Raw genomic sequence first — 57,671 nt, 5'->3', positions numbered from 1 at the left:
TTGCGATGGCAAATGCGGAATTTGTTAACTTTTCTCTCGTTACATAGGCATTGTTTGGACTATATAATTGATTTAAAATCGCGTCTGTTTCCACAATGCCGCCACCCTTCGCAAATAAGTTGGAGACGACTGCGCCTTCCCCACCGATTCGAATTAAATCTCCAGCATATAACCACTGCCCTAATTCATCACGCTGCAAATGCACACGAATGTCAAATGCTCTACGATTGGCTGAAACTAGGGGTGCTTGTTGTTGAATGATCGCAATTGACTTGGCGTATTGTTGAAAGATTATGTGAGTGAGATTCTGTTTTGTCGTAACAAACTGACTGGCACCATTAGGCATTTGTATCATAAAACCTTGATGTGTTGGGGTGATGAGCGTAATGTCTTTTCCTAACCAAGTATCAACTGGTTTGATATAAAAAGGTGCTGAACCAGATGTAAATCGATCAAGCGATGAAAAGGATAAAAGTTCTGTATATGGAATTTGAAAAGGAAGGTTATGTGGCACTAATAACTTATACATTTCCCATTTATTGAAAAACAAACGTTCTTCGTCAAAATATATATCTGTATAAAAAGCGTCATTATATTGACTCATCAACACAAAGTCCCCCTATCGATGAAAAGCTATGATATATGTCTATGTAAGGAAGAACTAGGAGGTGAATAGCGGGACACGGATTGCGGGACATGGGGACAGGGCACTTGTCCCACAAGTGACAAGCATTACTAGGTCTTCTGGGACAGCGGACCTGTCCCCATGTCCCGCTATTGTTGGAAATGGTTGATGATTTTTAACTGTTCATCATCATCTACATGTGTTGTAACAGACCACTCCATATGCTTGATATAATCACTATATATTTTTTCGAAATTAGCTTGTTGTGTTGCCATCTCATAATGTACTTGTTTGACGTTATCGTTTTTCATCATTAATGCGGAAAGGAAGTTATTATTTGCCATAAACTTAGCTGTTGAATGTAGTTCGAGTACAATCGATTTATCCGAAGGTTGTTTGATTGGACTAGCTTGATTTAGTTGTAATTGATTAAAAACTTGTTGCAAAGGAATTACTTGGACCCAGTGGTTGTGATAAGGATCCAATAAGGAAAGCATAACGTCAACATGATTTTCCATTATAATGGTTTGGGCATTCGTGATCTGTTTTATATAAGGATCACGAATCTGTTGATAATATTGCTTTAATTTATGAAGTTGCCCCTTATGTGTAGATAAATGTTCATTCATCAAACTAACATCAATTGCTGGTAAAGACATTAATTTACCTCCTAAAAACTAGTTGTACACCCATACTATATGACTTTTAAATAAAATAGTGACAAGTGAAGAGCACCGTTCTATGCTACAATATAGAGAGTAGAGTGGGACATGGGGACAGGGCACTTGTCCCACAAGTGACACCGTCCTGTCTGGGACAGCAAACCTGTCCCCATGTCCCATACATGGAAAGGATGGGGTATATGACTTGTAAGGGGTGCATGCAATCCGTTATTGTTTCGGATGACTATATTCAAAAGCAAGTTGAGGAACAACTTTTGTTAGAGACTGATGTGGTGGATGATGCGTTATATGAACAACGACTTGAAAAATGTAAACGCTGTCCATCGCTCCTGTATGATACTACTTGTGCTCATTGCGGCTGTTTTGTGCAGTTTAGGGCGAAATTAGCATATAAAAGTTGTCCATATCCAGAAGGGTCTAAATGGTAGAAGATTTCACAGGTGCGAGTGTTGTTCGAAAGTGCGAGTTTGACTACATTTATTTTCTACAAAAAAGGAGTGTTGAACATGGAAAATACGAAATTATTGCAAGATACAATCTATTGATGACGAAGCGCTTTATGTTAACTTATTTATTTCTTCCCAATTGGACATAGAGGAGAAAGGATTAAAAGTAATACAAGAAACATCCTTCCCTGAATCGGATCGGACAACTTTAACATTTCAAGAAGCAACAGGTGAACCACTCACGGTTAAAGTTCGCGTTCCGTATTGGGTGGACGGGGAAGTATTGGCAAAAGTGAATGGCGAACTAGTAGATACAACAGTGAAAAGTGGCTATTTGTATTTGGATAGAAATTGGCAAAGCGGCGATAAAATGGAAGTGCAACTGCCCATGAACCTTCATACGTATGTTGCAAAAGATGACAAGAAGAAACAGGTGATCATGTATGGACCAGTCGTACTTGCTGGTGCTTTAGGAACGGAAAATTTTCCACAAACAGATATTTTAGCCGATCACCAAGCATTAAATAACCATCCATTAATCGATGTTACTGTGTTAGTTGCGAACGAACATAATCTTAATGAGTGGGTAAGCAAGGTTGATGATTCGCTTACATTTAAAACCGATACAGTAGGTCAACCTGGGAATGAATCTGTCACCCTTATTCCGTTTTATGCGTTGCATTATCAGCGTTATACCATTTATCATTAGAGGCGAGAAGACTCCACCCTCAAGGAATGAGAAGGGCGATAGCCCAATGAGTAGGGTGGAGATGAATCGCCTTCGGACAAGGAATAGCTTTAGCTATCTCAATTGTCCGACTAACTAGTCTAAGGTTCTAAAGCATTTTTTCAATTCTCCTCCCTAAGGGGAACAAATGTTTGTACTTTGTTGAGTCATCGTGTATAATAAAAAGAAAAGGGAGGTGACTGTCTTGCTTGGCCATAGGGCTTATAAATACAGAATCTATCCTAACCCGAATCAAGCTATCTTAATAAATAAAACCATAGGATGTTCTCGTTTTGTGTTCAATCATTTTCTGTCAAAATGGAATGCAACGTATAAGAAAACGGGAAAAGGTTTGACCTACAACATTTGTTCTTCCCAACTCCCGCAATTAAAGAAAGTATTGGATTGGCTAAAAGAAGTGGATAGCATTGCTATTCAATCCACCGTTAGAAACCTTGCCGATTCTTTTGCCAGGTTCTTCAAAAAACAAACCAATGCTCCACGTTTTAAGTCCAAAAACAACAAGGTGCAATCCTACACAACAAAATACACGAACGACAATATTGCAATTGTTGGAAACAGAATCAAATTACCTAAACTTGGACTTGTGAAATTCGCTAAAAGTCGCGAAGTAGAAGGTCGTATTTTAAATGTTACGGTGAGACGTAATCCAAGTGGTAAATACTTTGTATCCATTCTTGTTGAAACAGAAATACAAGCATTACCTAAAACAAACATGTCTGTTGGCATCGATGTTGGACTGAAAGACTTTGCCATTCTTTCTAGCGGAACAAAATACGAAAATCCAAAGTTTTTTCGGTCCCTAGAAAAGAAACTAGTAAAAGCGCAGAAGAAACTTGCAAGACGTAAGGAAGGTTCTTCCAATTGGCATAAACAACGAATCAAGGTTGCACGTATTCATGAAAAAATAATCAATATAAGAAAAGATTACTTGCATAAAATTTCATACAATATTGTCAAAAACCACGACATAGTTGGTATAGAGGATTTGCAAGTATCTAATCTATTGAAAAATCATAAGTTATCAAAGGCGATTAGCGAGGTAAGCTGGTCACAATTTCGGACAATGCTTGAATATAAAGTAAGGTGGTATGGGAAACAGGTCGTAGTTGTCGCTAAAAATTACCCTTCCAGCCAACTTTGTTCCTGTTGCGGCTATCAAAACAAAGACGTTAAGAATCTCGAATTGCGTAAGTGGGATTGCCCATCTTGTGGTACACATCACGACAGGGATCTTAACGCAAGTAAAAATATTAAAGATGAAGCAATAAGACTTCTAACCGTAGGTCCTACGGGGGTAGCCTAATTAAAACCGACTGTTAGGTTGGTGTTCTTAGGAATCTCCCACTTCAAACAGACCATAAGGTCGTTAAGTGGTGAGAGGGTTCAATGGAAGATTATGGACAAAGAGCAATATAGTAACTATAAAGATAAAGAGCAAGAAGAACTTGAAAAAGCGAGAAAAATTACTGTCGATACGGTCAATCCAAATGAACAACAACCCGAAGTTGATCACAATATTCAAATGAAACAGTCACAGTCAGGCTATTTAAACCTTGTTCATAGTGGTTGGAGAGATTGTCGAGGGGATGGCTTTTTTAGTTATGATATGAAAGTTGATCCGGAGCAATATATGTATTTATTAGTAACTTATTTTGGAAGCGATGCCACTTTACATGTGGATGGTAAATCCTATCAACGAGATTTCGATATTTTAATTGATGGTGAAGTAATTGCCAGTCAACAGTTGCATGCAAACAAGCCTGGAGCGCTTTTTGATGTTTGTTACGAAATACCTGCTCACTTAATGATCAACAAAGAAAAAGTCGAAGTTAGATTTAAGTCTGAGGAAGGAAAGGCTGCAGGCGGTGTTTATGGAGTGCGGATCTTAAATGAGAGAGCTACGTTTCATTAATTTTCCAATTGAAAAGGTACGTCATAAAATCGTTAGTGCGTCCCTAATAGGAAGATTTCTTTCTAGTAGGGACTAGCTAAAAGGAGGAAGAAAAGTGCAGCATCATCAGTATGCCATAACGCCACCAATGGGGTGGAATAGTTGGGATTGTTATGGCGCAACGGTCACAGAAGAGGAAGTGAAAGGGAATGCCGATTATATGGCAGAAAACTTGAAAACATATGGTTGGGAATATGTGGTAGTTGATATTCAGTGGTCAGAGTCTGGAGCCGTTTCATCTCGATATCGGCCATTTGTGCCATTGGAGATGGATGAGTTTTCTCGATTAAATCCGGCTGTTAACCGATTTCCATCAACAAAAGATGGTGCTGGTTTTAAACCATTAGCAGATTATGTCCATTCATTAGGTTTAAAATTTGGCATTCATATTATGCGTGGAATTCCACGGCAAGCGGTTCATCAGAACACACCTATTCTTGGTTCGGATGTGTGTGCACGTGACATTGCTAAACCAAACTCGATTTGTCCATGGAATACAGATATGTACGGGGTTGATGGAACGAAACAAGGTGCTCAAGCCTACTATGATTCCCTGTTTCAGTTATATGCAAATGGGGAGTAGATTTTGTAAAGGTAGATGATATTGCTGATTCAAAATTGTACGGCACGCACACAGATGAAATTAGGTGATTTAAAATCGAGGATATATAAATTAACGAAAATAACAGAACGATAATACATAAATAAATGGCTTGAATCGCATTGAGTTCTAACAACAATAGATGAGAAAACCGCAATTTATCCCAGTGCAACCGTCCGTAAGACTCCACTTCAAAACATGAAGTGAAACTAATTGGGAGTAAATTTTCGAGTTCAGCCCGATTTGTTCAAGGCGCCTGCGGGTCTCTCCTTGTGGTACTGACAATCAGTGAGGGATGAAAGAAACCTATTAATTGAAGTCTCTCATTATGAGAGTATACGTAACAGCACCTTTTTATTTGCGAAAGGATTGATACATTATGATAAACTAATAGAAAACGTTTCAATTTTGGGAAGGGGTCCGACAATTTGGATTTACATACAAAGATTTCCAAGCTTTCGAAAGAAGAATTGGTTGAACTAGTCTTGGATTTAGTTGAAAGCGATGAAGACATTGAGAAAAATGTGGAGTTTAAGTTACTTACACCGAATGATGAAATCAAGGCTAGTAAACAAGTAATTCGGAAGTATATTAATGAGAACAAGTGGCGCGGATTTATCTCTTGGCGAAATGTTCATGCTGCACTTCAAGGAGCGGAAATGGTGCTTGAGAAAGGTAGGAACAAGCTTGTCAATGGAGAAGAGGAGACGGCGATTCGTTTAGGTATTACCGTTGTCTCGATGGTGATTGATATGCTTCAATATACTGATGACTCTAATGGTGAAATTGGTTATGTCATCAGTGAAAGCACTACCTTATTGAAGGATGCATCTTCCATGGCGCTCTTATCGACCGATCATCATGTACAAGAAGAGATGTTTGAACTTATTTTAAAAGAAGCCATGCATAAGCGTTATGATGGATGGAATGATACGCGTTATGAGTTGTTGGATGTGTGTACGATTTATTCTGCTCGATCTTCTGCAAGAGAAAAACTGGAGGAAACACTGGAAAAGTTATTAAATAAGGTATTAACTGTCTCATCTTGGACATCGGATTATGATCAGCAAACAATTAAAGAATTGCAGTTAAAGATTCTAGAGCGTAATGGGGAAGAAGACAAAGCTCAGAGATTCATTAGTGAAAATATGAATTTTGGTGAATTCAGAAAAAGAGCAATTGAAAAAGAAATGGAAAATGGCAAATATGAAACTGCTTTAAAAGTTTGTGAAGATGGCGAAAGTAACGATAGCAAATACCCAGGCCTTGTTAAGGAGTGGAAGCAGTACCGTTTACAAATTTATGAGGCATTGGAAGATATTGATAAGCAAAAGGATGTTCTTTTGGAATTTGTATACGATAATGAGTACGAAGCATATGGAAAGTTAAAAGATTTGTATTCTTCGGAAGAATGGCAGGTTGTTGTTGAGCAAATATTCGATGAATTAGAAAATACATCGGGCTACTTGCCACATGTTTATGAATATATTGCCAAGGCGGAGAATCGTGCCGATAAAATTTTAAAATGGTGTAATCAGTCACCAGCCATGATTATAGAGCTTTACCCTTATCTATTGGATGATTATGCTGACAAGGTTGATGATATATTTACTAGTTACATAGATACGCTAGCAGAACAAGCATCTGACCGAAAAGAGTACCGCAACGTAGCTCAAAAATTAAAAATATACAAAGAAGCTTGCGGCGAATCAAAATTTGAAGAAAGATTGCATTATTTAGAAGAACTCTATCAACGCAAACGAGCATTCGTCGACGAACTACAAAAAATATAGTGGGACACGGGGCTCGTGTCCCATTTTTTGATGGAGGCGAATATGAAAGTGGTGGGACAACAAACCTGTCCCTATGTCCCATCTTTGGTTTTGATGTATTGGGTTGGGGTGAGGTTTGTCCATTTTTTAAATACTTTTGTAAAGTAATTTAGGTCATTAAATCCTAGCATGAAGGCGATGTCTGTGATAGATGCGGCCCCTCTGCGTAAATATAATTTTGCTTCTTCTACTCGTTTTTGATGGATAAAATCGGTGATTGTCATGTTGGTATCTTGTTTGAATTTTCGAGACAGGTGCGATGGGTTAACATGTATTTGTTCGGCGATGTATTTTAAAGTTAATGCTTCACCTAAATGTAATTGAATGTAGTTCACAGCTTTTTTGACAATTTGACTATAGCCCTCAGTTGAAAAACTTGTCACTAGATCACAGTATTCATTCGCCATTAATACGTTTAGTTTTTGTAGCTTTGGGATCGTTGTAGTTCGTTCAATCAAAATCGCAAACCGTTCTGAGATATTATGAAGATAAACAGGATGGACACCACTTTGTTCCGCAGCAAGGCGAAATAATGTGTTGGAAACAAATGCGATATTTTTTGAAGACCGAATTGGACTACCAGGTACACGATCTGAAAATTCTATGAAGTGAGACACGGAATCAATCAAGCGATTGACCGCTGCTTTATCCCCTTTTGAGATCGCGTGCATCAGTTTATTTTGTTGATGATAGCGTTTTTCAATAATTTCTTTATTTTCTTCAATATTCATTTTTAACAAGTGTCGGTTTGCTACTGGTTTTGTTGTACGAGATACGGTTTTGTTTGCGTCGATCATGTCATGTCCACATAAATTGATGAGCATTTCTCCAATATTTTCGCACTCAATATCACTTAAAACAGGCAGAGATTGGTAGAACTGTTCTAATTGTTTTCGTTCACTAATTGGCAGTTTATTTTCAGAAATCGTATCTTTAATGAGATCAATAATCGAGAGACTAGAAACAAACGGGCCGACAAGCAGGCAACCATCAAAGGTTTCATTTTCCCAAACACCAACTGCGATATACTCTAAACCAAAGGTATTTATATGGTGATAAAAATGATGGGAATCATGCTGTTTTAGTGTGTCGGTAATAGATAAATACTCTGTCTCAGGGTGATCGATTACGACGGGAAGCAAGTGATCAACTAATTGAAAATGGATCTCTCCATTCGAATCCGCGAAGCGGGTATCAAGTTTTGTTACAGAATGCATCATCCGGCAAATTTTTTCTACATCCGTTTGATTCATAATGGGTCTCCTTTCTATATCTCCTTCAAATGTACGTGAAAATAAACAAAAAAGCAATAATAATACGGATTAAGTAAAAATAATACGATAAAAAGAAAGCGCTTTTTATTATAATAAGGATAAGCAATTAAAGAAATGGAGGAATAATACATGTTATATCCAGTAGCTACAGATAGTCGAGTTGTTTTAGATTTAAGTGGAGTTTGGAATTTTATGATTGATGATGAAGTGAAAGAAATAGATGTGACAAAGCCGTTACCAACAAGTGAATCGATGGCAGTTCCTGCAGCGTTTAATGATCAAACGGTTTCACAAAAAGTTCGCGAACACACTGGTTTTGTTTGGTATGAGCGTGAATTTACAGTTGCCAAAGCACTACGTGATGAAAGGTTAGTATTACGCTTTGGTTCTGCATCACATGAAGCATGGGTGTATATTAACGGAAAACTTGCTACCCAGCATAAAGGTGGATTCATGCCATTTGAAGTGGAGATTAATGACTTCTTAGTACCTGGCGAAAACCGTTTGACTGTGCGTTTGAGTAATATCTTAGACAATACAACATTGCCAGTAGGAAATTATAGTGAAACAAAAGATAAAGATGGCAAACTTATCCGAAACGTAGATGAGAATTTTGATTTCTTCAACTATGGTGGTTTGCAACGTCCGGTTAAAATTTATTCAACACCGAAAAACTACATTGAGGACATTGTAATTGTACCAGATGTTGATTTGCAAAAAGCACAAGCAGATGTACAAGTTTCTGTTCAAACAGGTGGTTCATTCGATGAAGTTCGTGTGACGGTTGTAGATGAAGAAGGAAATGAAGTTGCACAAACTACAGGAACTGAAACTAACGTAACGATTACTGATGTCAAACTTTGGCAACCACTTGATGCATACCTTTATACAGCAAAAATCGAAGGTGTGAAAAATGGCGAAGTTGTAGATGTGTATGAAGAACCATTTGGTGTCCGTAAAGTAGAAGTGAAAGATGGTAAGTTCTTAATTAATGGCGAACCGTTCTACTTCAAAGGGTTCGGTAAGCATGAAGATACGTTTATCCGTGGACGTGGTCTTGACGAAGCATATAATGTACATGACCTTAACTTGATGAAAGATATGGGAGCAAATTCCTTCCGTACGTCTCATTATCCATATTCAGACGAAATGATGCGTCTATGTGACCGTGAAGGTATTGTGGTCATTGATGAAACACCTGCAGTTGGTCTGATGGCTTCTTTCAACTTTGATGTATCAATGTTAGAAAAAGAAGATTTCCAAGACGACACTTGGGATCAAATGAAGACGTCGGAGGCGCACGAGCAAGTGATTCGTGAGCTAATTGCTCGAGATAAAAACCACCCATCTGTTGTGATGTGGTCAATTGCCAATGAAGCTGCAACGTATTCAAAAGGTGCTCGTGAATACTTTGAACCATTATTCAATCTTGCACGTGAATTGGATCCGCAAAAGCGCCCATTGACAAATGTATTGATCATGATGGCGACACCTAAGACAGATAAATGTACGGATTTATATGATGTATTAGCATTAAACCGTTACTTCGGCTGGTATGTGAAAAATGGTGATTTAGAGACAGCAGAAGAACAGACACGTCAAGAGCTGTTAGAATGGCAAGAAAAATATCCAGAAAAACCAATCATGTACACGGAGTATGGTGCTGACACGGTAGCTGGATTCCACAGTGCGTACGGTGAGCCATTTAGTGAAGAATTCCAAGAAGATTACTACCGCATGAATCACAAAGTATTTGATGAAATTCCAAACTTTGTTGGGGAACAATTATGGAACTTCGCTGATTTCCAAACGAAATTTGGTATCATGCGTGTCCAAGGGAACAAAAAAGGTGTATTCACAAGAGCAAGAGAACCAAAAATGGTTGCGCGTCACTTAAAAGAGCGCTGGACTAGTATCCCACATTTTGGTTATAAAAAATAAATCGATTACAGGGTGTTAGGCATTTGTGGTGCCTGACACCTTTTTTTATCTTGCTTTCAAGCGGAGCGGCTGACATTTATTTCAGGTGGAAACGCCGATTTTCTGTTCATTACTTATAGAAGTAAATCGAAATTACATGTATAATTCTGAATAATAATACAATTATGAGGGGGAGGAATCTAATGACTCTATTACAATTAAAATATGTCATTGAGGTAGCAAGAAGTCGCTCGATTAGTAAGGCAGCGCAGCATCTGTTTATTAGCCAGCCGAGTCTTTCCAATGCGATTAAGGCACTGGAAGAAGAACTTGGGATTACGATTTTTTCGCGAACAAATAAAGGAATTATGATTACACGTGAAGGGACAGAATTTTTAAGCTACGCCAGGCAAGTGATCGAACAAACAGAGCTACTTGAAAATCGTTATGCTAGTGCACAAGCACCACAGCAACATTTCTCTGTATCTGCACAACATTATGCCTTTGTGGTCAGTGCTTTTGTACGATTGCTGAAAGACTATGACCGTGAGGAGTATGAGTTTACCCTGCGAGAGACAAAGACATACGAAATTATTGATGATGTCAAAAACTTGCGCAGTGAACTGGGCATTTTATATGTGAATGAGTTTAATGAAAAGGTGATTGATAAGTTTCTTCGTGAAGGGAATTTAACGTTTTATACATTATTTGAAGCAGATCCGCACGTATTTATTAGTTCAAAAAATCCACTCGCACAGCAAGCCTATGTGACGATGACGGATTTACTTCCATATCCATATTTGTCGTTCGAACAAGGGGATTATAATTCTTTTTATTTTTCCGAAGAGATTTTAAGTACGTATTCTAGACCGAAAAATATTAAAGTGAGTGATCGGGCCACATTATTTAATTTACTAATTGGTTTGAATGGTTATACGATTTCGACCGGGGTAATCAGTAGTGAATTAAACGGGAGTGATATTGTTTCCGTCCCACTAAAGGTGGAGGAGCGAATGACGGTTGGTTACATTACCCACAAACACGTTACCAATAGTCCACTTGCGACTATTTATATTCAATATTTGCATGAATCAATTGCAGAAGAACAGGCTTTGCTATAGTCTAAAGCTATGGCAAGTGATAGATTATAGATGTTAACTTATAGTGCTGATTGCGTGATACACTTACCTTAGATTACAGGAAAGGGAGAGGTTAGGATGTCAGTGCAATCGAAAGCAGGTAAACGTACCGTAACACCATATCGTTTTGATAATGTTGGGAGTTTCCTTCGTCCAGAAAAATTAAAGCAAGCACGTGAAGCATTTGCTAAAGGGAATCTTTCCGAATCTGAATTAAAAAAAGTGGAAGATGAATGTATTGTCGATGTGATTGAAAAGCAAAAACAAGTAGGGCTTCAAGCAGTTACAGATGGAGAATTTCGCCGTTCTTGGTGGCACTTGGACTTTATGTGGGGCTTAAACGGAGTGGAGAAAGAAACAGCAGAGCAAGGATATGTGTTCCATGACGAAGAAACACGACCAGAAACAGCGCGTTTAACAGGAAAAATTAGTGGAGAGAACCATCCGTTTATCGATCATTTTAAATTTGTGCAAGAGCATGCGACAGGTGATGTGGAAGCAAGACAAACAATCCCAGCGCCAGCTCAATTTTTAGCAGAGTTGCAACGTCCAGAAAATAAAGAAGCAACGGATACGATTTATCCTAGTGTGGACGAACTTGTTGCCGATATTGCGCAGGCTTATCAAACATTTATTTCTGAAATTTATGATGCTGGCTGCCGAAGCCTGCAATTAGATGATTGTACATGGGGCATGTGCTGTGACACTCATGCTGCAGCGGCTGTGCAAGTAGGGGCAAATGAAGAAAGTGCTGCTGAATTATTCCTGCGTGTTAATAATCGAACACTTGAGAATCTTCCACAAGATTTAGTGGTGACAACCCATGTATGTCGTGGAAACTATCATTCTACTTGGGCATCTTCAGGTGGTTATGATCCAATTGCAGATATTTTATTCGCGAAAGAAAATGTGTCCGCCTTTTACTTAGAGTATGATACCGACCGTGCAGGCGACTTTTCACCATTACAACATGTGCCAGAAGATAAATTAGTTGTGCTTGGATTGTTCTCTTCTAAAACTGGTGAATTAGAAGACAAACAAGAAATCAAGTCTCGAATTGAGGAAGCGAGTAAATACGTTGATTTGAATCGACTATGCATTAGTCCACAATGTGGATTCGCCTCAACAGAAGAAGGCAACATCCTAACAGAAGAACAACAATGGAATAAACTCCAATTAATCAAAGAACTAGCTGACGAAATCTGGGGTTAAACAGGTGGGACACGGGGACAGGGGCCGTGTCCCAATTTCTGTGGTTGGGAGTGGGACAGTAAACCTGTCCCCGTGTCCCAGTTTAGTCTCTATCGACAACAGTGTTTCCTTGGTAGATGACTTTTTTAATTTTTTCTGGGTTGGTGATGTCTAATCCTGGAATTCCTTCGGCAACGATAAAGTTTGCGTCCATACCTTGTTCTAAACGACCAAACTGTTTTGCTTTTCCTAATACTGATGCAGGATTGGAAGTAATTAATGCTAGTGTGTCATTTTCATCGTAACCATGCGCATGTAATTTTTTCATTGCTGGCTGGGCAATTTGCATGAAAACGTCTGGTCCTTGTAAAGCTTGATCGTCGAAAGGTAACCATTCGACATCAGGGTATGGTGGAAGATAGGCATCGGTTGCGATTGACGTGTCGATGTTGTGGTTGACAAGTTTAAGAATGTTTTCAGGTGAATTTGGTTTTAGATGGGTTCCACCAAGTGGTGTGGCAATAATTTTAGTTCCTTGTTTTGCTGCTCGCTTAACCTGCTCATCTGTGATGCCATGCGCATGATGAAGAACATCAACACCTGTATCTAATGCCATCTCAATTCCTTTGTTTCCTGCTACGTGAATGCCTATTTCTTTATGTTGCTGATGAAAAAGGTCAACAATCTGTTGCAATTCTTCTTTTGTGTACATAATCTCTCCTGCTCGTGGCACCATGTCTTTAGTGAAATTTGCAGGTGTTGCATTAAGAAATAGATTTTCGCCAGGATAATCACTTTGTCTTGCCATTTCCAGAAGAATTGAGCGTTTAATTAAATCATTTTGGGCAACAGGTTTATCTTCAGTGACAGAGGTGAAGTGTGCCAGTTGCTCAAAACCAATCGATATACTATTTGTGGCAAAAGAAATAGACATCGGAAATTCTCTTACACTATTTTTATAATCCTTGATTGAAAAAGTGCTTTCAGGATGTCCGCAAATTTGTTCCCCGACGGCAGTAATTCCTGACATCAATGCTTGAAGTAGGATTGATCTTCCTGCCTGGAAGTGTGTTTCTTTGGTTACAGGATAAAGCGATCCTGGCGCAAATTCGAGTAAATGGGTATGACAGTCGACCAGTGAAGGAGTCACCACATAATCAGAATAATCCAACGCTGGTAAATTTTGAAAAACGTTTTTTGCTACGTTCCAATCCAAAATATGCGCAATCTTTCCTTGTACAATGACCATTGCTCCATCAAAAAGTGTTCCGTGATTACCCACCGTAACCAATTTTCCAGCACGAACAAGATAGTTTTTTTCCACCTTTCTCATCAGTTACACCACCAATAAAGGAGTTAAGAAATATCCAATTAAACAAGCGGTCACAACTCGTATGATCATACCAATGACTGCTGCCCCAAGCACCTCTCGCTCACTCAAGTTGGTCGTTTCTGCCCAGGTAACAGGTATTTGACCAAAAATAACGGACAGTGGTAGGCCAGAGTTTGCTAACACAAACGATCCGACGATTAGTCTGGGATCAATTGTTGTTGCTAAGTCAGCAAGTTGTGCAACCGCGAGAGTCGGTGCGGCCAAAAAGGAGACAATTCCTGTGCTTGGTTCGATACTAAGTGCAGTTAGAACAGTACCCAGTCCAGCTTCAATCGTAGTCCAAATCCCGACATAATTCAGTATTCCAATAAAGAAAAAGACCACTGCTACAGCCGGAATAATCGTGAGCAGTAATAGTTCTGTTCCTTCTTTTGCTGATGAAAAAATAGTGTGCATGATCGTATGTTTCGGGGTAAAACGTGGTAATTCTTCTAGCTCGACTTTTTTGGTATTTCGATAAACAGTTTTAGATAACAACCATGGGATGATAATTAATGGAGCAAAAATCGATAGTAGGACTAATGGAAACACACTTATGCCAAAAGTAGTTAGTGCAATAATCCCTAAGACAAAAGTAGCAAAAGATTGTGGCGATTGAATCATTGTTGCTAGCGCAATTTTTTGTTCTGCTGTGGTTGCTTTAGCTTTCATTAGGATTGGACCAGTAATTTTTCCAGCCGCATTAATGTCCCCAAGCAAATTGTAGGAACTAGGGATAATAACAGCAGGATTGATTTTGAATACTTTCATGACTGGTACAAAGATTCGAATTAATCCATCCGTAAAACCAAATCGTTCCAACAACCTCCCCGTAATGACACTTACAATGATCGCGATTCCTATGTCACTTAACAAAAAGGTATCAATCACAATAGGTTTTACTTCTTGGATAATCGTTTCGAATAGGTCTGATAATGCATTTGGTGCAAAGAAAAGCATTAGTAACGATATTATGACAATTGCAAGTCCCAACACTTCATACATATGCCATTTTTTCCTATTGTGCAGTAAGGTTGACTTTGGTTTGTTCTTCTCCATCCTACATCACCTCTAGGCGTTTTTATTAGTATATGAACGAGATTTGACGGAGGTGAACATGGGCACCGTTTCCCACCTTTTCCATGGCATAAGTGGGACAACAAACCTGTCCCCATGTCCCACTGAAAAAATTTCAAATATTCTATTGTGTTAGGAAATGAATAAGTATAAAATGATATTTAAAATGTGGAGTTGTTTTTTATATCGGTTAATAAAAGCGGTTTCATAATTGGAGGTACTTCAGTTTTTTATTAGATTACCTAGATTCTTTTTATCTTAGTAATCTATTTCAATAGTGATACTTTGTTTTTAGTTTCGTAGAAGAGTTGCTAATGCAGTATCAAAGTGACACATTTTTAGGAGAACCTACCCCTTATATTGTAGAGTTTGTTATATTTCTATCTAGATGAAATCAACTCGATATCAAACAAAACAACGAACATTAACCTAAAAAATCATAGAAAAGAGGAAATATTATGAAAGATGTCTATACAAGAACAGAAAAACCTGATGCAAAGTGTTATGTACCATCTCGTCCAGCAAGTGATTATAAGGTTGGTGAAACATATGATTTCCTGTTTTGGAACCGCAACAAATTAGAAAGAGATGAAACAGGGAGAATCTCTGATGATCAAATCCTTAATAGCTTTTACATTATCGAAGGTGTTGTAACAAATATCGATGAATTTTTACACGTGACGTTTGTTGATGGTTTTAACAAACCGATTGAAATAAAATATCATGTGAATCGAGAACGGGATGATTTTTACCTTGATACATGGAAAAAATTAGTAGAATTTACTAGGAATGAGGAAGGAACGTCTCAAATTGCATAAACTTTGGGAGGGGACAGTTCATAGTGAGCTTGTCCCCTTTTGCAAGGTCAATAAACAATTTAGCATAAATCACGACCTAAAAATGGGTGTAGTAAGATAATTTATCATCTATAAAATAGGATTTTTAACATACATAGAGGTTTAATTCTAGGTGTATATGTTGATTTTGTTAGAATCAAGGTAATTAGATGGTTTGTTATGATTTTTGTGTAATAAATATCGAACCCGCCATAGCGAATTTCGATAGTCTTAATACTGATCCTCTTATTATATAGTAGAAACTGGAAACAATGGTTATAATTTGACATGGCTAAATGAAGGAATACTTGATAGGCTTATAATGAAGGAATGAACATGGAATAACCTTTCGAAAGATGAAAATCTCCTTTGTTTGTTTTTGTTTGTGTTTATGTTTATGTATATGTTGTTGATCCGAAAGTTATTGTTTTGTTCATTCCTTTTTTCTACACCGTCTAGCATAACCATGTATATACAGTTAAAGTTTTTATCGTGAAATACTGTTGCCGGGTCACATGGATTGGAGTTTCCCTACTTATGGCTTGGCAATTTAAAATTTGTATTTTTTTCGGGTATGTTACTGCACTAAGCCCTCCACTCCAACCTACGAGGTAAACAAAAGATGTACATCCTTCGCAAGCTACAAACTAACTTCCATTTTAAGCTACATACATTGTATACGTCTTCAATCAGAATGGGACAAGCGCTCATCCAACTTCTGAAGTCCTAGTTTTTAGTCCCATGAATATTTTCATTGTGGTAATGAAACATAAAAGTACGATCACAATGAAAGGGTGTTCTTATGATTAAGCGAAGTTTTTTGTTATTAAGTATGGTCTTATTGATGCTGATGCATCTCACTCCTGTAGCTGTGTATGCGACCAATAACCCTAGAAATACTTATGAAGTACAACCTGGCGATCATTTGTCGGGGATTGCAGACACGTATCAAACTTCTGTTGAAAATTTGAAACAAATCAATGGCTTACAATCAGATACGATCCTAGTTGGACAAAAATTAAGGGTGCCAATTATGTATGAAGTGGAACCTGGCGATACTTTATGGGATTTGGCGCAATCCTTTAATTCTAGTGTCCAGTCGATAAAAGAAACAACTGGTCTTACATCTAATCAGTTATTTGTAGGACAAATTGTAAAGATTCCTCCTAAGAAATTGTCCATGCAAGGGCAGTATGTCTTAATGACTAGGGAGGATTTCAAAGACTGGCTATTTAATCATGAATTTACGAGAAACATTAGGACGATTCAACATCACCATACGTATCAACCATCTTATCAGCAATTTGATGGCACCAATCATTTTTCACTGTTAAAAGGGATGGAAGAGCATCATAAAACTGCAATGAATTGGAGAACGATTAGTCAACAATTGACGACTTTTCCGGATGGGACAGTTGCTGTTGGTCGACCGTTTGATATGCCTCCAGAAGGTTCTTTTGGATTAAACGATGAGGCGATCATGCATGCGATCGAAGCCAATGCATTAGCGATTGAAAATGTAGGGGACTTTGATGAAGATGGAAATCAAATGACAGCGGAACAAAGAGAAACAATTATTACAGTTACCGCCTTGCTCATGTTAAGGTTCGGTTTGGTACCCTCAATAGACAGTATTACCTATCATCATTGGTGGGATATTAACACAGGAGAACGAGTACTCGATCATGGGGAAGGGCACGCTGTCAAAACATGTCCAGGTACAGCTTTTTTTGGTGGGAACTCCACCACACACGCCAAAAGTAACTTTTACCCATTAGTACTTCAAAAAATGCAAGAAATACGAGCAACCATGCAATAGCAGGTGTGGGACATGGGGACAGGTTCACTGTCCCATTAATCTACAAGATGAGAGGAAACAGGAGATTGTCCCTGCTTCCTCTATCATACTTAGTCATCATCTTCTGGTGGAAATTCAGATACTGGGCGTGGCGTAATTGGGTCAAGACAAGTAATGCCGCAGAAACAATTTAAGTCTACTGTTAAACAAATTCCAGTTGATTGAAGATCTCTAATACTTCTACCTGGGAAAAATCTACAAACATCACTAACACCACTATCTGTTGGGCCAGGGGTAGAACCTCCTTGTGTTACAGGAAGTAATAACTCCAGTTTTACACAACAATCACTTCCGTCCACAAATTTTACTGCACGAAAAATAGGTGTTTCAACGCAGCCTAAAAAAGTATTTCCAGATCCACCTAGTTCTCCTTGGAACACTCCGCTACCAATAAATGGGTGACAATCCTTACAGTAAAGGATGAAAGGTATCGTCGTATTCACCATATCATCGGCTTGTGGTGAAAGTAGTTGGTTGATGGATTTTTTACAACTAGTCGTGCAGCGGTGATTATTAACCACAGCATCTTGAGCATCCACAATATCTCTTACAACCTCACAAACACAATCACTAACATGTTTCTTTACCATATGAACACCTCCTTCTTTAAGTTGCTATACTTTATGTTGACTTGAAAATCGCTGTATGTTCAGATATCTATTTTTAAAATAGTTGAGGAATATGACTTATGAGAATCAAATCTATAAATAGTGGGACATGGGGACAGGGATCGTGTCCCACTATTTATAGATTTGATCTGGGACAACAAACCTGTCCCCATGTCCCAAGAGGTTTTTGTTCTGTCCTTATTTTTAAAAATGGTGTATGATGTATGGTGTGGTTTGTTTAATGGTTAAAAAAAGATATTTAAGATGGAGGGGGGAAAGTGATGGGGACGTCAAGTTATAATCGAAAAACGATCGTGGCATTATTGTTGGCAGGGTCATTTATTGCTATTTTAAATCAAACATTAATGATTACTGCTATTCCACCTATTATGAAAGAAATGGGCATTACAGCGAATACGGGACAATGGCTGACAACAGTATTTATGCTTGTGAATGGGATTATGATTCCTGTTAGTGCTTTTTTGTTGGAGCGTTTTTCGACGAGACAATTATTTATTACAGCGATGAGTGTATTTGCTATTGGTACGCTTATAGCAGCGATTTCACCTAACTTTTCTGTTTTATTAGTTGGACGGGTGATCCAATCTGCAGGCGCCGGGGTGATGTTGCCGCTCATGCAGACAGTATTTTTAATGATTTTTCCAATTAATAAACGTGGGGCTGCGATGGGGTTAATTGGGTTAGTAATTTCCTTTGCTCCAGCAATTGGTCCAGCATTATCTGGCTGGGTGACCGAGCATTATTCATGGAGAGTGCTATTTTATATAATTTTTCCAATTGCAATCATTGATATAGTTGTAGCTTATTTTGCACTCAAAAATGTAACCGAATTATCGAAACCAAAATTAGATGTGTTGTCGATTATATTATCTTCATTTGGATTTGGTGGGTTATTATACGGATTTACATCAGCAGGAAATAATGGCTGGTTTGCTATGATTACGCTTTTATCGTTAGCGGTTGGAGTTGTGGCGCTTCTGTTATTTATCTTTAGACAGCTTAAGTTAAAACACCCAATGTTAGAGTTCAGAGTCTTTACGTATTCCATTTTTCCATTAGCAGTAATCGTCGGAATGATTGCGTTCATGGGACTAATTGGCGTCGAAACATTGATTCCGCTTTATATGCAAAATATGCGCGATTTCACTGCGTTTGAATCGGGGATAGCCCTGCTACCAGGTGCATTAATTACTGGACTAATGTCACCAATAACGGGTAGAATTTTTGATAAATTTGGTGCTAGAAAGTTAGTGATGATAGGATTAACGATTATTACGGTGTCATCGTTTGCGTTTATACGTTTAGATACAACTACATCACTTGCGTTTTTGACGACAATGTATGGGGTGCGCATGTTTGGTCTATCGATGGTGATGATGCCTATCGCAACGGCTGGGTTAAACCAATTACCGAAGCGATTACTTCCACACGGTGCAGCGATGGATAATACGATGAAACAAGTCGCCGCTTCTGTCGGAACAGCCATTCTAGTTACCGTCATGACCACCTCAACTAGCATGGCAGAAACGAATACAGAGATTTCGTACCCTGATATTTTTGGTGCAAATATCGCATTTATCGTTGTTGCCGTCTTGTCTTTAATCGGTTTGGTCATCGCTTTCTTCATCAAGGATAAGCGGCCATCTGAAGAAGAGTTGGAGAGAAGAGATCGAGAGAATTTGGAACAAGCGCAATAATAGAGAACAGGATTGAGGTTCCAAAACATGGGGCAAGGAGTTACTCATGGATTTATCTGTGGGTAGTTCTTGTGCCCTTTTTTAATATGTTGCTTTATTGGAAAGACGAAAACATAGCTTACATAGATAAGTTTAGCGAATGGTGTTCAAAATATTATACCGTGGCGTTTGGGATAATATTTATACGCCAGGGTAATAATGCCCTGTGGTGGGACAAGTACCCTGTCCCCATGTCCCATTGGATGGAATGGGAACAGATGAAGAAACACTTGCACAAAGTATTCCACTAGGACGTTATGGTGAATCGGATGATATTTCAAATCTTGTTTTATTCTTAGCTTCAGACGATAGCTCGTTTTTATTTCCCACTTATGTTGCTCTATTTAGATGATTGAGGAGTTCGTTACCAAATAGGTTCGGGTTATCCAACATGGAGTAATGTCCACTATTAGGTAGAATCCTGAATACAGAATTCGGGATATGCTGATGTAATAATGATCCCCAGTACGGTGGTAAATACCGGTCATGCTGCCCCCATAAAAGAGTAGTAGGACAGGTGATCGTTCGCAAGTATGGAACTAGATCTTCTGTTTGATGATGATTTAACGCAAGTGAGGCTTGTTGTAATTCTATAGGTCCGCTTGGTCCACTAAATGGAGCGAGCAAATCGTTTAATAGCTTAGGTTTTAAAACTTGAGGATAATACAGTCCTTCTCGAAGCATTCGTTCGATAAAAAGTGGGGAAGGTTGAAATTCATCTGCTGTTGGATAACGAATCGATGTCACTTTTGGTAATGGCCAATTTGCAAAACAAACTCCATCTGCAACTACGATACTTTTCACACGCTGTGGGTAGTATACGGAAAGAATTTGCACAATTCCACCACCAAGGTCGTGACCAACAAAGTGAGCTTTCGAAATGCCTAACTGATCAAGCAGGTTTATGATGTATTCAGCTTGTTTAGGTAATGTTAAATCGTAGTACGGTGCACGTTCTGATAAGCCATACCCAATTTGATCAATTGTAAGTACGCTATATTGCCCCTCTAGGAACGGAATAATTGGATCCCAAAGATGATGGTTCGTCGGGATACCATGAATAAATACGACAACTTCTTTGCTTTCACCAGGATAAAAACAGTAATTCATTCTGTAATAATTCTTTCTGTCTTCTTCCATTTGATACACCCCTTTACACATTTGACGTTATACTATATGTGTTAATGCTTGGGGGTGTTGCGTGTCTAAAGTGAATTTCTGGAAGAAACAAAGCAAAATCCCACCTAAGAAAAGGCGGGATTAAATTCCCCTATTGGGAATTAGGTGGTTGTCCACCATTGATTTGATTAGGCTCTAGTTTTTCAGCCCCCTGCATCATCCTCATATCTTTTGGAGGAGTACCATGAATAAATTTCGGCGCTGGTTTTAACTGAGGTTTTTGTCCCATCGCCTCAGGGTTTTGTACATATTCAAAATTAGCCTGTCCATCCATTGTTGGTCCTTTCGCCCAACGTCCAGTACTACTTTCTTCACCTTGTGAGTAATTCATAAACGAATAAGACACTTCTTGTTTTTCATACTCTTGGTTAAATGTACTAGGAACGATGGCACCCTGCGTCTGTTCTAACTCCTCAATCGCAGCCATCCACTGATTTTGATGCATCGTATCACGTGCGATTAAAAAGGATAACATATCTCGAACGCCTGGGTCTGTCGTCAATTCATATAAGCGAACCACTTGTAGTCTACCTTGTGATTCTGCATTTAAATTCGCTCTAAAATCAGCTAATAAATTTCCGCTAGAAATGGTGTAGCGTGAATTCCAAGGATAACCTACACTATCTGTTGGTGATGCGCCAATCCCTGAAACAATTGCATGTTGAGGATTCATACCACCCAGCACTGCTTCCACTGTTGGGTCTTGTGCACCTAACTCTTGATCGCCAGCTGGTGCCCCATCTAATAACTGGGCAATCATTGTAGCTAGCATTTCCACGTGTGCTATTTCCTCTGTTGCAATGTCAAGAATCATATCCTTATATTTATGATCAGCCCTGCAGTTCCACCCTTGGAATAAGTACTGCATCATGACTGTAATTTCACCATATTGCCCACCGAGAACTTCCTGTAGCTTTCTCGCATATACAGGATCCGGTTGGGATGGTTTGGCATTATATTGTAATTCTTTAACATGATAAAACATGAAAAAACCTCCCTCGCTCCTATTGTTCGAAAGGCGAACAATAATATAATGGCAAAAAAGTTCCAATTTTGGTTGGGACATGGGGACAGGGCACTTGTCCCAGTTTTAACAGAAAAGACATGGGGACAGAAAACCTGTCTGTCCCTATGTCCTATTAATGTACAACATCGTCTTTGTTATCGATGTATAGGGTACCGTCTTTTTGCACTTCCGCATAAAATACTTTAGATACGTCATCAATTCCGGCTTGTGCGAGTTGTTGTTCAATCCAGTTTTTGTCCAAATTTAAGTTGGATAAATTTTTATTAAGTACCTCTCCATCCGAAATAACTTGTGTAGCTATGTCATACGAGGTGTTTTGTGGATTACTAACAGCCATATCTGATTTGGTCACAGATTGTTTATCTTGTTTTTTCATCACAGAAAGGTTTCCGTCGGTTTCGAAAATAGCATAGTGAACATCAGCTACTGAGTATACCTTTTGCGTTCGTAACATCGCATTTAAAGAATCAATATCAAGTCGTGCTTTTCGCAGTTCATGCTCCATTATTTGCCCATTTTTTATAAGAATTAGTGGTTGACCTTCAATGACTTTACGGGCTCTTCTTGATTTAATATCAATAAGTCCCATGACGATAGTTAATATACTCCAACCAACGAGCGCAATAACTCCATTACGAACACTTAACTGGTTACTGACGACAAGATTGGCACCAATAGATCCGATTGCAATGCCAGACACAAAATTAAAGAAGGTCATCTGACTTAATTCTTTTCTTCCCATAATTCTCGTTAGTGTTAAAAGTACCACGAACGTTAGAATAATACGCATAATTAGTTCATTTAAACTCATTTTATCCCTCCATTAAACGTTATTGTTATCTTTCCTATAAATAGTTGATTCATACGAAAGAGGTCGGTCGTTTTTCCTGCTTTTTAATATATGGTTTTCCGCTTCAGAAGGAATCTTCCTGATGATTTATCCCGGTGCAACTGTCCGTAAGACTTCCCTTCAAAACAAGATGTATTAACGGGAGTAAACTATCGCTGTCATCCCAATTTGTTCAAGGGCCAGCGAGTCAATCCTTGTGGTACTAACACTCAGTGGGGGAAAGAACAAAAAAAGCCACACAGAGTGAGGTTTCACTTTATGTCAATTGGGTTCCATATTTGCAATATTTAGGATTAAAAAGTGAAAGGAAATAACAGAATAAGCAAAGTGGTGAACCGAATGTGAAGAGGAGAACGATCTCAATGAATCATCAAGAGATCGTTCTCGATCATTTATTTAAAACAAATCAAGGAGTAACCCTTATCATGTGAAATGGGACAACTCCCCTGTCCCCGTGTCCCATTTCTTTTGTAATGTTTTGGGGGAGAGGGTGAATTCTTTTTTGAATAGGCGGTAAAAGCTGGAGTAATCAGTGAAACCGCATTGTACTGCGATCGTTTCGATGGAATCTTTATTTTGTTTAATCTTGGTCATGGCAAGAGAAAGACGCTTTAGCGATACGTAACGGTAAAAAGATACGTTCATGTGTTGCTTAAAATAATGAGAAAAATAATATTTATTTAGATGAAAATGGTTAGAAATATTGACTAAGTTTAAATCGGTGTCCGTTAGATGTGTTTCAATGTATGATAAGATCGCTGTTAAACGCTGGTCTAAATCTTTTGTATGATGAAGATCTGGTGATTTACTGGATGGATGAAAAATAATCTTCATCACTTGAAAAAGTAAATATTGTAAGGTGAAAGAATAATCTTCTTTCCCGTCTTTTATTTTGTTAATTAATTCATGAAGTAAAGAAACACTATCTTCAAAGTTTTGTTGGTTTGGATGAAACACATGTGATCCTTGTGTTTTCAAAAAAACAAAATCCTCTGTTAGGCTTGGTGCACTTGCTTGAAAATCTGCCATTAAATGTGGGTTCACTTTAATAATGATCCGTTCATAGTTATTCGAATCATGTGGTGTAACTTTGTGAACCGCATAAGGTGGAATAAACACCACATCACCACGATTGACAGAATAGACTTTTCCTTCACAGAAGAAATCACATGTTCCATCAATCATCACCATTAGTTCAATTACATCATGACTGTGTAATTGGTCTAATGTATTAAATTCGGAAAAAGTTTTGGCGGATTCATTGTGTTTTTTTAACCACGTATGGGACGAATGTAATGAGGTGAAATGGTAAATTTCAAAGTTTTGGCTGATTACCGGCAAAAAATTGGGTTGTTTCATACGCCTGTTCCTTTCGATAGCAAGATTTACAATATTTATAGCAATAAATGATATTTTTTAAGTTTTATCTGAATGTTATTATAACATAGTAAGTGAAAACGTAACCAAAAGGAATACTAACGAATACGAAATGTAATATTAATTTTTTAAAACAAATAGCACTACCAATCGTTTAGGAGGAATAATCATGACGTTTAACGATAAACAACCAGAGCTTGAAGTGCGATCGAAACCAATCATTGAAGTAGATGGGCTGAAATTTAAAGATTTAAACAACGATGGAAACTTAGATCCTTATGAAGATTGGCGTTTAAGTCCGAAAGAACGTGCGGAAAATTTAGTTTCACTTATGAATACCGATGAAAAAGTCGGAATGATGCTGATAAATTCACGAAAAATGGGCCTTGCGCAAGAAGATAAAGAGAAGACAAGTCATGATGGTGTACTAGATGAAGGCGTTGTGGAAAAAGGGGAAACTATTTTTGCACTTTCTAAAATATTTGGTACAACGCATACGATTAAGAATATGCATTTACGGCATTTCATTTTAAGAGATAACTTTAGTGCCAAAGAAATCGCGGAATGGATTAATACGATGAATGAAGTAGCAGAGGGTACTCGTCTAGGTATTCCAGCATTGATTACATCGAATTCAAGAAATGAAAATGCCGAAGCTGTGTTTGGGATGAATGATGCAGCAGGAACTTTTTCCACATGGCCAGGAACATTAGGTCTTGCAGCAGCAGCTAAAGGAGATATTAAAAATGGTGGTGATGCATCCTTAATTAGTGAGTTTGTGAAAACTGCACGTAAAGAATGGGTGGCAACTGGCATCCGAAAAGGCTATATGTACATGGCTGATGTTGTGACCGATCCAAGGTGGCAACGTACATACGGCACATTTGGAGAAGATCCTGCGTTTATTTCAGATGCAATCGGTCGTATAATTGATGAATTCCAAGGGGAGGAATTAGGAAAAGACAGTGTTGCCTTAACAACGAAACACTTCCCTGGTGGCGGAGCTCGGGAAAATGGATTTGATCCTCACTATGAAGAAGGAAAATGGAATCTGTATCCAACTCCAGGAAGTTTAGAAAAATACCATCTCCCTCCATTTAGAGCAGCGGTAGAACATGGCACATCATCGATTATGCCTTATTACTCGATTCCGAGTATCAAAAAGAGCAAGGTGCAAGAATTCGAGGGAGAAGATATCCCATTTGAAGAGGTAGGCTTTACATTTAATCATTATTTCATAAATAATATTCTTCGTGGAAAACTTGGATTTAAAGGTTATGTTAATAGTGATAGTGGGATTGTCAACAAGATGAGCTGGGGAATGGAAACTAAGAGTGAAGCAGAACGTTTTGCCAAAGCTGTTAATGCAGGGACAGATATTGTTGCAGATACGAACGATATTGAAAACCTTAAGTTAGCCGTCGACAAAGGATGGATTAGCGAAAAACGTATAGATGAGGCAAATGTACGGCTTCTAACAGAAATGTTTGAATTAGGTCTATTCGATGATCGTACGTATGTATCAGCCGAACACGCTACTGAAGTAGTTCAAACACCAGAACATTGGGATGCAGCTTATGAAGCCCACAAAAAATCGGTAACGGTACTTAAGAATTCAGATCAAACCCTTCCTTTAACAGCGGAAAAGGAAGGCAATAAAAAAGTTTATGTGGAAGTTTTCCATAAAGAAACTGAGCGAGCAGCAGAATATACTGAGGAAGCAAGAAAACAAGCAAAAGAACTTGATCTGTTTACATTGACAGATAACTATGAAGAAGCAGATACTGCGATTCTGTTCTTATATCCAAAATCCGGCGCTTACTTCAATGCAACACCAGGACTGTTGGAGCTTGAATTATGCGAGGATAAAATCGAAACTTCTCTAGATGGTTCCTTGTATCGTGAAACAACGTTGAGTGGCATGGATCGTGTGAACGATATAGCAGACAACCTTCATAAACGCGGTGGAAAAGTAGTCATGAGCGTAAATATTATCATGCCTTGGATCCTTGGCAATGTCGAACCATTGGCAGATGCTCTAGTTGCAGGATATGATACCTTCTTTAACGCGCAGTATGAGGTAATGGCAGGAAAGTACGAGCCAACTGGCGTGCTACCACTGACATTACCAGCAAGTGAAGAAGTCATTGCTGTTTATCAAAATGGCGATTGTGTATCAAGAAATGATGTGCCGGGCTATGACAAGGACAAATACATGCCCAAAGGAATGACCTACGCATACCAAGATGCAGATGGCAACACTTATCAACTTGGTCATGGATTAAGTTATTAATTAAAAGGAAGCACGGGTATGATTCTCGTGCTTCTTTTTTTGGTGGGATATACAGCCATGCTTCACTGATTATTGGTGCGGATGAAAGCACAACAATAGATATAAAAATTAACAGTCACTTTAGGAGATGAGACTATGAAAAAGTTTAATTGGGTTGTAGGTTCCATGATCCTTATTAGCTATATGTATTGGCTTGCAGACAGGATTCATAGTATAGAGGTCATATTTCTAGAGGTCGTAGCACTTGCCATTGGGTTTTGTATTTATCCAAATCAAGAATGGACAAAGAATACCTGCAATTTTGGTTGTCTCCAACAGTAGCTGCTGTTATGGGGATAGGAGTTCAACTAGTTTTTCCGTTAATACATACACTTTTGTTACTACTTATATTCTATTTATTGAACGCAAGCATGCTTTATTTATTAAAATCACATTTTCCCTCTCCATCTCTCTTTGTTGCCTATAAATTTGAGGCTAGTGATCAAACGGTCGTTGTTACAGGGGATACGATGTATAGTGACGGTTTAATCGATTTTTCGAAAGGTGCTGATTTGGTCGTTATGGACGGGATGCTTACAGAACTGAAGGAAGAGGATCCATTTTATGACGAATTCCAAAGAATAAAACCTCAACTAGCCAGTGCCCATATAACATTAGAAGAAATCGGACAAATCTTAGCAAAGGCGAATGTTAAGAAAGTTGTCTTAACCCATCTGATGAATGGCGAAATGGATAAACAACGAACGACACAAATATTGAGGTATGAAGGCTATGAGGGGGGAGTCATTATTGCAGAAACCAATGGAAAGTATGAAGTGGAATAAAGAGATTCACGTGGAAAATTTGTTCGGATCACAAGACTATAGGTGATAGAAAAATCATATCCAGCTGTTTGGGTGTTAAAAAGATCCTTACGGCTGGATACGTTACTTTACTAACTGTCCCAAAAATCTCCCACTACGTTCTATTTCGGTACGGAACACAGTTGTCTCGAAATCTCCCACTATGCTCTATTTCGGTACGAAAAACAGTTTTATCGTCCCTAAATCTCCTACTATGTTCTATTTCGAAACAGTAAATTCAAAAGAACAAAAACTTCATTTTTAAAATTCAGAATATTCAATTGACATTAGGTGCTCGCTCTGCTATTCTCTATTTATGAACTTGGTTCACTATTTACTCCACCACATTACATCACATGCTATTAACACATTCTATCGATGAACCTTTTTGAAAGCGAATACAAAGTTAATAAGGTGGAAATGTAATGGCAAAAAAAGTCTTCTTTTTCTTAATTCTTTGTAGTAATGTTTATATTTTGTTTTTTTTACCTGAATTATCTAGTGAAGCAAAATGGGCATTAATGATTATCGTGTTCGCCATTTATTTATGGGCAACACAACTTATTCCAATTGGATTCACTAGTTTGTGGGTAGTCATGATGTTTACACTTCTAGAGATTCACCTTCCGAGTTGATTTTTTCATTTTGGCAAAACCCTATTGCATATTTAATCATGTCCTCCTGGTTAATTGCCAGGGCAATTGAGAAGACAGGATTAGGAAAAAGGATCGCATTATATGTACTTGCTCCTTTTCTGAAGTCGTATCGGATGCTTTTGACTGCGATCTATGGACTTGGAATTATGATGAGTCTGTTTATTCCACACCCTTTTGCAAGGGCTTTCATTATTATCGCAGTCGTCAAGTCCCTATTCGAACATATATCGGTAAGTGGGAAAGATAAAGCGTCGATCGGTATAGCAGTCTTTTTATCTTCTTCCATTAGCTCGTTTGTATTTTTAACGGCTGACAGTGCTTTGAACATTACGTTGTTAGAACTTATGAGCATGGATATGACATGGGGCGAGTGGTTTACGATTATGGGAATACCTTCCATCCTTTTTCACATTTTGGTTATTATCACCCATTTAGTTGTGTTTCCAACAAGTGAAAATTGGAAGAACAATAAAATAGATTTGCAGACTTTAAAGGGAAAAATGGGGGGATTAAACACTGCTGAATTGGTCAGTATTGTGTGGTTATCAATTGGTATATTGTTATGGACAACGGACTTCATTCATGGTATCCACCCAGGTTGGGTTGCGACAGGGATCGTTATCTTAATGACAATACCGGGAAAACCGCAAGTATTATCGAGTGGGGATTTGAATGCGATAAAAATCGATATCTTATTATTTATAAGTGCAATGCTCGCTATAGGTAAAGTCTCGCAAACAACTGGACTTAGTGAGTTTTTAGCTAACAAATTATTATCTTTTATTCCTGATTCGCATACAATTGTAATCGCTTTATCGTTGACGCTATTTGGAATTATTTTACACCTTATAACTGGAAGTGCTTTTTCAATGGTAAGTATACTTGTTCCGATTGTTCTATCCTTTATGGAGCAGACTTCTGTATTACCTATAATTGGGGCAATGATTATTTACTTAGCGGCAAAAGCCCAATGGTTTTTTCCACACCAAGTAATGGATATCCTTATCGGTACTGGTAAGGAAACGGGGGGATACACACAAAAAGAAGTGATAAGACTTGGAACAGCAATGATCATTCCACTTATCCTTGGTGTGATAGGAATATATTTACCTTGGTGGACATTAACACTGGGAAATTAAAAAAATGGAGGGGTTAAAATGAGAAAGAGTCTATTATTTTTAATTAGCATGTTAGCATTTTTAATGGTACTCACTGCGTGTGTTGAATCACAACAGTCGGCTGGTGATGATGGTGACCAGTCAAGTTCAGGTTCGGAAGGAACATCTAATGAGGAAGCAAGTGGGGAAGGAAGAACCTATGAATTTAATCTATCACACGTTACACCACCAAGTCACAATTGGCAAAAAACCGCTGAAAAATTCGGGGAAGAATTGGAAACCCTTTCAGACGGGAGAATGGAACTTGAGATATTTCCTAATGGTCAATTGGGGTCAGAAGGTGATATGATCCAACAAATTGAAACAGGTACATTATCTTTTGGTATTATCACCAATGCCTATTTAAGTAATCGAATCGATTCTTTAAATGGTTGGTTTATGCCATTTTTATTTGATGATTTAGAGGAAGCAAATGCTGCAAAAGAAACAGAGATGGCACAGCAATTTTTAGATGATGTAACGAATGATAGTATGCTAGCAATTGATTTTGCTTTTGCTGGTAATCGACATATTTTAATGACAGAAGGGGAAGTGACATCACCTGAAGACATAGAAGGAAAGAAAATGCGTATTATTGGTAGCCCTGCCATGCAAGATTTTTGGGTAGAAAGTGGAGCAAGTCCTACGCCAATGCCGCTACCTGATGTTTATACATCGTTACAAAATGGCGTGATTGATGGGATTGATATTGATTTAGATGCATTAGTTTCCTTGAAATTACACGAAATTGCCCAGGATTTAACGTTGACGAATCATATGTCATTCCCTTCTGTAGTTGTGATGAGCAAACAAGTTCGAGCAGAATTACCAGAGGAAGACCTTCAAATTGTTGATGAAGCGTTAGAAAGTGCAATCGAATGGGGAATTCAAGATCAAATTCAACGTGAACAAGATAATTTAGCATTTTTAGAGGAAAATGGTATGAATATTACAGAATTTGATAATCACGATACTTTCTTAGATATTATCGATTCAGTATATACAAATTATGGGGATGAAAATGAAGCGATCCAAGCATTAATTGAAGAGTATCAAGACTAAATAATGGTGAATCATCTGCCTTAACATGGGCAGATGATTCTACTGTAAAGTGGTTAGGGGGCCTTAGTCGTATGAAATTTATCATTACAATTAGTAATGCTGTCTATAAAGTAGAGCAAGTAATGGCTGTTATATTATTGTCTATTATGACTGTTTCATTAACCGCTGGCGTTATTTTTCGTTATTTTTTAAACAACCCTTTAATGTGGTCTGGTGAGGTAGGCGTCTTTTCATTGATTTGGCTAACGTTTATAGGTGGCAGTATGACAATTAAAAAGAAAAAGTCCGCTCGTCTTACGATATTAGTAGATAACTTGAAAGGATCGCTTAAGAAAATGGTAGAGCGACTTTGCTATTTGATTGTCTTGGTATTCGTAGCATATTTTCTTTATATTATCGTTCACTGGATTCAAACACCTTCCATTTTGCAACAACGTTCAAGTTCGATGCAAATTAAAATGATTTATCCATATTTGAGTATTGTGATCAGCTTTCTATTCATGACAATTCATTCGCTTTCTCTATTAGTAGAAAGTTTTTACACAAAAGAAATGTAAAGGAGGGGACCCCTTCAATATGCTTATTTTTATACTATTTATTGTATTATTACTAATAGGAGTTCCAATAGCATTGGTTTTAGGGATAACAAGTATTCTATATATTATTTTATCCGACAACATGGGATTATTATTAACTGCACCACAACGGCTATTTTCCGGGATTGAAAGCAATGGTTTGATCGCAATACCCCTTTTTATGCTTGCTGGAGAACTAATGAATTCTGGAGGAATAACAAAGAGATTAATTTCCTTCTCGCAAGTGTTACTCGGACATTATCGAGGTGGTCTTGCATATGTAAACGTTGTAGCGAACATGTTTTTAGCATCGATCATTGGTTCAGCGACAGCTCAAATTGCAATGATGAGTAAAATGATGGTTCCAGCAATGGAAAAAGAAGGCTATAAAAAAGAATTTAGTACATCGATTACTGCAGCATCAGGTATTTTAGGACCAATTATCCCTCCGAGTATGATGTTCATTATTTATGGTGTAACATCTGGACAATCGATTGGAACAATGTTTTTGGCGGGGATCATACCAGGCGTTTTATTAATAGTTGGTTATATAGCATTGATCTCGTTTATTGGTTACAAGCATAATCTACCAATATCGCAAAAACAACCTTTATCAAAGTTATTTACATCCCTTTTCCAAGTATTGCCAGCGTTATTAGTGCCAATTGTCATTATTGTTGGTATACTGGGAGGTATATTTACGCCAACTGAATCTGCTGCAATTGCTTGTCTTATTGCCTTTATTGTTGGCTTTGCTTATCGTGAGTTAGGCGTAAAGGATATACCATCGATTTTTATAAACACCACTCATTCTACTGCTATTGTAACCTTGCTTATTGCAATGGCAAGTTTGTTTGGATGGGTACTAACGTTTGAAGGGGTACCTCAAGCAATATCTGAATGGATGATTACATTAACAGAGAATCCACTTCTGTTCTTATTGCTACTGAATATATTACTATTATTGATTGGTACCGTTATGGATGGAATTGCTGCACTCATTATTTTAGTGCCAATTTTCTCGCCTTTGTTACCATTATACGATATTGATCCAATTCATTTTGGGGTCATTATTTCGATTAATTTAACAATAGGGTTATTAACACCACCTGTAGGAACTGGTTTATTTATTGCTTCTAGTATTAGTGGTGTTAAATTTGAAAGTTTGTCGAAAGCAATACTTCCATTTCTCGGTGTTGCTTTACTAGTTCTAATCCTATTAACGTATTTCCCTCAACTCGTCTTATGGATTCCGTCTATGGCTAATTAAGATTTAGGTTGAGCAATATAAGGGATGACAGAGTAGGAGGGTTTTTTTTGGAAAAAAATAAAGCCAAAACAACAATTAAGTCATTAGAGGTAGGACTAAATATAATCGACATGATTGTACACCATAAAAAACCTTTAACATTTACGGAAATAGTTGATTTAACAGGTATAACGAAAAGTAATTTATTTAAGTATTTAAACACACTTACGAACAATGCGGTTCTTTCACGAGATTCAAGAGGTCTATACACACTTGGACCAAAACTAATCGATTATGGGATTGCTGCAATTGGGAGTGAAGATGTGTTATCAAAAGTTACTCCTGCTATGGAAGAAATGAATGAGGAAATTGATGAAACTGTCCTATTTTCTATTTTTTCTAATATAGGTCCAATTGTCGTTCATATAGTGAAAAGCTCTCAAACAATAAATATTGGAGCTGAAATTGGAACAGAGCTCCCTTTACATTCATCTTCTGGGAAAATCTTTGCTGCCTATCAAGATACCTTGAAGGTAAAAAAATGGGTGGAACTGGAAAAAACTAAGCTAGATACAGAAACAATTAACAGTCTTCAAGAAGAAATCTCAAAGGTAAAAAAACAGGGGATTGCGCATTCTTATGAGGCGTTAGCTCCCGCTGTGTCTTCCTATTCCATTCCGATATTAAATTTTAAACATGATTTACTAGGTGCAATAACCGTTGTTAGCTTTAACAAAAAAAAGGAGAGCGAGTCTGTAGTTGATTTAAAGGATTATTTATTAGAAAAATCAGTGACGATTTCTAGAGCTTTCGGTTATGGGTAATGGTTTTAGTTTTAAAAGAAGTAGTTTTAAAACCGTTGAGAAACTGGTGAAAGACATCATGGTATATCACTAGCAAATAAAACGCTTGGATTTAATGATCCAAGCGTTTTTTGGTCCATCTAACAGGAACTATCTAATTGAGCGTTAGAAATATGCAATAGGGCTGGAGGTTTCAATACCTCTAGACAAGTGCATTAATTTTACATTGGGGGGGGAGAGCGGACAATTAGTTCTCTATTATATGGATGTACAGCTATTTTGAAGTAGAGCGGACATTTATTCTTTTATCCCGGTGAAACCGTCGTAAGACTCCCATTTCGAAACATAAATGAAAACGGAAGATGTTTAAGTGGGAGTAAACTTTCGCTTTCACCCCGATTCTTCAACTAACAATCAGTGGGGGAAGGGCAAAAAAACCCCACTGATTGAAGTTTCACTTTATTTCACTCATTTAGCCAATTTTTATCTAAATTCATTTATTTTATGGAATAAATTTCCACAATTATCCCAGAGCACACGTTGCTGTTCGTAATAACGCAATAGTGCACCTGTCAAAGAAATAAAGCTACCCTAGAAAACTTTAAAAATCCATTGATATCTTGCTTTGCATCGTTTGTAGATATTCGCTTACAGGATCTTGTAGCGTTTTTGGAATATCCGAAGAAAAACCGACAACTGATATGATGCCAATTAACTCATTCGTATAATTCAGAATTGGGATTGAAACAGAAGATATTTCAGATATTAAAGGGTTCTCTGCGAAGGCTATTTTTTCCTTGCGTATCGTTTTCGTTTCTTCTGCGTGATTATGTTCGGAAATATCATGCTTTTCCTTCCAACTCTTTGTTTTTTGATGATCTGCAAAAATAGTAAAAATCTTTCCTGTTGAAGAATTGGGTGGTAGTAATGTTCCAATCTCTGCACCAATGTTTAAAATCTGATTGGAACGGTTAATTTTTGCAATTACAGGCCCATTAAATGTAGGAACAGAAAAAAGCGCTGAATTATTGGTGTGTTCACTTATCGATTGTAAATAAGGTGAAATACTTACCAGAATATCTTGATTACCAATCGCTGTCATTCCGTATTGAATTAATTTCGAACCTAAGTGGTACAAGCCATTTTCATCGCGAAAAATGAGATCATCTTGCATTAATGTATTGATGTATTTATATAAGTTCGTCTTCGTTACCTTCGTCTCTTCCTGTATATCTGTTATTTTTAATGGCTTCTTTGCTTGAACAATAACATCTAAAATCGATATCCCTGTGCTTAATGATGAAATCGTATCTTTCTTCTTTTTTGTTTCCATTTTCTTATCTCCTTATAGCTTATATTTTGCATCCGAATTTTTTAAAAATTTTAAAAAATACCAATTATTGGATTGACAATTATAAATATTCTGACATATAATATTATATATAATATAATCCAGTATCACAATAGTGAATTGATGATAATCTTCTGAAAGGGGTTGGTTTTCTTTCAATGACTAGGCGTGCATTTGTTGCGTCACAATGTGGTGCTGTTTATACATGAACCAAATCATCTAAAAAATCTTTAACAAAAGGAGAATTCGATGAAAATTATTACATTTACAGTAAATGGTCATTCAAGAATCGGGGGAATTGCTAACGACAATAAAGTAGTCGATCTAAATTATGCGTATCAAGCGCAATTGCAAAATGAAGGTAAATATCGCTATCAACAAATTGCAGAGGCATTTGTTCCGTCTCAAATGGAAGCGTTTTTACAAGGTGGGAAAGAAAGTGTGGAAATAGCAAAGGGAGCAGTCGACTTTGCTTTAGAAAATCCAAACGCTTTTAAACATAAACTCGTATATAACAAAGATGAAGTGAAAGTAGAAGCTCCAGTAAATAATCCAGGCAAGATGATTTGTGTTGGACATAACTATCGCGAACATATTTTGGAAATGGGTAGAGACTTACCGGAAAATCCTGTTCTTTTTTCTAAATTTGCTAACACAATTGTTGGCCCAGAGGATGACATTCCATACTATCCGATCTCTGAACAGCTTGATTACGAAGCAGAATTTGCATTTGTCGTAGGAAAGCAAGCACGACATGTTTCAGAGGAAGATGCATTGGATTATGTAGCGGGTTATACAATTGTAAACGATGTCACATACAGAGATATCCAACGTCGTACATTGCAATGGTTACAAGGGAAGGCAGTGGAAGGAAGTGCTCCAATGGGACCATGGTTAGTTACATCGGATGAACTAAACCCTTCAGGATTAGAAATTGCACTGACAGTAAATGGGGAGGAACGTCAGCGCTCCAACACTAAGAATCTAGTATTTACAGTTGAAAAGCTTGTGGCCTTCTTATCAGGTTTAATGACGCTAGAACCAGGCGATGTAATCCTTACTGGTACGCCAGGTGGTGTAGGATTTGCACGCGATCCACAAACCTTCTTGAAAGATGGAGATGTTGTAAAAATTGAAGTAGATGGTGTTGGAACACTAGAAAATAAAGTGGTATTGCAAAAAGGAGGAGAAGCTTAAGATGGCAGGTTCAAAGGTAGAAAGCTACATCGAATCGATTCATAAGTCTCTAGACGAGATGATAGCAGACGTTCAAGGTTTATCAGAAGATGTGATTCGCTGGAATCCATCGGAAGAAGAATGGTCGATTTTACAAATTTTATCCCATGTGAATGAAGCAACTGTTTACTGGTTAGATGAATTAGAAACGATTCTAGATACACCGGGGTCCGAATGGGGAAGAGGATTACAAGACCCGGATCGTTTGCGAGCGGTAGAAGCCCCAGAAAACTTAAATATTGATGAAGTGATTAAGGAAGTAAAAGGACTCAAAGAACAGGTTCGTGATCGATTATCAAAAGTTTCTGACGACCGTTTAACAGAAGAAAATCCACATCGAAACTTTAAAAAGTTTGGCAATAAACCAGTTTCATTCTTAATTGAGCATTTCCTTGTTGAACATGTCGAAGGACACTCGGGTCAAATTAAGCGTAATCTTTCTAAGTTAAGTGAAAGTGCTAAATAAAAAATAAAAGAGGGGTGTTTTTGTGGCTGAAAAGGCAAATTATCTTCAAGACCAAGATGTAAAGGATTTTACGAAGGATATTCAGCAGTACAATCTCGGACCATTATGGGAAGCGATACCAGAAGTTATGAATAAAACTCCAAAACCTCATGCACAAGCATACCTTTGGTCGAGTGAATTGATTGAAAAAAAATTAACGGAAGCAGCGGAGATTTTTACACCTGAGCGTGGTGGTGAACGTCGTGCGATCTATTTCCAAAACCCTGGTTTAACCTACCGAACGCCTTGGGGACAGGTGTCCACAACCCAAACATTATACGCTGCTGTACAGCTTCTACAACCTGGAGAAGAAGCACCATCCCATCGTCATACTCAAAGTGCACTTCGTTTTATTACCGAGGGAGAAGGCGCTTACACAATTGTCCAAGGGGAACGAATCTTTATGGAGGAAGGAGATTTCCTCATTACACCAAAGAATTTATGGCATGGTCATGGACATAATGGTGATAAACGAATGATTTGGATGGATGCGCTAGACATTCCGACGATTTACAACATTGGTGGTACATTCTTTGAACCGTATGAAGCTGGCCTACAAGAACCAAACGTTCCTGATAACTTCTCGGAAAAACGATACAGAGGTGGCATGGTAAGGCCAGTTGGTGATGAGAAATTTGACGTTGCCCCACTAGCTAACTATAAGTGGAGTCGCACGGAGGATGCGATAAAAGGACTAATGGAATTTGATCCAGATCCAAACCATGGATTTGCGGTTGATTATATTAATCCAACCACTGGGAAGTCTGCAAATCCAACGATGGGTACACGGATGCAGTTCCTTCCAAAAGGGTTGAACACGAAAGCGCTTCGCCATACCCATTCTACCGTTTACCATGCATATAAAGGTTCTGGTTATACGATCATCAATGGCGTTCGCTTCGATTGGAAAGCTGGCGACTATTTCGTCGTACCTAACTGGGCTTGGTATGAGCACGTGCCTGCAGAAGATTCCTACTTATTCTCTGTAAACGATATTCCAATTATGGATCGTTTTGAACTAGAAAGAGAAGAAAAGTATGAGAAAAACAACGGGCATCAAACGGTAACTGGTGAATTTAAACCAGATTTTAGATAAAGAGATATTTCTAAACTAGTGAGGGACCTTCATTCCTCGCGAATGCTTTGCTTGGACGGTTGGAATTTTTACAGCCAGTTTATCCTCCTTTTGTTCTTAAAATCTTGAAGGGGGGATCCTTACTGCCTGTTAAAAAGGGATCATAATAAAAGTTGGTTAGAGAGAAACAGATCTATGATTTCTATACTATCTTTTAAGGGGGAAAAATCATGACAAACAGTAAAGAGAATCCAATTATTGTCGTTGGTGGGGGAATCGGTGGTTTGGCCACAGCATTGGGCCTTGCGCAAGCCGATAAATATGTGAAGGTACTAGAGCAAGCACCAGAATTTGGAGAAGTTGGCGCAGGGATCCAGCTTGCTGCAAATGCAACCAATGTATTACAAAAACTAGGTGTGATGGATCAAATTAGTAAAGATGCTGTATTCCCTAAACGTTTAGTTTTAATGGATGCGTTTACAGGAGAAGAATTATCCGCACTTGATATTGATGAAGTGTATCGAGAACGATATGGTGCACCATATGTGGTGTTACATCGTACTGATTTGCAACAGGCACTTCTTGACGCATGTGTCGAGCATCCGAATGTGGAACTTGTGACAGGTCAAGACGTCACAACTGCAGAAGATCATGGGAATGCTGTCGAAGTTGTGACTGCATCAGGTGACACTCATTCTGGTTCGGCGATGGTTGGGGCAGATGGTTTATGGTCAAAAACACGTAAATTGTTTGTAGAAGATCAACCGGTCTGTTCGGAATATGTAGCTTACCGGGGCGCACTACCATGGGATGAAGTAGCGGACGCAAACGTAGGGGATCCAAATGATGTGTATATGTTTATTGGACCAAATATGCATGTTGTCCAATATCCAGTAAGACGTGGGGAACTGTACAACCAAGTAGTGGTGTTCAAAAGTAACCAATATAGAAAAGAGATTGAACATACGGATCAGTGGGGGACACCAGAAGAAATGGACGAGGTGTTTAAAGGTACATGTGATCGAGTGAAGACAGCAATTTCTTATATTTCCAGACAAAAAAGATGGCCGATGTATGATCGCGATCCTATTCAAAACTGGACAGAAGGAAATATTACCTTGACAGGTGATGCAGCACACCCAATGCTTCAATACTTGGCGCAAGGGGCTTGTCAAGCATTAGAAGATGCAGGATTTCTAGCAGATGTTGTTAAAAAGCATGGTGACAATTACAATCAAGCCTTTTTAGAATTCCAAGAAGAACGTCAACCACGCACTGCATATGTCCAAACAAGCGCTAGAAACTGGGGAGAAATTATTCACGCAACAGATCCAATCACGCAATTGCTACGTGATAAGATTTTAGAAAACCGAACAGACAAAGATTACAAATTTGTTGATCAATACCACGGTTACAATAAAACATTGGAAGAGGTCAAATAATCAAAAACGTACTGTATGAAGAAGGAAGGCGATGTCTTTCCTTCTTTTTAACATTCATGGTAGGAATAGAAGTTTCTGGATGATTTAAAAGTTACTAGATATGCGGCAAGTAAAATTTTATGTTATTTCGGATGATGCTCAAAACTTATTCCCTCCTATTGAAAAGGAATGGTAATTAGGCACAATTTGCAGTACTCCCTCACTTCGATCCACGAGATAAAACAAAAGAAGATAAGTGGGAATGGCCTGCTAGTCCCTCCTTTGCTATGTTAACAATGGGGGAATAGCTGATTATCGATTAAGAATAATAATCAGAAAATTCAAGTTATTATAGCGGTACAATAATCGTTAACATTCCATTTAAACTGTGTTGCTTGTCGTGGGATGTCCACTTTATCCAGGTGTAACCGTCCGTAAGACTCCCGCGCTAGATAGAGAAGTTGTTACACAATACGTTAGCTGTGTGTGAAATTATTCTAAGAATGGAGAGACAAAGGATGGATCAAATACGTCAAGAAGCATTAAATATGCACCGAGAAAACCGGGGGAAATTAGAAACAAGGGCAAAAGTTTCTGTGAATAATGCCTATGAATTAAGTCTTGCTTATTCCCCGGGGGTAGCAGAACCTTGCAAGGAAATCTATCAAGATCGAACAAAAATGTATGAATATACGATGAAAGCAAATACAGTGGCCGTTGTATCGGACGGATCTGCGGTTTTAGGCCTTGGAGATATTGGTCCGGAAGCCGCAATGCCTGTTATGGAAGGAAAAGCAGTGTTGTTTAAAAATTTTGCCAAAGTGGATGCTGTTCCACTCTGCTTAAATACGAATGATGTCAATGACATTGTGGAAACCGTAAAACTTCTTGAACCAACATTTGGAGGAGTAAATATAGAGGATATATCTGCTCCAAGATGTTTTGAAATTGAGGAACGTCTAAAACAGGAAACGAGTATTCCTATTTTTCATGACGACCAACATGGAACAGCAATTGTAACGACTGCAGGTCTAGTAAATGCATTAAAACTTGTCAATAAAAACATGGACGAGGTAAAAGTGGTTGTTAACGGTGCAGGTGCTGCCGGTGTTGCGATCGTAAACCTACTTGATCGGTTTGGGGTAAAAGAAGTTATTTTATGTGACTCAAAAGGAGCTATTTATGAAGATCGCCAATATCGTATGAATCCTATTAAAGAAAAAATTGCTAAAGTGACGAACCCTAATAAAGTGTCTGGTCTTTTAGATGAAGTAATTCAAGGAGCCGATGTATTTATTGGTGTATCGGTTGCAGGTGCTTTAACGAAGGAAATGATTTCAACCATGGAACAAGATCCGATCATTTTTGCGATGGCGAATCCAATTCCTGAGATCATGCCAGACGAAGCGAAGGCTGCTGGGGCGAGGGTGATTGGAACTGGTCGGTCAGACTTCCCGAATCAAGTAAACAATGTACTAGCCTTTCCTGGAATATTTCGCGGGGCATTAGATGTAGGGGCTACTCACATTAATGAAGAAATGAAAAAAGCAGCAACGCTAGCGATTGCGTCCCTTATTCCAGAACACCAATTATCTGAAGACTATGTGATCCCCGCACCATTTGATGAACGCGTAGCATCTACAGTAGCATCAGCTGTTGCCTATACTGCAAGAAAGACAGGAGTTGCAAGACGGGACATGGGGATAGGGGTCGTGTCCCAATAACGAGCGTCGGATCCCCCGCTTATAGACCTTCCAATAGGGACAACAAACCTGTCCCCATGTCCCATTTTGTATTTTCATACGTTATTAGAAATGTCAGAAAATACTTATTTTAGTAAAATCCCTTGATTCTACTTACCTGTTAAGACTATAATAAGAACTCGAGTTGCATAATTATAATATTTTATTCAAAATAAACTCATTAGGGAATGCTCGATAACATTTTAATTATGGCTTCTATTGTAGAGAGTTTTATAAATAAGGTAAGTTAGAAAAAGGGAGAGATAAAAATGACTGACGGAGATTCGCAAGGGATGAAACATAAGAAAGCGGGCGAACGTTTTACAACGCGCGATTATTTGCGTTTTATTATCCCATCATTTATAGGGATCCTTTTATTTATGGTTCCTGTTTCGTATGATGGTGAAATTAGTATTCCAGTTGCCTTAATGGCAAGTATGGTGGAAGAAGTTTTATATGATGGGTTACCGGTTACGATGACGGTGCTGTTATTTATAGTGGCGGTTGTATCTACCATTGTAACCTATGCCAAGCCAAAGTGGATAATGAAACTAGACTTTATGAAAAGTCTCTTTTATGTTCACCCTGTTTGGTTATTCGTTCGAGTAATCGGATTTGTTTTAGCGGCAATGACGTTTTGGGAGATTGGGCCTGAATGGGTATGGTCGGTTGATACAGGAGGGCTTCTTCTGTTTGACTTAATGCCGTTGTTATTTACGATTTTCTTATTTGCAGGTCTGTTTTTACCATTATTATTAAATTTTGGCCTGTTAGAACTATTGGGGACATTGCTTGATAAAGTGATGAAACCACTTTTTACATTACCAGGACGTTCATCGATCGACTGTTTAGCATCTTGGATGGGCGATGGCACGATCGGTGTGTTATTGACAAATAACCAATATGAACAAGGTTTTTATACGAAACGGGAAGCTGCTGTGATTGGGACGACATTCTCCGTTGTGTCAATTACGTTCAGTATTGTGATCTTATCTTATTTAGACTTAGATCACTTGTTTATTCCTTATTACCTAACGATTGTTGTGGCAGGGTTCGTTGCAGCGTTGATTATTCCGAGAATTCCACCGCTGTCACGGAAACCTGATAGTTATATGGTTGAAAGAAAAAATGATGATGAACCAGCTCGTGAAGGGGAAAGTGAATTTCGTCAAGGTGTAACGAAAGCGGTCAAGCGTGCGAAGATGAATAGTGGTTTAGGTACGACGATATCCAGTGGCGTAAAAAATGTATTTGATATGTGGTTCGGTGTTCTACCAGTCGTAATGGCATTGGGGACAATTGCTGTAATCGTTGCGGAAACGACGCCAGTATTTGAAATTATCGGTATGCCATTTATTCCAATCCTGCAATTATTACAAGTACCGGAAGCAACAGAAGCTGCTCAGACAATGGTGATCGGTTTCGCTGATATGTTCTTGCCAGCTGTTATCGGAAGTGGCATTGAAAGTGAAATGACTCGTTTTATTATTGCGTGTGTATCGGTAACGCAATTAATTTATATGTCAGAAATTGGTGGGCTGCTGCTAGCTTCTAAGCTGGCTGTAAGTTTTAAAGATCTAGTAATCATCTTTTTATTAAGAACCATCATCACCTTACCAATCATCACAGCAATCGCGCACTTGATTTTTTAATATGGATAATAAGATAGAAACAAGAAACTTGTCTCTATCCCAAAAGCGTATAGCTAGTTGGCTATGCGCTTTTATTTTTTTAGTATAGAAAATTATAGACTTAATTACCTGTGGATTAATTGTAGATTTATTTAGCCACGTCCGCGAAGCGCTAAAGCAGTAGCGCAACTTCCCTCGCTTCAGGCCTGCAGAACAAGAAAAAATACGACAGCGAAACTTCGCACGAAAAAAATGATTTTCTTTTTCGAGGATGTAGGTCAGTTTGACGCTGTCACAGGACGTGACGTTCCATAGTCGGACATCCTTTGTATTAGTCAACATCAATTTACTCCGCTCCCACAGTTTCCCTTATCTCCTACGAAAAGAATGTTAACTACGTGGTCTTTGCGTCGCATCATCGAACCAACCGCTCCCGAGCGGGCGCAGTTCGTACGTCGCTGACCGGGTGCTTCGAGCCTTTGTTTTTGCGAGAAAATGTGTTTTTTGTCATTTGTTAGGGGGAATAATGGCATTACATAAACTTATTGTTAAGTTTTTTAGGTGAAACTTATTTTTTCTTGTATTTCTGATTAAATTGATAGTAAGAAATGTTTGTTTAAACGAACGATCATATCATTGGGGTGGATTTACCTACAAACGATTACGGAATGGTGTTCTCTATGATAGTGTGGAATAACATAGTAAGTAAGGAACTTATAATTTCGAAATTTGACTAAGTGTGTATTGGAGAAAAGTTATTAGTTGTATAGAATTAATATTTTCAAAATTATTGTAAAACAGGTGATATCATGAGCAAAAACTATTATGGCATGATTGATATTGGTTCAAATAGCATGCGATTAGTTATATATTTACAAGAAAAAACGGGAAGCTTAAGTGAAGTGGAAAATGTGAAAGCTGTTGCACGTTTACGTAATCATCTAGATGATCAAAACTTGTTAACAGAACAAGGTTTAAGCATCCTAATACAAACATTAAAAAGTTTTAAAGAAGTGATGGAAACCTATGAACTAATAGATTTAGTTTGTGTTGCGACAGCTTCCATTCGTCAGGCGAAAAACCAAGATGTTATTAGGCAAATGGTTCGAGAACAAGTTGGATTGGACATGAAGATTTTATCTGGAGAAGAGGAAGCTTTTTATGGTTATTTAGCTGTAGTAAATTCTACCTCTATTACGGAAGGAATAACGGTAGATATCGGTGGTGGCAGCACAGAGATTACTTATTTTAAAGATCGAAAATTGCTAGAATCACACAGCTTTTCTTTTGGGGCGCTAACGTTAAATCGATTTTTCAAATATGACATTCCTTCGAATAAGGAATTAAAAAAGCTGCGAGAATTTTTACGTGATCAATTCGACTCGCTTCCGTGGTTAAGCCAACAGGGAGTTCCGTTAATTGCAATTGGAGGTAGTGCCAGAAATCTTGTTCAGATCGATCAAAGTATTAAAAAGTATCCACTGGCAGGTCTTCATCAATATAAAATGGGATGGAAGGATATCACGTATGTTAGTGATTGTTTGAGTAAATTAACGACAGAGGAAAAGCAAAAAGTAGATGGGTTATCGAGTGATCGAGCAGATATTATTTTACCAGCGATTGAGGTTTTCCGATGTTTACATCAGACAATCGGAGCGAAATCATTTGTACTTAGTCGTAAAGGGTTAAGGGATGGTGTGTTTTTTGAACAGCTTTCCCAACAATTAGGTTCTGCTGTATTTCCAAATGTTTTACAAAGTAGCATTCAGGAATTAATGACTGACTATGATGTGAACCCGACTCAAATTAATCACGTCCAATTTTTAGCGAGTAAGTTTTTTGATGAGTTCCAACAAAATGGACTAGGCGACCTAACATATGATGATTGGACCATTCTAAAACGGGCGAGCAATGTATTTAACCTTGGTAAATATATTGATTCGGAGTCTAGTGCACAACATACTTTTTATTTACTTGCCAACCGTACCATAGATGGTTTATTTCATATTGATCGTTTAAAACTAGCACTTGTTGCATCATTTAAAAATAACCAACTGTTTAAGCAGTTTGTGAACCCTTATAAAGGATGGATTGCTAAAAGTGAAAAACAAAAACTGAGAGTACTGGGGGCTTTGCTTAAATTTCTTTATTGTTTAGATGCAACGAAACGTCAAATTGTCCAAGATTTTGATTTGAGAAATAGAGAAGGTGTGATTGAACTAACCATTTATTGTAACCAAGATTGGTTGCCAGAACAGTATCAAACAGTAAAACAAAAGAAGCATTTAGAAAAAGCCTTGAAGCGTCCGATTCACTTAACCTTTGTGGATGTGAATGAAATAGGAAATATAAAATTGGCTCGCTAATTAATCTGAATTTACAAAAAATTAACAATCTCTTTATCCTAACTTAAAATTTGCATCATATAATGGAAGAGCATAAATATGTAATAAGGACGAATGGAACATAGCATACAGCAGAGGGTGAATAGAGATGTCAAAAATAATAAAAACGGAGGTTGGATTAGACCATCCTTCTTATTACATTAATCGTGAATTAAGTTGGCTTTCCTTTAATGAACGTGTGTTAGAGGAAGCGATAGATAAGGAAAATCCACTGTTGGAGCGATTGAAATTTCTTGCTATCTTTAGTTCAAACTTAGATGAATTTTTTATGGTGCGTGTCGCAGGGCTTAAAGACCAAGTATTGGCTGGGTATAATAAGGCGGATAATAAATCAGGTCTTACGCCAAAACAACAATTAATGAAAATTTCAGAAATTAACCATCGCATGGTAAAAAGACAATATGACATCTATTGCCAGTTTCAATTACCTTTATCCTTTGAAGGTATATCAATCCAATCGATTGAATCATTGGACAGTGATGAATTGAAGGAATTAGAAGTTTATTTTGATGAACACATTTACCCCGTTCTAACACCGATGGCCATCGATGCCTATCGGCCATTCCCAATGTTGTTAAATAAATCAATTAATCTAGCTGTTGAAGTAAGAGATCAACATGTTGAAAATGGGGAGTCAAATATAGCAATTGTGCAAGTACCTGCCCTATTAGATCGGTATATTACTACTCCCAAAAAGGATAATTATGTGCTATTAGAAGATGTGATTAGCTACTTTATTGAAAAATTCTTTGTGGGTTATCACGTTTGCTCTATAACAGAATTTAGAATTACTCGCAATGCAGATATGACAATTCATGAAGAAGGCGCTAGGGATTTATTGAAAGAAATTGAAAAAGAAATCAAGAAACGGAAGTGGGGTGCCGCTGTCCGATTAGAAATACGCCAAGGAAAATACGAACAGAGAATAATAGATTTCTTACTACACGCACTTGAAATACATGAAAAAGATTTATATATCGTGGATGGACCGCTAGATTTAACGTTTTTGTTTGACTTCTATAAAAAATTGTCTGCAAACAAAGAACATCTAGTATATTCAACATTATTACCTCAACCACCTCAAGATATGGACTCGAATGAAAGTGTATTTGAAGCAGCACAAAGACGGGATATATTTGTCCATCATCCGTATGAATCTTTTGAGCCGGTAAAAGAGTTGGTAACAGAAGCTGCAAATGACCCATATGTACTTGCTATTAAACAAACACTGTATCGGGTTAGTGGGGATTCGCCGATTATCGAAGGGCTAAAACAAGCTGCAGAAAATGGAAAGCAGGTAACCGTATTAGTTGAATTGAAAGCACGTTTTGATGAAGAGCAAAATGTGCATTGGGCTAAAGAGTTAGAAAAGGCTGGCTGTCATGTTATTTATGGCATGAACTATTTGAAAACGCATAGTAAAATAACGCTTGTCGTTCGAAAAAAACGAGGAAAAACGATGAGGTTTGTTCATTTAGGCACAGGTAATTACAATGACCAAACAGCAAAACAATATACCGATATGGGGCTCATCACAACGAAACAAAAATTTGGCATTGATGCTACTAATTTTTTTAACTATTTAAGTGGTTATTCAGATAAACCGATCTTTCATCATATCTCAATGGCTCCTTTTGATATACGTGATCATTTTATTCGTAACATTGATGAGGAGATTAGCTATCATAAACAATTTGGCAATGGCCGTATAATTGCTAAGATGAATGCATTAACGGATAAAACATTAATTAATAAAATGTATGAAGCATCACAGGCAGGTGTAAAGATCGACCTTATTATAAGAGGGATATGCTGTCTAAGAGCTGGAATAGAAGGGGTTAGCGACAATATTCGAGTTGTAAGTATAGTAGGGCGATTTTTAGAGCATAGTCGAATTTATTGCTTTCATCATAATGGAGAGGAGAAAATCTACCTTTCCTCTGCAGATATGATGACGCGAAATATGGTGAAGCGAGTCGAGTTACTATTTCCAATCTATGAAGGGTATCTAAAACCCCGAATTAAACATATCCTTCAGATTATGCTTGAAGATAATGTGAAGGTGAGAGAGCAAGCAAGCGATGGTAGTTATCATTATGTAGAAGCAAAACAAGGAGAAGCGCGTAAAAATAGTCAGATGATGCTATTTGACATGGCATATCAAGTAATGGAAGATGAAGAATAAAGGTACCAGTTACCTCTTGTGGACACTGTGCACGAGGAGTAACTGGTACTTTGGTGTTCATTAACAAATGTACAGTTCTTCCTATGTAAAAATTGTATCGATATGGTGTACCAAGTCTATGATGCGAATGATGAGAGCGATGGGGTTGTTATGATCAAAAACTACACTCACTTGGATGCTAAGGTGTTCTATAAATAAATTCTCTACATGATCACTCGTTGTTGTTTACTTGGGACCATTTCGGTAATATCACCATAAATGCAGACTGGATCTCTATGTTCATTGAAACTGTAGGCTAGGTATTGCTAAACCATAGCCTTGTCCTAAATGTACACCGTTTTCTTTCAAAAATTCAAGATCTTTTTCTTTTTCGATCCCTTCTGCAAGTACTTGCGTGTTTGATTCATTTGCAAAATCGACGAGTAAACGAATTAATTGTTGCTGGGATTCACTACAATGAATATTATGAATTAATGTTCTGTCAAACTTGATAAATTCAGGCTTAAGATGTACGAGTGTTTTTAGACTGTTAAAACCACTTCCTGCATCATCAATCGCGATTCTAAAACCTTGTCGACGGTAGTTGGATAGGACGCGCTCAAACATGGTATAATCTGTCACTGCTGTTTTTTCGGTTAATTCAAATACGACTTGCTTTGGTGATATGTTGTGTTGGTGCAGTAATTCCAATGTTTCGCCACTTTTGTAATTGGAATCAACCAACACTTGAGGGTGTATGTTAATAAATAATAAGTGATCTTTTTGCTGTGGGTGATTGTCGACTTCATGATGAAATTTTTGAATAGCTAAATTTCTAGCAAGTAGTTCAAATTGAAATACTTGATTCGTTTGACCAATAAAGTCGTAAAAGCTTTCAGTAGAAGGAAAATGTTTCGTCTTGGGTGGTCGGTTTAATGCCTCATATCCAATAATTTTATCTGTTTTTAAATGAAGGATCGGTTGGTAGTAAGTGGTTAAGGACCTCGTTTTCATAATTCTTTTTAGTTCAACAAATTTTTGAAAATCTTGCCCTCTTGATAACTTCTTATCTTGAGCGTGTTTTACGTAGGAAAAAATATCGAAAATAGTAACCTTTGAAAATAGTGAGTTATCCATCATGTACTCCTTTATGTAAGATTTTGTTGAATATTGGTACTGTCTTAAGTATAAACATTCATTATTAAATTCGTATAAACTTTATATAAATTTTGATTTACAATTTGGGAAGGTGCTAACTCTTCGCGGAAATCTAATTTCGTATGGAAAAAAGAAATGTTCTGTAGGAACACTTCTTTTAGTCCACGCTAAATTTATTCACTTTGTTGTTTAGTTGTTCGCTCATTTTAGATAAACGTAAAAATGCTTCTGTTACTTCTTCCATTGCTGCATTCGTTTCCTCTGAAATTCCTGCCACGGTTTGTACGTTTGCGGTGTTCTGGCTAGAAACTTCACTAACGCTTTGCATTGTCTTTACAACGTTTTTCGTTCGCTCTGTCACACGTTCGATATGTTGTGCGACAATTTTTGCTTGTTCTGAAACAGAAGTAGTAGACGTTACAATTTGTTCAAAGTTTTTGCCTGCTTGTATAATTAGTTCTTTTCCTTTTGCTGTTGACTCACTCGTTATCTGCATAGAATCCACCGTCTCGGCTGTTTCAGATTGAATTGACTGAAGAATCGAACTTATTTTATCGGTTGCATCTGCAGACTGTGTGGCAAGCTTTTTCACCTCATCTGCTACAACAGCAAATCCTTGTCCATGTTCGCCCGCTCGAGCTGCTTCAATCGCAGCATTTAGAGCTAACAAATTAGTTTGAGTTGATACATCATGAATCACGGAGACAATACTATCAATTTCGTTCGTTTTATCTACTAATGAATTCAGTTTGTTAACAGAAGAATGGACGCTAGACTCCATCTCCATAACATTGCTTATTATTCTATCAATGTCTTTTTGGCCGTATTTTGCTTTTTTATTTGCGGTGTCTGATAAAGAATTTACGGTAACGATATGACCTTCAACTTCTTCCATGTCAACGGCAGTTTCACTCATATGTTGATTAATAGCGCTTATACTTTCTAACTGGTGCGACGTGTCGGAAGAAACTTTTTCGACGGAAGTAGCAACTTGTTCAACGCCAGCTTTTGTCTCGTTTGCACTGTGTGTGATTTGATCTGCGGTTTCTGTCACGTGCGTGATCGTATGTATAACATCTTTTAACACTTCTCGAAGTGATGTGGTCATCCCATTAAAGTTGGATGTTAGTTTTCCTAATTCATCCTGAGTCTTTTGCTCTAATGGAGCTACCGTGAAATCACCAGATGCTACCTTTTCCACCTGATCAGAAATAGTGGACAATGGTTTTGTGATCATGATTACCGTAAAATAAATTAAGCCGATTGTTAATAAAATCGAGCCGATGCTGATGATGAAAATCCAATTGGTTCCTTGTTTATTTAGTTGAACAGAAGTATGTACTCGATCATTAATCTGTTGCTCCACGTTACTTACGATTGATAGCATCGAATGATTCGCTCGATCAAAGTAGGCTTCCCCTTTATAAGTTTCATCTTGTGCCACATCCATATTCCCATTAGCGGATGCGGTAATGACGTTATCCACAATTTCCTTATATTTAGTCCATTGATCTAAAAAAGTCTGATAGTTCTCCTTGAGTTGTTGATCCTCAAATTGATCAATTAAAGCTTGAAGTTCTTGTTTACTTTCCTCAATATTACTCAAAGGAAGATTAATCTCGTCTGTAAGAATTTTTTGACTAACAGACATGGTTGTAGTTGCTAGTTCATTCACATGTTTACTCGTTTGGAGCATGTCATTATTAATAGCATTTGCTTCAATGACAATTGGTAGAAAAAGGTCCATTACTTGTTGGTCATTGTTCGAAACGGCACGCATTTTACTGTACATGACGGTACTCATGACGATCAGTAAAAGAAGCACAATCGAGAAACTAACGATGACTCTTAGCCTAATGGGTAGCTTATCTAGTTTTTTTAACCAAGTGATAGAAAAGGAATGTTTAAAAATATTACGTATTGATGTCTTCATGCTTACCTCCTCTTTAATTGACGTTGTACATTATCATACTAGAATCCAAATCCATGGGGTGCATTTTTACCATAACTTTACAAAATGTTTACACGAAGTAAATATTTGGGAGTGAAATGGTGGTCGGTTTGTAGTCTTTTCATGATAAGAACAACTTAACAGAAATCATACATTCCGTTTATTTGGCCTTAACATTTGGATGATATGATTGCTCTATCAATGCAAGGGGGTAGATAAAAAATGAATGTACACGCAGTATTTATTGACATGGATGGCACGCTCCTAACAGCCTCAAACAATATTTCTAAACGCAATATGGAAGCAATTTTTAAGCTGAAAAATCAAGGGGTGAAGATTTTTTTAGCAACTGGTCGTCATTATGAAATAACCGCTCCTTACCATAAAGCGCTAGGTTTGCAGACACCTATGATTTGTTTGAACGGAGCTTCAATGCATGATGCTTGGACAGGAAAAGCCCTGCAGGTCAAACCTATAACATTGAATGAGGAACGTTTTCATCGTTTAACAACAGAGGTTCCATGTAATGTGCTGATTCATTCGGTAAATGGACTATATTGTAAAGAACTAAGTGCTGAAATAGAATCCTGGACTAAAGAGGGGCAAACATCCCCACGCTATGTTGGCGATTTAAGGCATGCAAACTATACAAAGGTACTTAAATATAGTGTGCGCACTGGTAGTCCTGCGCCAGAACTATCTGCACTGTTTAAAGAAGAAGCGGATATCATTGATTGGGAGGATGGATTTGAAATTGTCGCGCCAGGAGTTTCAAAATGGTCCGCGATCCAAACATTACTTCGCCTATTTGGAATAAATGCACAGGAAGTTGTGACAATAGGAGATGGTGCGAATGATATCCAAATGTTGCGCAACGCTGGAACAGGTGTTGCGATGGCGAACGCTAGTAGACTGGTAAAAGAAGCATCAGACTATGTCACAGGCCATCATCAAAGTGATGGCTTAGCCGAGTTTATAGAACGCTACCTTATTAAATCATTTGCTATTTAGCTGGGACAAGGCACTTGTCCCAGCTTCTTTGTTTTTTGCGGGACAGTGGACCTGTCCCTGTGTGCGGCCTATAATTAATTTGTGAACAAATTAATTATTCCCTAATGGGGATGAGATGTGGGAGTATTCTAGTAACAGAGAATTTTTATGCATTTTTCCGGGAGTTAGGGTGTTGAAAGAAACCGTTATCATTGAAGGGCGAATGATTGCATTTGTTAAACTTGTTATAATGGGGGATCGTGTTATGTTATTAATCGGAAAAAAGAAAGCTGTTTCACAGGACCAACATGTTGAGAATGAGCGTAGTTTACTAGAAGAGTTAGATAGAATATATCAATTAAATGCGGACTTTGGAGCGTCAATGGAAAGTGGTTACTTGCAAGGGGACACACCATTAGTACATAAAATCAATGAACTTTTACAATTAAAAAATTCGCAATTAAGAGAGCAATTTTTACTTAATAGTGAACTGATTGAATATGTGACAGAAATGACATATGTGAAAGATATGGTCGATCAAATTTCATATCAAAAAAATTCCATCAATGAAATTGCAGCAACGAGTCAAGAGATGAGTACGTCAAGTGAAGAGATTGCAAATTTTGTACAGAACTCTCTCGTTAAGACAAAAGAGGTAGTTGAAATGTCGGAAAGTTCTATGCAGAACATTCATCATTCTTTTACTCATATTGATCAATCTTTCGATGAAATGAATACGGTTCAATCTAAAATGCAATCTGTAGTAGAAGGAACGAAAGAAATTGATAAAGTTGTTAATATTATTAAAGACGTCGCGGATCAAACCAATCTATTATCTTTAAATGCGAGTATTGAGGCAGCCAGGTCTGGAGAATCAGGCAAAGGGTTTGCGGTAGTTGCGGACGAAATAAAGAAACTCTCCCAAAATACGAAAGAATCGGTTACTTATATAAATAATTTACTAGGTAATTTACGTGAAGAAATAGACCATTCTAATCAAAAACTTATCGGTGCCATTGATGTGTTTGCGTCTGGAAAGGAACAAATAAATGAAGCGGTCACATCCATGAACGAAATGGAGGAATCGTTAGGAGAAATGAATACCACGTTTGATAGTATAGCAACGAATGTGGAAGAACAATCGGCTGCGACAGAGGAAGTATCAGCGAGGTTAAGTGAAATAAACGATCAAACGGGTGTGTTAAATGATATTGTTCTAAAAACGGGCCAAGGGATTTACACCATTAGTTCTATGATTGAGAATCAAAGAAAAGCAGCTATTCCTTATTATAAAGACTTTAGTGGAGAGCAGGTGCTGATTCTAGTCGCTTCTGAACATTTATTATGGAAATGGAAAGCGTATAATGCTGTGTGTGGCTTTGTGAACCTTGATGAGAGTAGTATTCAAAGTCATGACATGTGTACAGTCGGGAAGTTTATGGCGACTAACGACATTTCTAGTGATGTGAAAAAATTAGAGGAACCACATAAGAAGGTTCATACACTCTCAAAAGAGATCGTTCGCGCTGTGAATAATGGTGACAGGACCCATATCGATCGTTATTTAACAGAGCTTGATGAAGCAACGGAAACATTTATTAGCGGATTGAAAAATGCCCAATTATAGTGGGACAAGGGGACAGGGCACTTGTCCCAGTAATTTAAGGGCTGGGACAGAGAACCTGTCCCCATGTCCCACTTTACGTGCGGTAGTATGCTGTGAGGTCAGGGTATTCTTTTATCTCTTGCTTTCCCTTTTCACTGAGGGTATAGATACCTCTTTTTACGCGGACAAACCAACCGTAATAGTTTTTGCTTAATATCGAATGTGTTTTTTTGCCAGTTCCCATTTGTACTAATGCTTTTGGAGACAGTTCCCCGTGTTGTTCCAGGTAACATGCAATTTGCACACAATTCTCCCGATAAGCGGTCATGATTTGCTTTCTACTAGACCCACCAATATTGTAATCTGCACTCCGTCCATTGATTTCTTTTATTATTGCTTGTCTAAGGTATTTCGCTTTCCCTCTACTGATTGGACGATGAAAAGGAGTTGGTTCCATAACCACTTCCACTCTTTTTCGCTTGTCTGAAAAGGAGACAAGCATCAGACCTAATTCTAACCTCCGCAATAAGTGGCAAGTATCCCGCCATTTTTTTGAACGAGGGTTGTGCTTTTTAGGTTTTGGAACAGCAATATATACATGCTCTGACAGCCGCTGTCTTTTGGTTGCTTGAATGAGCAGGTCTACACTTAAGTTCAATTTCAATTCAACGATGAGTAGAAGGTCCTCTTTCATGACTGCAATATCACAGTCTTTAACTTCACCATATACGTCATATCCTTTACGTTTAAAATAGTTTTGAATGGGTTGATATAAATCTACTTCTTTTAATTTCACTTTTTCACTCAATGTTAGCACCGTCCAATTATAGATTACTAGCATTTATTTTACCATAATGGCTAGGAGAAGGAAGCGTCCGTGTCCTAGAAATAAGGGTGCGATCATGGTACGATGAATGTAATTTAGAAATAGGAAATTGAGGTTATGCTCACATATGAAAGAAATAAATGCAGATACATCGTATAAGCTGGCAGAACAATATGCTGCACAGTATTTTAAAACACTTTATGATCAAGCCAAGAATAAACAGTATGTTTCACCGCTTATAAAGGATATCCATTCCTGGAAACATAGCCATACTCGTTTTTCCTTATCATCGATTGTTTCACGGTTTAAGAAAGAGTCAACACGACAAGGCTATTATCCATATATAAGAACGCTGGATCGTACTGGAAAATTAGATGACTACTTAGAACGTAGTATTTCCTATATTTTTATAAGGGATATGGGGGCAAAATTAAACGAATCAGATACCCAAGAAAAAATACAGCAGGTAGTAGAAGATTTAAAAACGAAGCTACTGGATCCGAAACATAACGGTGATTCAGATACACACATGTTCACCAAGGCCTCGCTGTATCGTTTAGCCAAACAACATGGGGTTGAATCAACGATGATTTGGTTAATCGATAAGCTGAAGCTTGTTTCCTCCAACATTCCAGAAGAGATGGATGTGGACAAAGCGCAATTTAAGCTGATTAAAGTTATTGCGGGGGTTGTGATGAATACACTTGATCGGATCGATGACGAGGTTACTTCTAAGGAGGAACGTGCTCAATCACTGGATAAAGCGATCCGGCTTGGGTATGCCTATGGATTAACCTATCCTTTTATCGATGACTTGTTCGATAGTAAAATTTTATCAGCAAATGAGGAAAAACAGTATGCGGATTTAATCCGTACTACCTTGACTACTGGGGAAGTTCCGGCATTAGTCAAATGGAATGGAAAAAATAAAGCTTTCATCCATTTTGTTCACGCAGAACTAAAGCGTGCATTTGAATATATAAGAGATAATCAACCAGTAGATTCTAGAACAACTTTTCTCGAGCAAGCATATGTATTCTTTCAGTCGCAGGAAGTGGATCGTTTAAAGAATTTATCCAATCCGGCATACACAAATGAGGACCTATATATTCCGGCAATATTAAAGTCTGCTTCCTCACGATTAATCGTACATTCGATTACCAGTGGAACGGAAGCTGGTACCTTTGAGAATCACCCATTTTTTTATGGTATATACAATCAACTGTCGGATGACCTTACAGATATGTTTAGTGATTTGGAGCAAGGGGCTGTAACCCCTTATACCTATTATTTAAAGTACCATCATCAGCGCCCAGATTTGCTGAACCCTTTTGAATTATATTGGACGGTTATTTACCATTTGATCCATCACATCTATGATTCAGATCCCGATGCGTGTGAAGTGATCCTTAACAGAGCGATTAATGGGCTGAAACGATTAAAGAAACGATTTGGGTCGAAAAAATATACAGAGGTAATGGCGCTTTTTACTGCTGAAATTCCAGCATTTAATAGTCTGATTCAACGGATCGTTCGCAAAGTGGATGACGTCGATTTCTTTGATAAATTACTACGGGATCATGTCCTTGCAGATTTAAGGAAGGAAAGAAAACAGAAACAAGAATTCACTGATACTGTTCAATCCATGCAGCACCAAATTAATGATAGTTTATTGATATTGAATGATATTCAATCCTATGCTGAAGATCCGATCATTGAAGCGGCTAATTATAGTTTAACGAGTGATGCAAAACGCCTGCGTCCGATTGTGACTTGGGTTATCGGGAGCCAAGGATATGGATTAGAAAGTACCGCAATCGAGCCATTGGTAAAATCATTAGAATATATGCACACGGCGTCCTTAATTTTCGATGATCTTCCTTCTCAAGATAACGCGTCTATCCGCCGAGGTCAGCCGACATTACATGAAGTGTATGATACGAGTATCGCCGAATTAACAGGTCTCTATTTGACGCAGAAGCCGATTGAAGAATTAACGACGCTTGATGCATTTGATCCACGAACAGTACTGCGTGTAATCAGGTATTCGACACAATCAACAGAGGCGATGTGCAAAGGACAAGTGATGGACTTACATGCAAAAGGGAAACAGCTAACAATCGACGAGTTGAGAACGATCTGTTTCTATAAGACGGGGTTAGGTTTTGAGGCTTCACTTGTCATGCCTGCCATTCTCGCGCATGCAACAGAGGAAGAAATAAGTAGGTTAAAAATGTTTGCGCGACACTTAGGTATGGTGTTTCAAATTAAGGATGACTTGCTTGATGTGGAAGGGGATCTGCGCTTACTTGGAAAAAGGACTGGAAAAGATGTTGAAAATAAAACCACCACATTTGTCTCCTTGCTAGGTGTAGACGGTGCTAAAAAAGAAATGTGGGATCATTACTGTTTAGCATTTGACGCCCTACAAGCAATGCCGCGTCATAGGTCATTTCTAAAGTATGTACTAAATTATTGTGTACATCGTGAGCAGTAGAGAATGGTATAAAAAACAGGTACTACCTTTGGGTTGTACCTGTTTTTTATACCGGCAACCGTCCGTTAGTCTCCCACTTCAAAACATGATAAGAAACGGAGATGGTTAGGGGGGTGCTAACATTCAGTGGGGGAAGAGTAGAACCCCCACTGAGTGAAGTTTTACTTTATCTCGCCTTAAAAAGCAGTAAGCCCCCCTTCAAGAATGAAGAACATCTGAAAAAAGACAAGAGGGGAATTAACTGCCTGTAGCGTACAAGCTTCTATCGGTGGATGGAAACCGCTTATAGAAGCTATGTATAATCAATTTTGTAGTTTAGTGAGTTGTTTTAAATAATGAAGGTTCTTACTGAGCGGTATGTTAATTGCAAATATAATGGAAGTTTAATGATAGATATAAGGTATTCTGCGTATCTTAAAAGAAAGTCTCTATGCTACACAGCAAAAAAACATGTAAGATGATTTGACAACTTTCTTCCTATTTAAATTTCACTGCGCTATAGTTTCAGTAGAATCATAACATCATAGATTTTGAACCTCCACTATTTAATATAAAAGGAGAGGAAACGGTGTGAGTTCTATTGTAAAAACTAAAGGCTTAACGAAGGAAGAAGCGACGGAGCAGATATTATTAGCAAAGCGTGACAAAGGACTGACTTTCGATGATTTAGCAGCTGAAATAGGTCGACATCCTGTTTGGGTAGCTGCTGCAATAATGGGGCAAGCATCAATGAGTGCAGATGAAGCAGATAAATTGATTGTTATGTTAGGTTTGGAACAAACTGTATCCATTGCTTTACAAGATATTCCGATGAAAGGATCACTTAACGAATCGATTCCAACAGACCCACTGATTTACCGCTTCTACGAAGTTATGCAAGTTTACGGTACTACATTAAAATCTGTAATTCATGAAAAGTTCGGTGATGGAATCATGAGTGCGATCGATTTTAAATTAGATATCGATAAAAAAGAAGATCCGAATGGAGATCGAGTGGTCGTAACGATGGACGGTAAGTTTTTACCTTATAAAAAATGGTAAATTGATTTGGGGAAAACGGTGAGCGTTGTGTTGGTGAACGCTCACCGTTTTGAGTGTAAGTTTAATGTAGAAACCATATAATAGGAAGAAGGTCGACTAAGTGTTAGTACCACAAGAATAGACCCGCAGATCCTTGAACCGTTCACCGTTCAGGGTGAAAGCGAAAGTTTACTCCCAATTAAACCCTATCTGTTTTGAAGTAGGATTATTCGGATGGTTCACCTTTGATGAAAAAACAGCTACAACTAATTGAGCTTTCCTAAATGACCGCCTTGTTTTTTTATTTTTATTCGGGGGAAGAGCAAAAACTTCACTGATTGGTGAAGTTTAACTGTATCCCGCATGTAACTGGCAATATCACGCCATTTCAATCAGTAAGGTAAAACCTTAGAAGCATGGTGGAGCAGCTGTCAGTAAATGTCCGATTGTGTTTAACTAGCAAAAAGCCCACTCACTGATTGAAGTTTCAATTTATGATCAATTGGAAAAAATTGGGGTGAAGATTGCTATTGTATATAGTAATGAACCGTGGTATATTATAAATCTCTCATCAAGAGAGACGAACACAGCGAAACAACTTCAAAAAAGTTGTTGACTTTAAGTTTTGTAGTATGGTATATTATTAGAGTCGCTTTAAACGACAAGAACAAAACAAATATTGAATCAAAAAAGTTGTTGACAAGCAAACAACGACGTGATACAATATTTATTGTCGTTAAAAACGTCGTTAACTTTTGATCTTTGAAAACTGAACAAAACAACCAGTATGAAACAGATCAGGTAAGACGTTTCAATTATTTGAAACAGACTACCCTGAATCAATTTTTAAAGCTAGTTTTTGAAACGAGTAAGCAAGCTCATTACTTTATGGAGAGTTTGATCTTGGCTCAGGACGAACGCTGGCGGCGTGCCTAATACATGCAAGTCGAGCGCGGGAAGCAAGCAATCACCCTTCGGGGTGTGCGCTTGTGGAACGAGCGGCGGACGGGTGAGTAACACGTGGGCAACCTGCCTGTAAGATTGGGATAACTCGCGGAAACGTGAGCTAATACCGGATAATACTTTTATTCGCATGAATGAA

At 37.9% G+C, this 57,671-nt stretch carries 47 protein-coding genes, 1 rRNA gene and 1 pseudogene (1 of these 49 running past the window's edge); 35 read left to right on the top strand and 14 right to left on the bottom strand.

Features of this window, described 5'->3' with window-relative positions; translation table 11 throughout:
• On the bottom strand, positions 1-604 hold the 5' portion of the coding sequence (locus FCI53_RS03850) for a YheC/YheD family protein (protein WP_138416030.1). Its footprint begins 215 nt before the window's first position; only the first 604 of its 819 coding nucleotides appear in the window; it begins with the start codon at positions 602-604; its stop codon lies off the left edge, out of view.
• Positions 605-774: 170 nt separating this feature from the next.
• Complete coding sequence (locus FCI53_RS03845) at positions 775-1,284, bottom strand: hypothetical protein (RefSeq protein WP_138416026.1); 510 nt, start codon at positions 1,282-1,284, stop codon at positions 775-777.
• Between the two features lie 203 nt (positions 1,285-1,487).
• On the opposite strand from FCI53_RS03845, the gene FCI53_RS03840 reads away from it, so the two are divergent.
• The 6 genes and pseudogenes from FCI53_RS03840 to FCI53_RS03815 all read left to right on the top strand — a co-directional run bounded on the left by FCI53_RS03840 (position 1,488) and on the right by FCI53_RS03815 (position 6,850).
• On the top strand, positions 1,488-1,736 hold the full coding sequence (locus tag FCI53_RS03840) for a DUF6171 family protein (RefSeq protein ID WP_138416024.1): 249 nt from the start codon (positions 1,488-1,490) through the stop codon (positions 1,734-1,736).
• Between the two features lie 85 nt (positions 1,737-1,821).
• A complete protein-coding gene (locus FCI53_RS03835) occupies positions 1,822-2,463 on the top strand; it encodes a DUF4986 domain-containing protein (RefSeq protein WP_342774169.1) in 642 nt (213 codons plus the stop codon).
• 223 nt (positions 2,464-2,686) lie between these two features.
• Positions 2,687-3,808: an IS200/IS605 family element RNA-guided endonuclease TnpB gene (gene tnpB, locus FCI53_RS03830; RefSeq protein ID WP_138416020.1), complete on the top strand. Its 1,122-nt coding sequence runs from the start codon at positions 2,687-2,689 to the stop codon at positions 3,806-3,808.
• Between the two features lie 93 nt (positions 3,809-3,901).
• On the top strand, positions 3,902-4,417 hold the full coding sequence (locus FCI53_RS03825) for a DUF6805 domain-containing protein (protein ID WP_138416018.1): 516 nt from the start codon (positions 3,902-3,904) through the stop codon (positions 4,415-4,417).
• 94 nt (positions 4,418-4,511) lie between these two features.
• Positions 4,512-5,101, top strand: a pseudogene (locus FCI53_RS03820) (alpha-galactosidase); the annotation flags it as partial.
• Positions 5,102-5,485: 384 nt separating this feature from the next.
• A complete protein-coding gene (locus tag FCI53_RS03815) occupies positions 5,486-6,850 on the top strand; it encodes a DUF6880 family protein (protein WP_138416016.1) in 1,365 nt (454 codons plus the stop codon).
• Positions 6,851-6,921: 71 nt separating this feature from the next.
• Here the strand turns inward: FCI53_RS03815 and FCI53_RS03810 are convergent, their stop codons facing one another.
• Positions 6,922-8,142, bottom strand: a complete 1,221-nt coding sequence (locus FCI53_RS03810; protein ID WP_138416014.1) for a helix-turn-helix domain-containing protein — start codon at positions 8,140-8,142, stop codon at positions 6,922-6,924.
• 150 nt (positions 8,143-8,292) lie between these two features.
• Here FCI53_RS03810 and uidA point away from each other — a divergent pair, with 150 nt between their 5' ends.
• The 3 genes from uidA (at position 8,293) to FCI53_RS03795 (ending at position 12,434) form a co-directional block, all read left to right on the top strand.
• Positions 8,293-10,104 (top strand): beta-glucuronidase, encoded by a 1,812-nt coding sequence (gene uidA / locus FCI53_RS03805; RefSeq protein ID WP_138416012.1) that lies wholly within the window; start codon positions 8,293-8,295, stop codon positions 10,102-10,104.
• Positions 10,105-10,286: 182 nt separating this feature from the next.
• On the top strand, positions 10,287-11,204 hold the full coding sequence (locus FCI53_RS03800) for a LysR family transcriptional regulator (RefSeq protein WP_138416010.1): 918 nt from the start codon (positions 10,287-10,289) through the stop codon (positions 11,202-11,204).
• A 96-nt stretch (positions 11,205-11,300) separates the two neighbouring features.
• The gene (locus FCI53_RS03795; RefSeq protein ID WP_138416008.1) at positions 11,301-12,434 is read left to right on the top strand and encodes a 5-methyltetrahydropteroyltriglutamate--homocysteine S-methyltransferase; all 1,134 of its coding nucleotides are present in this window, start codon (positions 11,301-11,303) and stop codon (positions 12,432-12,434) included.
• An 82-nt stretch (positions 12,435-12,516) separates the two neighbouring features.
• Here FCI53_RS03795 and FCI53_RS03790 read toward each other — a convergent pair whose 3' ends face one another.
• Entirely contained in the window at positions 12,517-13,746 is a 1,230-nt protein-coding gene (locus FCI53_RS03790; RefSeq protein WP_138416006.1) for an amidohydrolase family protein, read from the bottom strand.
• A gap of 3 nt (positions 13,747-13,749) precedes the next feature.
• Positions 13,750-14,844, bottom strand: a complete 1,095-nt coding sequence (locus tag FCI53_RS03785; protein ID WP_138416005.1) for a hypothetical protein — start codon at positions 14,842-14,844, stop codon at positions 13,750-13,752.
• 476 nt (positions 14,845-15,320) lie between these two features.
• Here FCI53_RS03785 and FCI53_RS03780 point away from each other — a divergent pair, with 476 nt between their 5' ends.
• A complete protein-coding gene (locus tag FCI53_RS03780) occupies positions 15,321-15,680 on the top strand; it encodes a hypothetical protein (RefSeq protein WP_138416003.1) in 360 nt (119 codons plus the stop codon).
• Positions 15,681-16,500: 820 nt separating this feature from the next.
• Entirely contained in the window at positions 16,501-17,517 is a 1,017-nt protein-coding gene (locus FCI53_RS03775) for a peptidoglycan recognition protein family protein (protein WP_138416001.1), read from the top strand.
• Positions 17,518-17,606: 89 nt separating this feature from the next.
• Here the strand turns inward: FCI53_RS03775 and FCI53_RS03770 are convergent, their stop codons facing one another.
• A complete protein-coding gene (locus FCI53_RS03770) occupies positions 17,607-18,146 on the bottom strand; it encodes a CotY/CotZ family spore coat protein (protein WP_138415999.1) in 540 nt (179 codons plus the stop codon).
• Between the two features lie 299 nt (positions 18,147-18,445).
• Here FCI53_RS03770 and FCI53_RS03765 point away from each other — a divergent pair, with 299 nt between their 5' ends.
• Both FCI53_RS03765 and FCI53_RS21740 read left to right on the top strand, forming a co-directional pair.
• Positions 18,446-19,882 (top strand): DHA2 family efflux MFS transporter permease subunit, encoded by a 1,437-nt coding sequence (locus FCI53_RS03765; protein ID WP_138415997.1) that lies wholly within the window; start codon positions 18,446-18,448, stop codon positions 19,880-19,882.
• A gap of 205 nt (positions 19,883-20,087) precedes the next feature.
• Positions 20,088-20,273, top strand: coding sequence for a hypothetical protein (locus FCI53_RS21740; protein ID WP_246050001.1), 186 nt, complete (start codon positions 20,088-20,090; stop codon positions 20,271-20,273).
• Here FCI53_RS21740 and FCI53_RS03755 read toward each other — a convergent pair.
• The 4 genes from FCI53_RS03755 to FCI53_RS03740 form a co-directional block, all read right to left on the bottom strand.
• Positions 20,252-21,061: an alpha/beta fold hydrolase gene (locus FCI53_RS03755; protein ID WP_138415995.1), complete on the bottom strand. Its 810-nt coding sequence runs from the start codon at positions 21,059-21,061 to the stop codon at positions 20,252-20,254. The two genes, FCI53_RS21740 and FCI53_RS03755, sit on opposite strands and share 22 nt — an antisense overlap.
• A 130-nt stretch (positions 21,062-21,191) precedes the next feature.
• Positions 21,192-22,085, bottom strand: a complete 894-nt coding sequence (locus FCI53_RS03750) for a manganese catalase (protein WP_138415993.1) — start codon at positions 22,083-22,085, stop codon at positions 21,192-21,194.
• A gap of 154 nt (positions 22,086-22,239) precedes the next feature.
• Positions 22,240-22,938 carry a DUF421 domain-containing protein gene (locus FCI53_RS03745; protein ID WP_138415991.1) on the bottom strand — a complete coding sequence of 233 codons (699 nt, stop codon included), beginning with the start codon at positions 22,936-22,938 and terminating at the stop codon, positions 22,240-22,242.
• A gap of 462 nt (positions 22,939-23,400) precedes the next feature.
• Entirely contained in the window at positions 23,401-24,336 is a 936-nt protein-coding gene (locus FCI53_RS03740; protein ID WP_138415989.1) for an AraC family transcriptional regulator, read from the bottom strand.
• A gap of 187 nt (positions 24,337-24,523) precedes the next feature.
• On the opposite strand from FCI53_RS03740, the gene FCI53_RS03735 reads away from it, so the two are divergent.
• The 9 genes from FCI53_RS03735 to FCI53_RS03700 all read left to right on the top strand — a co-directional run bounded on the left by FCI53_RS03735 (position 24,524) and on the right by FCI53_RS03700 (position 33,012).
• Complete coding sequence (locus FCI53_RS03735; RefSeq protein ID WP_138415987.1) at positions 24,524-26,647, top strand: glycoside hydrolase family 3 protein; 2,124 nt, start codon at positions 24,524-24,526, stop codon at positions 26,645-26,647.
• A 135-nt stretch (positions 26,648-26,782) separates the two neighbouring features.
• A complete protein-coding gene (locus FCI53_RS21305) occupies positions 26,783-26,968 on the top strand; it encodes a hypothetical protein (RefSeq protein ID WP_171038049.1) in 186 nt (61 codons plus the stop codon).
• A gap of 8 nt (positions 26,969-26,976) precedes the next feature.
• Positions 26,977-27,471, top strand: a complete 495-nt coding sequence (locus FCI53_RS03730) for an MBL fold metallo-hydrolase (RefSeq protein ID WP_171038048.1) — start codon at positions 26,977-26,979, stop codon at positions 27,469-27,471.
• A 443-nt stretch (positions 27,472-27,914) separates the two neighbouring features.
• A complete protein-coding gene (locus tag FCI53_RS03725) occupies positions 27,915-28,124 on the top strand; it encodes a hypothetical protein (protein WP_138415983.1) in 210 nt (69 codons plus the stop codon).
• Positions 28,076-29,284, top strand: coding sequence for an SLC13 family permease (locus FCI53_RS03720; RefSeq protein WP_281279499.1), 1,209 nt, complete (start codon positions 28,076-28,078; stop codon positions 29,282-29,284). The genes FCI53_RS03725 and FCI53_RS03720 overlap by 49 nt, the downstream gene beginning before the upstream one ends.
• A gap of 18 nt (positions 29,285-29,302) precedes the next feature.
• Positions 29,303-30,364 (top strand): TRAP transporter substrate-binding protein, encoded by a 1,062-nt coding sequence (locus FCI53_RS03715; RefSeq protein WP_138415979.1) that lies wholly within the window; start codon positions 29,303-29,305, stop codon positions 30,362-30,364.
• 71 nt (positions 30,365-30,435) lie between these two features.
• Entirely contained in the window at positions 30,436-30,921 is a 486-nt protein-coding gene (locus FCI53_RS03710; protein WP_138415977.1) for a TRAP transporter small permease, read from the top strand.
• Between the two features lie 19 nt (positions 30,922-30,940).
• Positions 30,941-32,209: a TRAP transporter large permease gene (locus FCI53_RS03705; protein ID WP_138415975.1), complete on the top strand. Its 1,269-nt coding sequence runs from the start codon at positions 30,941-30,943 to the stop codon at positions 32,207-32,209.
• Between the two features lie 47 nt (positions 32,210-32,256).
• Positions 32,257-33,012 (top strand): IclR family transcriptional regulator, encoded by a 756-nt coding sequence (locus tag FCI53_RS03700; protein ID WP_138415972.1) that lies wholly within the window; start codon positions 32,257-32,259, stop codon positions 33,010-33,012.
• Between the two features lie 580 nt (positions 33,013-33,592).
• Here the strand turns inward: FCI53_RS03700 and FCI53_RS03695 are convergent.
• Complete coding sequence (locus tag FCI53_RS03695) at positions 33,593-34,324, bottom strand: IclR family transcriptional regulator (RefSeq protein WP_138415970.1); 732 nt, start codon at positions 34,322-34,324, stop codon at positions 33,593-33,595.
• 267 nt (positions 34,325-34,591) lie between these two features.
• On the opposite strand from FCI53_RS03695, the gene FCI53_RS03690 reads away from it, so the two are divergent.
• The 8 genes from FCI53_RS03690 (at position 34,592) to FCI53_RS03655 (ending at position 46,542) form a co-directional block, all read left to right on the top strand.
• Positions 34,592-35,539, top strand: coding sequence for a fumarylacetoacetate hydrolase family protein (locus FCI53_RS03690; RefSeq protein WP_138415968.1), 948 nt, complete (start codon positions 34,592-34,594; stop codon positions 35,537-35,539).
• A gap of 1 nt (position 35,540) precedes the next feature.
• Complete coding sequence (locus FCI53_RS03685; RefSeq protein WP_138415966.1) at positions 35,541-36,044, top strand: DinB family protein; 504 nt, start codon at positions 35,541-35,543, stop codon at positions 36,042-36,044.
• 22 nt (positions 36,045-36,066) lie between these two features.
• Positions 36,067-37,179, top strand: a complete 1,113-nt coding sequence (locus tag FCI53_RS03680; protein WP_138415964.1) for a cupin domain-containing protein — start codon at positions 36,067-36,069, stop codon at positions 37,177-37,179.
• Between the two features lie 209 nt (positions 37,180-37,388).
• Positions 37,389-38,600 carry an FAD-dependent monooxygenase gene (locus FCI53_RS03675; protein ID WP_138415962.1) on the top strand — a complete coding sequence of 404 codons (1,212 nt, stop codon included), beginning with the start codon at positions 37,389-37,391 and terminating at the stop codon, positions 38,598-38,600.
• 497 nt (positions 38,601-39,097) lie between these two features.
• Positions 39,098-40,303, top strand: coding sequence for an NADP-dependent malic enzyme (gene ystJ / locus FCI53_RS03670; RefSeq protein WP_138415960.1), 1,206 nt, complete (start codon positions 39,098-39,100; stop codon positions 40,301-40,303).
• Between the two features lie 311 nt (positions 40,304-40,614).
• The gene (locus FCI53_RS03665; protein ID WP_138416527.1) at positions 40,615-41,973 is read left to right on the top strand and encodes a YjiH family protein; all 1,359 of its coding nucleotides are present in this window, start codon (positions 40,615-40,617) and stop codon (positions 41,971-41,973) included.
• 788 nt (positions 41,974-42,761) lie between these two features.
• On the top strand, positions 42,762-44,318 hold the full coding sequence (locus FCI53_RS03660) for a Ppx/GppA family phosphatase (protein WP_138415957.1): 1,557 nt from the start codon (positions 42,762-42,764) through the stop codon (positions 44,316-44,318).
• Between the two features lie 127 nt (positions 44,319-44,445).
• A complete protein-coding gene (locus tag FCI53_RS03655) occupies positions 44,446-46,542 on the top strand; it encodes an RNA degradosome polyphosphate kinase (protein ID WP_138415955.1) in 2,097 nt (698 codons plus the stop codon).
• 279 nt (positions 46,543-46,821) lie between these two features.
• On the opposite strand, the gene FCI53_RS03650 is transcribed toward FCI53_RS03655, so the two are convergent.
• On the bottom strand, positions 46,822-47,658 hold the full coding sequence (locus FCI53_RS03650; RefSeq protein ID WP_138415953.1) for an EAL domain-containing protein: 837 nt from the start codon (positions 47,656-47,658) through the stop codon (positions 46,822-46,824).
• 178 nt (positions 47,659-47,836) lie between these two features.
• On the bottom strand, positions 47,837-49,612 hold the full coding sequence (locus tag FCI53_RS03645; RefSeq protein ID WP_138415951.1) for a methyl-accepting chemotaxis protein: 1,776 nt from the start codon (positions 49,610-49,612) through the stop codon (positions 47,837-47,839).
• Between the two features lie 240 nt (positions 49,613-49,852).
• Between FCI53_RS03645 and FCI53_RS03640 the strand changes: the two genes are divergently transcribed.
• Entirely contained in the window at positions 49,853-50,641 is a 789-nt protein-coding gene (locus FCI53_RS03640) for an HAD family hydrolase (protein ID WP_138415949.1), read from the top strand.
• A 172-nt stretch (positions 50,642-50,813) separates the two neighbouring features.
• Positions 50,814-52,247, top strand: coding sequence for a methyl-accepting chemotaxis protein (locus tag FCI53_RS03635; RefSeq protein WP_171038047.1), 1,434 nt, complete (start codon positions 50,814-50,816; stop codon positions 52,245-52,247).
• A 73-nt stretch (positions 52,248-52,320) separates the two neighbouring features.
• Here the strand turns inward: FCI53_RS03635 and FCI53_RS03630 are convergent, their stop codons facing one another.
• Entirely contained in the window at positions 52,321-53,067 is a 747-nt protein-coding gene (locus FCI53_RS03630) for a DUF2161 domain-containing phosphodiesterase (RefSeq protein WP_138415944.1), read from the bottom strand.
• 112 nt (positions 53,068-53,179) lie between these two features.
• Between FCI53_RS03630 and FCI53_RS03625 the strand changes: the two genes are divergently transcribed.
• The 3 genes from FCI53_RS03625 to FCI53_RS03615 all read left to right on the top strand — a co-directional run.
• Complete coding sequence (locus tag FCI53_RS03625; protein WP_138415942.1) at positions 53,180-55,549, top strand: polyprenyl synthetase family protein; 2,370 nt, start codon at positions 53,180-53,182, stop codon at positions 55,547-55,549.
• Between the two features lie 570 nt (positions 55,550-56,119).
• Positions 56,120-56,590: a cyanase gene (cynS, locus tag FCI53_RS03620; RefSeq protein ID WP_246050000.1), complete on the top strand. Its 471-nt coding sequence runs from the start codon at positions 56,120-56,122 to the stop codon at positions 56,588-56,590.
• Between the two features lie 864 nt (positions 56,591-57,454).
• Positions 57,455-57,671, top strand: a 16S ribosomal RNA gene (locus FCI53_RS03615); the annotation flags it as partial.

Source organism: Aquibacillus sediminis (genome assembly GCF_005870085.1).
GTDB classification, from domain to species: domain Bacteria; phylum Bacillota; class Bacilli; order Bacillales; family Amphibacillaceae; genus Aquibacillus_E; species Aquibacillus_E sediminis.
Note: the sequence above shows the minus strand (reverse complement) of the source record. Positions and strands in the feature narration are given on the sequence as shown.

Bases quoted from the DNA above. Each gene is read 5' to 3' on its own strand.
- FCI53_RS03845 (WP_138416026.1), bottom strand. From the start codon at position 1,284: ATGTCTTTACCAGCAATTGATGTTAGTTTGATGAATGAACATTTATCT.
- FCI53_RS03840 (WP_138416024.1), top strand. From the start codon at position 1,488: ATGACTTGTAAGGGGTGCATGCAATCCGTTATTGTTTCGGATGACTAT.
- FCI53_RS03825 (WP_138416018.1), top strand. From the start codon at position 3,902: ATGGACAAAGAGCAATATAGTAACTATAAAGATAAAGAGCAAGAAGAA.
- FCI53_RS03810 (WP_138416014.1), bottom strand. From the start codon at position 8,142: ATGAATCAAACGGATGTAGAAAAAATTTGCCGGATGATGCATTCTGTA.
- uidA (WP_138416012.1), top strand. From the start codon at position 8,293: ATGTTATATCCAGTAGCTACAGATAGTCGAGTTGTTTTAGATTTAAGT.
- FCI53_RS03800 (WP_138416010.1), top strand. From the start codon at position 10,287: ATGACTCTATTACAATTAAAATATGTCATTGAGGTAGCAAGAAGTCGC.
- FCI53_RS03795 (WP_138416008.1), top strand. From the start codon at position 11,301: ATGTCAGTGCAATCGAAAGCAGGTAAACGTACCGTAACACCATATCGT.
- FCI53_RS03790 (WP_138416006.1), bottom strand. From the start codon at position 13,746: ATGAGAAAGGTGGAAAAAAACTATCTTGTTCGTGCTGGAAAATTGGTT.
- FCI53_RS03785 (WP_138416005.1), bottom strand. From the start codon at position 14,844: ATGGAGAAGAACAAACCAAAGTCAACCTTACTGCACAATAGGAAAAAA.
- FCI53_RS03780 (WP_138416003.1), top strand. From the start codon at position 15,321: ATGAAAGATGTCTATACAAGAACAGAAAAACCTGATGCAAAGTGTTAT.
- FCI53_RS03775 (WP_138416001.1), top strand. From the start codon at position 16,501: ATGATTAAGCGAAGTTTTTTGTTATTAAGTATGGTCTTATTGATGCTG.
- FCI53_RS03770 (WP_138415999.1), bottom strand. From the start codon at position 18,146: ATGGTAAAGAAACATGTTAGTGATTGTGTTTGTGAGGTTGTAAGAGAT.
- FCI53_RS03765 (WP_138415997.1), top strand. From the start codon at position 18,446: ATGGGGACGTCAAGTTATAATCGAAAAACGATCGTGGCATTATTGTTG.
- FCI53_RS03755 (WP_138415995.1), bottom strand. From the start codon at position 21,061: ATGGAAGAAGACAGAAAGAATTATTACAGAATGAATTACTGTTTTTAT.
- FCI53_RS03750 (WP_138415993.1), bottom strand. From the start codon at position 22,085: ATGTTTTATCATGTTAAAGAATTACAATATAATGCCAAACCATCCCAA.
- FCI53_RS03745 (WP_138415991.1), bottom strand. From the start codon at position 22,938: ATGAGTTTAAATGAACTAATTATGCGTATTATTCTAACGTTCGTGGTA.
- FCI53_RS03740 (WP_138415989.1), bottom strand. From the start codon at position 24,336: ATGAAACAACCCAATTTTTTGCCGGTAATCAGCCAAAACTTTGAAATT.
- FCI53_RS03735 (WP_138415987.1), top strand. From the start codon at position 24,524: ATGACGTTTAACGATAAACAACCAGAGCTTGAAGTGCGATCGAAACCA.
- FCI53_RS21305 (WP_171038049.1), top strand. From the start codon at position 26,783: ATGAAAAAGTTTAATTGGGTTGTAGGTTCCATGATCCTTATTAGCTAT.
- FCI53_RS03730 (WP_171038048.1), top strand. From the start codon at position 26,977: ATGGGGATAGGAGTTCAACTAGTTTTTCCGTTAATACATACACTTTTG.
- FCI53_RS03725 (WP_138415983.1), top strand. From the start codon at position 27,915: ATGGCAAAAAAAGTCTTCTTTTTCTTAATTCTTTGTAGTAATGTTTAT.
- FCI53_RS03715 (WP_138415979.1), top strand. From the start codon at position 29,303: ATGAGAAAGAGTCTATTATTTTTAATTAGCATGTTAGCATTTTTAATG.
- FCI53_RS03710 (WP_138415977.1), top strand. From the start codon at position 30,436: ATGAAATTTATCATTACAATTAGTAATGCTGTCTATAAAGTAGAGCAA.
- FCI53_RS03705 (WP_138415975.1), top strand. From the start codon at position 30,941: ATGCTTATTTTTATACTATTTATTGTATTATTACTAATAGGAGTTCCA.
- FCI53_RS03695 (WP_138415970.1), bottom strand. From the start codon at position 34,324: ATGGAAACAAAAAAGAAGAAAGATACGATTTCATCATTAAGCACAGGG.
- FCI53_RS03690 (WP_138415968.1), top strand. From the start codon at position 34,592: ATGAAAATTATTACATTTACAGTAAATGGTCATTCAAGAATCGGGGGA.
- FCI53_RS03685 (WP_138415966.1), top strand. From the start codon at position 35,541: ATGGCAGGTTCAAAGGTAGAAAGCTACATCGAATCGATTCATAAGTCT.
- FCI53_RS03675 (WP_138415962.1), top strand. From the start codon at position 37,389: ATGACAAACAGTAAAGAGAATCCAATTATTGTCGTTGGTGGGGGAATC.
- ystJ (WP_138415960.1), top strand. From the start codon at position 39,098: ATGGATCAAATACGTCAAGAAGCATTAAATATGCACCGAGAAAACCGG.
- FCI53_RS03665 (WP_138416527.1), top strand. From the start codon at position 40,615: ATGAAACATAAGAAAGCGGGCGAACGTTTTACAACGCGCGATTATTTG.
- FCI53_RS03660 (WP_138415957.1), top strand. From the start codon at position 42,762: ATGAGCAAAAACTATTATGGCATGATTGATATTGGTTCAAATAGCATG.
- FCI53_RS03655 (WP_138415955.1), top strand. From the start codon at position 44,446: ATGTCAAAAATAATAAAAACGGAGGTTGGATTAGACCATCCTTCTTAT.
- FCI53_RS03650 (WP_138415953.1), bottom strand. From the start codon at position 47,658: ATGGATAACTCACTATTTTCAAAGGTTACTATTTTCGATATTTTTTCC.
- FCI53_RS03645 (WP_138415951.1), bottom strand. From the start codon at position 49,612: ATGAAGACATCAATACGTAATATTTTTAAACATTCCTTTTCTATCACT.
- FCI53_RS03640 (WP_138415949.1), top strand. From the start codon at position 49,853: ATGAATGTACACGCAGTATTTATTGACATGGATGGCACGCTCCTAACA.
- FCI53_RS03630 (WP_138415944.1), bottom strand. From the start codon at position 53,067: ATGCTAGTAATCTATAATTGGACGGTGCTAACATTGAGTGAAAAAGTG.
- FCI53_RS03625 (WP_138415942.1), top strand. From the start codon at position 53,180: ATGAAAGAAATAAATGCAGATACATCGTATAAGCTGGCAGAACAATAT.